The sequence below is a fragment of the Lentilactobacillus kisonensis DSM 19906 = JCM 15041 genome, from assembly GCF_001434135.1.
Classification (GTDB): Bacteria; Bacillota; Bacilli; order Lactobacillales; family Lactobacillaceae; genus Lentilactobacillus; species Lentilactobacillus kisonensis.
In genome coordinates this window covers 1-57,671 of the sequence record NZ_AZEB01000016.1, presented here as the reverse complement: position 1 = coordinate 57,671, position 57,671 = coordinate 1, and the positions used below count along the sequence as shown (strand labels likewise).

Below are 57,671 nucleotides of genomic sequence, written 5' to 3'. Positions count from 1 at the left end.
GGAAAGATCCTAAAGCGTACCAGAAGCGTATTGAAGAATTCTTGAGCACCTATATGTAAAGTGAGCGGATCCAGGCGTTTAGAAACCGGAGTGTGAGTCTCCTCCGAGGGAAATTCCCGATTCTGGAATTTTTCTCGGAGGTGCTTACGCGCAGGCTCCTGCCTAGTGTAGCACGTTTCCGCCATGCACTGGTGCTTGCCAAGTGGTGCAGACTACTGCTTTGCGAAGCGGCCCTAATCCCTATATTTAGAGAAGTTTGTCCAGTAGCTACCTACAAATTTACGTTCTGTATTTTTTTTCAAATGCACCTGTCATGAAACAACCACCAAATATATTGGAAACGGAAAAATATCCAAACTCAAAAATGACCACTGAAGACCCAGTCCAGTAGTCATTTTTTGTACATATGATGGCGCAATTGTCTGCCAAATTTGATGAAGTTAGATGTAATTAAACTTTCACACTTTGTGACCCTACTAACTTATCAAAAGTAAGTCTAAATGTTAGCATTTTGTTTTCTTAAGATTATACTTAATAGGTGAACAACTAAATAACAACAATGGAAGCGCTTGTGGTTATTTGGATAAAAAGGAGATATTGCTATGACTAAGATGATTGCAGGACAAGCTTTGGTAAAGGTACTTGAAGACTGGGATGTTGATCATGTCTACGGAATTCCTGGTGGTTCGATCAACCATACCGTTGAAGGGCTCTATCTTGAAAAAGATAAGGTGAAATACATTCAGGTACGTCATGAAGAGGTTGGTGCGATTGCGGCATCAGCTGACGCAAAGTTCACCGGCAAGGTTGGGGTTGCGTTTGGATCAGCTGGTCCTGGTGCTACTCATTTATTTAATGGCTTGTACGATGCTAAAATGGATCACGTTCCTGTTTTAGCCTTAATCGGACAAGTTCCCCAGGCCGCAATGAACACCAACTACTTCCAGGAAATGGATGAAGTCCCGATGTTCAGCGACGTCTCCGTTTATAACAAACAAGTGACAACTGCGGATCAAATTCCTTACGTGGTTAATCAAGCAATCAAGGAAGCTTATCGTCAAAAGGGCGTTGCGGTCGTTCTCTTGCCAGAAAACTTAACCGCAGAAGAGATTGGTTATGAGCCAACTAGAACCCCATTGACGGTTGCGGACGATTTTAAGCAGACCGTTGATCCATCAGCAGTTACGGATACGCTGAAGATGATCAAAGAAGCTAAACGCCCATTAATTTATGCTGGCCGTGGCTTACTTGGTGCCCGTGATACATTGACCAAGTTCTCGGAACAGTTCAATATTCCCGTTATGAATAGTGTTCCGGCAACTGGGGTCATCAGTACAGATCATCCTAACTTTATTGGCACAACTGGCCGGCTTGGAACGAAGTCAGGGTTTGAGGCCATTCAAAATGCCGATTTAATCCTGTTCTTGGCTTCTGAGTATCCATTCGCAAACTTCTGGCCACAGAATACGAAGATTATTCAGGTTAATAACAATTCTTACGATATTGGTAAACGAATCGATGTTGACTACGCGGTAATTTCTGATGCCGAGAGTTACTTACAAGCTTTAATTGATACCGGTGAGAGCCGGCCAAAGGATACTTGGCTTGAAGCTAACCAAGAGAACAAACAGAATTGGGATAAATGGATTGAAAAGCTGGCTGATGATGACAGTGATGGCTTAAATGCTGAGTCAGTTACGAAGAAGATTGCTGAAATGGCTGGGCCAAACGATACTTACGCCGTTGATACTGGAAACGTATCGGAGTGGAGTGTTCGGGGCCTGCAAATGAATAAGAATCAGCGATTTGCTATTTCTGGTTTATTTGCAACCATGGGCTTTGGTGTTCCTGGTGGCTTAGCCGGTGCTTTGAGTGTTCCAGAGGGTCAGGCATGGTCACTGTCTGGTGATGGTGGCTTCTCAATGGTCAGCCAAGATATCATTACGGAAGCCCGTTATGGCTTGCCAGTTATTAACGTCGTCTTCTCAAATGACCGATTTGGTTTCATTTGGTATGAACAGATGCAAACTAAGCAGCACTTCTACGGTGTTGACTTGACCGACGCTGATTGGGCTAAAGTTGCTGAAGGACTTGGTGGAATTGGCTTTACGGTTAAGAACATCAAGGATCTTGATGAAGTCTTTGCTAAAATTAAGGACCTTCAAGCCAATGGTAACAAGAAGCCAATCGTGATTGATGCTAAAATCAAGCAGGACGATCCCGTTGCAACGGCCTTTATGCCATTGGATCCAAAGGCATTTGGTGAGGATACTGCTGATGCATTTGCAAAGCAATATCACATCAACCGAAAGGAACAACCATCCTTAGGTGAGATCCTTCGTGGGAAAGAATCATAATTAAACAGTGCCGCGGCCATTGGTGCCGTGTTTAATCCGATGACCGTAACATAACAACTCTACACTTTGAAAGGGCTGGGGTAAGTGGAAAACTTGCCTCAGCCTTTTTTGTGATTGGGATAATGTTACAAATGTTACAAAGATTAACCTATTAATGGTGGTCGGAATTTCCGAACGATAACCTTTGTGAATCGTTGCTATATTGCCCTTGTAATAGGGATTTACATGATTGATACATGTTGTGTTACCGGTTGCTTAACTTTTTATTAAGAGGCGCTATATTACAGCAATGTTTCGTTGACTTTAAACTGTAACGTGGCATAATGAACTCATCCAATTAAGGGAGGGTATTATTATGAAAAAATTCGCAACTATGATTACTGTCGCTTCACTTGCATTGCCATTAGCTCTCGCTGCGCCATTTGCAGTAACTTCAGCATTACCTGCTGCTAATGCCGCAACAACGACAACTAAGGCACCTGCTAAGAAGGCTGCTACGACAACTACTAAGAAATCTGCCGCAACTACTAAGACAACAGCTACTAAGGGCGTAACTTATACAATTGCTAAGAACGGTGTTAAGAACTTCAAAGCACAAAGTTATCACATCAAAGCAAACGTTAACGTTTATAAAGGTTTCTTCTATGCTGATGCTGGTAAGGTAACATTCACTAAGAAGGGTGTTCTAAAGGGCGGCGTTACATATAAAGTCACCCGTTCAGTTGCCGTTACCAAGGGTAGCAAGACAAGCACATTCTTGTACGTAAAGGGTCAAGGCTATGTTTCAGCAGCTCAAATGACTAAAGGTGCTTACATGCAAGCTGACTAGTGATTAAAAATTAGTATTAATATGAGCTTCATCCTTCAATGAATCGGTCAATGACAATTAACGTTGTCGTTGGCCTTTTTGCGGAGCGGTCCTGATCTATGTAATTGAGAAGCCTGATGCCAGAAATCCCTGGGTCTGGGATTTTTGGTGGCGAAAGCCTAAGTGTAAGCGAAGTTCCCTGTGCATTGTTGGCTAATTTGTAAGCGCTTATGATAGAATGAAATTGTTCATAAGTTACAAGTAGGTATTGTTACGATATCTATCAGCATTTACAATTTGAGGGGGAATTTTGTCATGGATAATATTAGTTATCATCGAGGAGCAAAACTGCACGGGGTGATCAAGATTGTCATGGTTGCGATTGCAACAGTTTTGTTTTCTCTATCGTTTAATATGATGGGGGGGGGGGCAGCAGAGCGCTCTAGCCGCTGATTTTAATAGGACGAGCGCAGCCGCTGATCAAAGTATTGATGAATGGATGCCGGATAAGAATTTGCAATATCTTGTACTAACTGAATTACAAATGAAAGATGTTCAAGTTGATGGTAGTAATATTTCGTCTGCTAGTCAAATAACGAAGCAAATGTTGGCAGATGATTTAACTTCATTAAGAACGGACAGAAATGATAGCGATGATCCGACAGGGCAGAGTGTTCAGTATGATAATCGTGATTATTATAATGCGGTTATGGCTGTTCAAAATCTTGATGGGTTGCAGTATGCAACAAATTTGGTCAATATTGAAGTTTCACCAAATACAGACGCTCAATCTGAATGGGACGGTGCATTTCCCAATGCAAAACTTTCTGATATTAGTGCCTTAGCAGGATTAACTAAGTTAGCTACTGTTAACATTTCATTAACCAGTGTTCATGATATTAGCGCTTTAAAAGGTAAAAGACTGGTATCTAAGGATCCTAATAATGGCATGGTGACTGACTTAAGTCACAACGAGATCACTGATATTTCACCACTTCAGGATACCCAAGGTACGCTGCCGGCTTGGCTTACTATTGGCTATCAGGCATACATTCTACCGACGATCACCTTAAATAAGAAGGTTACCAGTCTTGTGACACCATCGTTTATTATCAAAAATATTGATGACCAAAACGTACCAATTACACCTTACTATAATGATGCTTCTCAAAATGATTGGTTTAGTGAATATACTAGTACTGCTAACGGCGGGGCAATTGATAATCCTCAACAGCAACTTACTTGGACCGATTTAAAAGCTAGTACAATTATTCCCGGTGGACAGACTGGTGGTTATTTAACAGCTTATTGGAGTGATAAACTGTTTGGCGAAAGTGGCTATCCGTATGATGGTGTGGTTATTCAACCATTCATCTTTAGCGACACGGTTGGTAACATTAACGTTAACTTCAAAAATGATGCAGGTCAGTATATTTACGGTCAGCAAACGCTCTCTGGTACAATTGGAGACAGCTTCAACTATAAGTTAGCTTCAGATAATAAAACATTAGCTGATCCAAGTTCTACCCAAAACAACCAGAACGTTAATGGGATTCTTAAAAATCTCGAAAATAGCTACGGGTATAATTACGTGACCGTTAGCGGTCCAGCTGATGCAAAGTATTCCGAACCAGATGCAACGACCAATGCGCTTTCGGAAATTACTTATACGCTGAGTAATAAGAAAGCGCCCGTTGCTGCGCGACCAGTAACAATTAAATATCAAGATTCTGAGGGAACAAAACTTGCTGATGATGTAAATTTATCAGGTAGCGATAAAATTGCTGATGTTGACACGTTTACCACAACTAAGCCAACGAAGTTTAATGATCCATATCAAATGGATGATTATAAGCTGGATCAGATTCTTGTAAACGGAAGTCCCGCTCCAGCTGCAGATGTTAACATTAACGATGGCACGTATAAGGGAACGTATACTGACAGCGACCAAATGGTTACTTATGTATATTCCAAAATTCCTAAGACTCTGTTTAAAGTTAATTTTGTAGATGAAAATGGTCATGCTCTTACAATAAATGGCAAGACGTTTGATACTATTTCAGGTAATCCGGGTACACAGTGGACTTATACGATCCCTATTGCAAATGGTTATAACTTTGATCATTTAACGGTTGCTGCTGGCGGAGCAGTTCCAGTGCGTTCAAGTAACACATTATCTGGGAAGTATGGTGAAAACAGTAAGGATATTACTTTGGTTTACAAGAAGAACACCCCAACCCCACCTACTCCAGTAAATCCGGTTAACCCTGTCAATCCGGTTAATCCAACACCGACTCCAACGCCATCAACGCCGACAGTAACGACACAGCCAGCAACTCCCGGCATTGCCAAGAAAGGTGAAGCCGTCTACGCCTTGAAGAAGATCTATATGTACAGTAACAAGGACTTCAAGCAGAGTGAACGAGTTGCTAGTTACGCTAAGAAGCCGCGGATTAACCGACCGATGTTTGTGGTAACAGATTATGCGACCTCCAAAGCCGGTAACTTGCGGTACGTGGTTCGTGATGTGAACCATCACAGCAAGACTGCTGGTAAGAAGGGATACATCACTGCTGATTATGCGTTTGTTCGACCAGTTTATTACCACAGTTCTCACAAGACACTAACGGTGATCAACCCCCGTGGTGTCAACGAGTACAAAAACAAGAACTTGACGAGCAAGGTTAAGAACTTTAAGCAAGGCACCCAACTTAAGGTGAAGGGCTTTGTGAAACACAACTTAACTACCCGTTATCTCCTGAGTAGTGGTCATTATATTACCGGAAACCGCAAACTTGTGATTGCTGGTAACCAGAAGCAGCCTAAGCAAATCAAGGTTAAGAAAGCTATTTACCGTTACAACAATGCTAACTTCAGTAAACGTACGAAGCACATCAAGAAGGGTACCGTCTTGAAAGTCAAGAAGTGGGAGTACTCACATCCATACTCGACTACGACCTTTGGTGCTAAACGTTATGCGGTTACTGGCGGTTATGTGACTGCTAATAGCAAGTATGTCAAGATCATTAAATAATATTGGAGAGAACCAATCAGTTAAATCAGCTGGTTGGCTTTTTCTATTTAAATGGGCAAATTACTAGGGCTTTCCATGGTAGAATGGCCATGAACTTTATATTGGAGATGATAATCATGGCAAATAGAAATCAGCTTTTGACATTAATCACGGGTGCTGACAAAGGAATTGGCTTTGAGACGGCAACCAAACTTGGTGAAGCTGGGCAGCATGTTTTACTTGGAGCTCGCAATGCTGAGAAAGGGCAACGAGCAGTTGATCGATTAAGAAGTCAAGGATTTGTCGTTGATTTGGTTGTCGTGGATGTGACTGACAAGCAAGGGATTGACCAAGCTGCCACGAAAATTGACGATGAATTTGGTCATCTGGACATCCTTATTAACAACGCAGGAATTGCCTTGGACAATCACGAGAAGGCTTCAAAACTCTCGACTGCTATCATGCGAAAGGAGTTTGACGTTAACTTTTTCGGCTTGATAGACGTGATTCAGGCTTTTCTACCATTGCTGCAGAAAGCAAAGTCCGCTAAGATTATCAATCTTTCGAGTAATATGGGGTCGTTGGGGCTGGCTACTGACCCGCAGTCCCAGTTTTATAACGTTAATTCGTTGGGCTATCAGGCCTCTAAAGCTGCGGTTAACTTTGCCACGATTTGTTTCGCGAAGGAATTGGCAGGGACTAACGTGACGGTTAATTCAGTTAATCCTGGTTGGACGGCGACTGGATTTGGCGGCCGCAACCTCAATGAACCAACTCCGGCAGGGATGCAGACACCAGCAGAAGGAGCTGAGCAAATCGTGAAGCTAGCAACGGATTCCAAGAATGTGATGACTGGTACGTTCACCGAAAGTGGCGGGACATTACCTTGGTAAGGGGAGAAAATCTAAATGATTATTAATCCAACAAAGAAGGCCTTGCCGATTTTTTCTAAATTACCCAAGGTTGGTGACAGGGAGGCTGGCAAACAGGAAAGCGGCGACTATCCATTCTTCTCGTGGACAGCCAATTATTTCAATTTTGATCGGAAGAAAATTGTGGTGTTAATCAACGAGCTCACCTATTCACCGATTGTCTTGGTGGACATGAATGCGAAAAACCAAAAGCACATTTCAGAGTTATTCAAGGAAGGGTTGCGGCTTACGATGGCTCAAGCCGACATCGATTCCAAATATGTGAATCACTATTTGATTAAAATGGGACAGATTCGGGTTAACGCGGCATCAAACAAATCGATTCTCGGCAAATTGGGGCAGTATATTTTTCAACTAAAAGTCGCAATATCGTACTCTGATTACGACATTAATGATCAACGGTTGGCTGAAAAGATGACCAATTATTTGGCACAGTTAATCGTCAGAGGTGGTGAGGATGGCGATTATCGTCGGACTTCTGAGGCTCTGAAAACTGCGGTTACACAACATTTAACATCATAATTTCCAAAATATTCAAGGTTAGATTTCACACTAATCTTGGATATTTTGTCAGTCAATGGTATTGACAACTCACCAACGTAGTATAGAATACTACATAAATAGTATTTAAAACTACGTACCATAAAAAGGAGAAGTCACATGCCTGAGAAAATTGCGTTATTAGTTGATTCTGCTTCAGATGTCCCGCCAGAAACATTGAAAAAGTATGATAATATTGGGGTTGCCCCCATGTTGATTACGATGGCGGGCAAGGAGTATCGCGATAACGTGGATATCACCCCCGCAGAGTTTTACGATAAACTAGATGGGTTAGCTGAATTGCCAACAACCTCTGCGCCAACCCAGGGAAGCATTCAGGAACAAATCGACGCCTTAAAGGAACGCGGATTTGACCATTTCATTGGGATCACGATTTCGGCGAAGTTATCGGTTAGCTTTAGCTTATTTAACCAGGTGAGCCAGGAAAATGCCGGGGTTGAAATGGCAGTTATTAACACCAAAAATATTGGGATTGGTAGTGGCTTGTTTGCGGTGTATGCTGAGCAATTGATTGATGCGGGTAAGTCTTATGCTGAAATTATCGACCGGTTGAACGCCGCCGTTGCCAAAAGTCGGATTTTCTTTTACATTCCTAGCTTAAAATATTTACGTGCGGGCGGCCGAATTGGCAAGGTGGCTGGGCTAGTTGGATCACTATTAAAAATTAAGCCAGTGATCTCATGCGACCCCGATGGCGTTTATTTTCCAATCACTAAAGCCCGCACAGAACAGAAAGCGATTTTGAGAATGGTGAATTTAGCCGCGGAAGCCGCCAAAGAAGCACAAAGCGTTCGGATAGCCGTGGTAAATGGCGCTGACGAGTCACTGATGCAAAAAGTTGCTGAACAATTGCATCATTTGTTTCCATACGATAAAATCTACACAGGAAGTGTTTCCCCGGTACTGGGGGTCCATACCGGTCCGGGACTTGTTGGCATTGCCGTTCAAGTGGGTGACCAACTTAATTAAAGTGGGGAAGATAACGTGACCAGTAAGCAGAATTCAACATCAATTCGATTACCAATGTGGGATGAGCTCCCGACCTTGGATTTGCACTTAGACCAATTGTTGGCCCTTACCAATCAGTATTTAAGCCCGATTATTGGCAGTCAGATCACTAAGACAATGATGCATAACTATTTCAAGGCCAATATTATTGTGCCGCCAATTAAGAAGAAGTATTGGCGGACTCAGTTAGCTGGGGCAATTGTAGTCGGCTTATTGAAAAATATTTTCACACTTAACGAAATCAAAGTGGGGTTAAGGGCAATCTTAGCGGACAATTCACCTAAGGTTGGCTATAATCATTTTGTGATAATGTTTAACGAGCAGGCTGCCAAAGCTGGCACAGTTCCATCGGCGTTAAATAGTTTGGATTTGGAGTCAGCAGATACGTCGACAATTATGCAGTATGATGCGGTTCAATCGATCCTATTTTGGTTAGCAGCGAAGGCCAGATTGGCGGAAGCTTCAACTAAAAAAGTTAAAAAATAATACGATCCATACTAAAAACCCACCAGAGTTAACGTTACGTTAACCCTGGTGGGCTTTTGTGGATCAGTCGTTTTTTATTGCTTAATCCGTTACGCCATTTACCACGTAGTTTGGCTTGTCGCCATTGCTCATTGCAACGGTATTCTTGGCAACAATTTCTGCCATGGCGTCTCTGGCTTCTACCGTGGCATTGCCAATGTGCGGTGTCAAGATGACGTTCTTTAGTGATTTGAAGCCATCATCAACGTGGGGTTCCTTTTCGTAGACGTCCAGAGCGGCACCAGCAATTTCGTGATTTAAAAGGGCTTCATACAGGGCAGCTTCATCGATCACTGGTCCCCTAGAAGCATTGATGAGCATGGCACTATCTTTCATTGCCTTGAATTGGTCAGCGCCAATCATATGATGGGTGGCGGGGGTAGCAGGAACGTGTAATGTCAAGACGTCGGCGTTCTTAATGACTTCATCGACGGTCGCAAATTTGGCGCCTAGTTGCCCTTCAGTAGTTGAATCAAGAGGTTTGCGTTGGCTGTATAGGATGTTCATGTCAAAGGCGTGCATCCGTTTAGCAACTGCCTGGCCAATTTGTCCCATCCCAATGATACCCAACGTTTTGCCGGCCAGTTGATGGCCCAAGAAGAATAGGGGTGCCCAGCCGCTGAACCCTTCGTTACGCATTAATTTGTCACCTTCAACAATTCGGTGCGCTAAACTGATCATTAATCCGCAAGCGACTTCAGCAGTTGAAGTCGTTGAGACCTTAGGGGTGTTGGTAACGGGGATGCCCTTCGTCTTGGCGTGGTCAGTATCGATGTTATTAAAGCCAGCCCCATAGTTAGCAATTAACTTCAAATTTGGCGCGCTATTGATAACGTCCTTGTCGACTTGGGTTGAGAGCGGCGTAATCAAGAAGTCTTTATCCGCTACCCGCTTGATTAGTTCATCCTTAGTAATTAAAGCCTCACTGTCATCAAACACATCAATGTCTAATTGAGCTTCCTTTAAAATGTTTAACGCCTGCTCAGGAATTCTCCCGGCAATTAATACTTTAGCCATAATCCCACTCCTTTTTTTAATATCATCCAACTTTATTATAGGGCATGACTGGTGATGATTGGAACCGTTTACGTTTTAGAATAGCCAAATAAAAATCCGCCGTTGTGCCTAGTGGACAAATGACTAGACAGCTCACCTGATATTGGGGCTACGATAATCCTTTGAATTTGCCGGTATATTTTGAACTATCCCATACTGGTACTATATCTGATACCTGGATAACAAAGTATTCAAACCTATGATGGTCTCCGAAAACGGGCGATGCTGAAAATTGGGCCTGACATTGACCGAGGAGGTTGAAAATTTTTAAGAGTGGCGAGAGATTACCACCTTGGTCAGCATAGGTCATATCGAGTGATGATTTTTGAGTAACTTGGATGACAAACACTGGTGGCTTTCCTTGGGAGCGGTAAGTGATTGCGTTGTCAATCAGTAATAGGGAAATGGCTTGTCTTAAAAAATTGATTTTATTTTGATTCAATCATGACACCTTCCATTGCATGCGGTTGGCACTTTCTAGTAATCATTATTAATGATTACTAGAAAGTGCTATTTTGAATAACCATAAATCGGCAGAATAATTTGATCGACCCAGTTACTCACGTCAGTTTTTGTGATCGTATTGCGTAGCATCAGGCTTGCAAATATGACTAGGTCGGGGATGATCTTCATCTCGAGGCTGCCATCTGCGACATCTTTGGTGAGTTCACCCCGGTCGTAGCCACGACTCAAAGCTAACTGGATAACTTTTGTAAACTGATTATCTAGGATTGCGGTGTGGCCGGTTAAATGAATTTGCGGCAAGGTGTCATTGGCATACCCACGGATATTATCGATCCCAAACATCTGAATGATCCCTAGGGGTTGGCTTAAAATCTGAATGAGGTCATCCCTCACCCTGCCAGAATTCGGGGCTTTAAAATCGACCGCATCAAGAATTTTTTCTCGGGCAACCTCAAATATGATTTGCTGTTTGGAGTCCCAGCGGCGGTAAATAGCATTTTTATTGGTCTCCGCTTTCTTTGCAATGTCGTCCATCGTCATCTTTTGGTAGCCAATTGCTTGCATAGTATCCCAAGCAGCGTCCAAAATTGCTTGTTTAAGCGTCTCGCCGCGGCGACGCTTTTTTTTATTTTCCATTTTTTCCTCCAAACCGTTGACACCCCGAAAAAATGTAGTAGTATTCATAAGGTACTAATAGTACCTTAAAAGGAGAGAAAGAAATGACGAATACAGCTACAAAGTCTTCAGTTATGAAATCAGCGTTAATTTTGGTTTTAGGCGCGTTCGTTGCAATGCTAGACACCACGATGACTAACATTGGAATCAACACTATTCTTAATGATTTACATTCAACTGTCAACACAATGCAATGGGTGACGACAGCGTACGTTTTAGCGCTTGGACTAACCGTAGCCTTTGCCGGGTGGCTGATCGATGCTTTTTCTGGTAAAAAAATCCAAATTTTTGCGTTGGTCATTTTCCTGGCAGGTTCGATTTTATCGGGAGCTGCTAATTCAATTCCAATTTTGTTGATTGGTCGGATTGTTCAAGGCATTGGTGGCGGAATCTTGATGAGTGCTGTTTCGACATTAAGCGTTAGGTTAACTGGTGGCCAGGGACTTGGCAAAATGATGGCAGTTCTTGGATTACCGGTGTTATTTGCCCCAGTCTTGGGGCCAACGGTTGGGGGCTTTTTAATTAAATATTGGAGTTGGCATTGGTTATTCTATATTAACGTGCCAATTATTGCCGTTGCATTAGCAATGTCCCTTCTTTTCCTGCCGGCCTTTGAGCCAATTTCAAAGGGCAAGCCGTTTGATTTGACTGGGTTTGTGCTGATCAGCCTGATCTTTTCGGGAATTATTATCAGTATTACCAATTATAGTGCCGATAATTTATTTGAATCCTGGAAAGTATTGTTACCGGCGTTTGTTGGGCTGGATTCATTAATTGGCTATATTATTTATGCATTTAAGCAGCCAAACAAAGCGTTATTATCAATTAAATTGTTTAGTCATAAAACTTTTTCTGCGTCAACGATCCTATTATTTATTTCCGGTTTAATGGTTAACGGAATGATGTTCGTTTTGCCCCTTTATCTGCAAAATATTCAGCACCTTAGCGTGATTGAGACCGGTATTTATCTGATTGCTCAGGGAGCCGGCATGCTAGTTTCACGAGCTTTGGCGGGTCGATTGACGGATCGCTATGGGGCTAAGTGGATTGTGATGAGTTCATTACTGATTTCGGCAATTGCCACCGTGCCATTTGCGTTCTTCACCGCGAAAACATCGGTTTGGTTAATCCTAGCGACCTTATTTTTCTTGGGAATTAGTCGCAGCGGGGTTACCATTCCGATCATGGCAGATTCATACACTGGATTGCCTCAGGAGCTGATTTCTCAAGCAACCGTTGCAACTCGAATGGCGCAAAATATTGGTGGGGCGCTCGCAACTGCCTTTTTGGCGAGTGTCATCCAAAGCCAAATTGGCGACAGTATTCCAACGACGACGTTATTGAACACCGCGTATTCGCACGCGTTTGTATGGACGATTATTGGGACGCTAATTGCTGTCATTCCGGCTTTTTACCTCAGTGTTCGGTCTGGAAAGGAGCAAGCATAATGGGATTGATTTTTGGAATTCTTTTCGCGGTTGTTGGGGCAATTGGGTTATTAAAAAAGCATCGCTTATTGGGTGCCGGCTTTATAATCATTGCTTTAGTTCTACAAGGATTTGTCATTGCCGATACAAAGGTTCACTGGGGAACAACGGTTACAACTGAGGTAACCAAGCAAAAAATTGAGCCAGTAGCCAATATCAAGGGAAATCAATTGATGATTTTAAAAAAGATTACTCGTGGTCAAACGCACGAAACGGCCTATGTGTACAAAGACAAGAATGGTAACCGGGAGTCCTTTTTAGATAAACATCATGCGGTTAGGGTTGTTCAGACTAACCAGCGGCAGGCATATAAACGACGTCAACAGCAACAATATCATTACCGCAATCAATTTCTTCGTTGGTTGTTTTATGGCGGCACAAATGAAGGCGAAGTAAAACACCAAACGATTACTTTTATGGTTAATCAGGACTGGACGGAAGTTACCCCATCGCAAATCACAAAGGTGAAACATCAATTAAGAAGCGCTGAAGAACGCCAAAAAATGAAGCGAGCGGTTACTAGTCAATTTCGTAATCGACTAAAGGCTCACCCGGAGCTTGCTAAAAGTCAGAGCGAGCAAACCCGCCTGCAGGCAACAATTACCAAGGAATATCTGAAAAAATTGATTAGAAAGGCTTAATCAAACTCAATAGAATCCATATAATCTATATAATCTTATTCATTGACAGTTCTTCCGAATGCCCAAAATAGATTGTTATTCCTGGCAAAATTGATTACCATGACACTAGGATTATTAACGAACATTTTCAATTAGATGAGGTGGAATAACAATGAGTAACTTTACTGTGCAACCTAGTTTTTGGAACCTTTTCCCAGACGTTAAGATCGCAGTCATCACCGTTCATCACCTAGATAATCATGAAAAAGGCCAGGTCCCCCCGGAAATGCTTGCAGAGGCCAATGCCAGTGTTGAAGACTTGATTCCAGACGAGCCAATTAGTGCCAATCCATTGATTCATGAATGGCGTGAGGCCTTTAAGAAGTTTAAGACTAAAAAGGGGGCCCGTTTTGCCGTTGAGAATTTGCTAAAACGAGCAAAGAAGGGTAATCCGGTTAGAAGTATTGACCCGTTAGTCGATATTTACAATGCCGTTTCGTTGCGAACGGGTTTTCCAATCGGTGCGCTTGATTTACAGAAGATTCAGGGTGGGATCAGCCTTGAAGTTGCCAAGGGTGGCGAGCCGTTTACCGCAATTGGCGAGGATGAGGAAGATCCGGCCCTGCCCGGCGAAGTGATTTACCGAGACGATGTTGGGGTTACGAGCCGTTGTTGGGCCTGGCGGGATGCCAAGCGCGTTGAAACGACTGAGGATTCAACTGATATTTTGATGTATTCGGAATGTTTGAAACCAGAGTGGCGGCAAAATCATGAGCGGGCGATGAACGAGTTGACCGGTAATATTGAAAAGTATTTGGGGGCTACGGCAAAGATCCAGTATGTGGCTCGCAATCAGCCGATGGTGACTTATAAATAAAAAGTTGCTCTTCATTAGGGTGGTTTAAAAAATGAATCGATTATTGATGCTAACAGCTAGCGCATATCGCAGTAAAGCCGTCCAGGTGATGCAACAAACATTTCAATTGTTATTCCCGGTGATATTGCTGGGGAGTTCAGCCGAGGTCTTAAAGTTTGTCTTTTTGACTGCCAGTGGATATGTTGCGACAATTTTTAATGTCACGCATTGGCTTCCCTTCGATCGGGAACTTTCAGTTTTGATGGGGACGATCTATCACTGTACGCTTGGAATGGCTGGCTTGTATGGCGCTTATGGCGTTTCTTACTTTACCGTTAAAGTGTATCGACGGCAATCTTCACCAAGTGCGGGATTAATAGGACTACTAGCATTTTTGATGATTGCGTTTCAACCTCGAGGCGGTGGTAGAATTGCTTTTAATCCGTCTTTAATGACAGAAGGACTACTAGTGGGGATGCTGGTCGGCTATGTTTGTGGTCGAATTTTGTGTGCGTTTAAAAATCGGCGGACTGATTTGTGGGAAACAATGTGGCGGTTAACCCTCATTTTTGCGTTAGCAGTGAGTGTGAACTTGCTGATTAGCGAGTTAAGACGCGCTGGATCTCTTTCAGTTCTAGCGATTAGTGGGCCTACGTCAACGTCTGGTGACTCCTTGTCTTTTGTCCTAATGATGGGTGCGTTAACGGAATTATTATCTTGGATAGGGATTGGAGGACCGTTTACAGCCAGCCCGACTTTCACGGATCCGGCGTCAATTGCCAACTTAAATCATGCTTTAAAAGCTGGATCACCTTGGAATGTTCCCCACCCATATACTGATACCACGTTATTTCACAGCTTTGCTAACTTTGGTGGTAATGGCGTGATGTTGGCGTTAATGATTGCGATCTTGATTTTTTCAAAACGGGCGAACAGTCGAACCGTCACCAAGTGGTCAATCTTTCCGGCCCTTTTTAATAGCCATTACGCCATGATGGTTGGCATTCCAGTCTTATTTAATCCGATTTTTCTATTACCATTTACCTTAGTACCCGTCATTAATATGACAATTGCCGCGATGCTTTTGGCGCTACATTGGCTCCCTGCGGCTGTTTATCCGGTTCCAGCAGGCACGCCGGGGCCCCTAATCGCCTTTTTAGGAACAAATGGTAATTGGATTTCATTGTTACTGGGAATCGGCTTAATTGCTCTAGATGTTTTAATGTACGCACCCTTTATCAAACTGGCCGAAAGCGTGCAAAAAAGTGCGGGTGAGTTGAAATGACATGGCAGAAAAAGCATTGGTTAGTCGCGCTAATAAGCGTTGTGATGGTTGTCGCTGTGATAGTCGTATCGCTTCAATGGTCGCGAAAAAACGTTTCACAATTGGCACAGCGCCATAATTCGACGATAGTCCCACTGATTATGATTCCTGGAAGTTCGGCGACAGAGAACCGCTTTGACTCGTTAGTGAAGGCTTTAAACGTTAATCGAAGAAATCCTCATAGTTTATTGAAAATTCGAGTGGCTAAAAGCGACCAGTTAACGTTTTCTGGTCAAATCCGTCCTCGGGATCACGCCCCAATTGTCGTAGTTGGATTTGAAAATAATCATGACGGTTATTCAAACATTAAGAATCAAGCCCGCCAATTTAACATTGCTTTTAAGGCCTTAAATGAGCGTTTGAGTTTTAGCCGGTTTGAAGTGGTTGGCCATTCTAATGGTGGGTTGATTTTCACCGTCTTTCTTGAAAAGGATTATGCCCAGTATGCGCCCGAGATTCAGGTTACAAAGTTGATGACAATTGGATCGCCATTTAACTTCAACGAACGTAACATTAATAATAAGACCCAGATGTTATCTGACTTCATTAAAAATCGAAAGAAATTACCTACTAATTTAAACGTCTATTCGGTAGCTGGGACGCAAAACTATACTTCTGACGGGATTGTGCCATTAACGAGCGTGATGGCCAGCCGCTACATTTTTCAAGGTCAGGTGAAGCACTTTACAACGATGACCGTGTCGGGTTCGGATGCCCAACATTCAGATCTTCCCCAGAATCATCAGATTGTGAACCTCATTAATCATTACATGCTAACGGCTAAGCGGCGACACCTAGTTCAACCGAATGAACCAGAACTTCATTAATGATCCATGCAAAATTTCAGTTTTTACTATTGACATCCCTACGATACCCGTCTAAGATAATAATTAAATTAATTAGAGAACGCTGTGAGAAAGTTGAGTAGCGCTTTGACATCCTAAAGCGAGCCTTGGTTGGTTGGAGAAGGCAGGATAAGAAGTGTGAAAATCCCTTTTGAGCGATGCACCGAAGAAATTAAGTAACGTGCATTGGTGACACCCATTATCGTGTTAGCGTATCGCCTTTTGAGGCCGTACGTGAAAGGCAGTTTTAGTGATAAAGCTGCAAATATAAGGTGGTAAAGTGCACGTAGGCGCCCTTAATTCAGTTCATTCTGAATTAGGGGCGCCTATTTTTATGGAGTGAGCGGATCCAAGCGGTTAATAATCGGAGTGTAAGTCTCCAAGCTCAAAAATCCCGGTTCTGGATTTATGAGCTTGGTGCTTACATGCAGATTGTTGCTTGGAGGAGCTGTCCTAAGAGAGTGAGCGGATCCAAGCGGTTAATAACCGAAACATAAGTCTCCACAAACAGAAATCCCGCCTTTGGATTTATGTTTGTGGTGCTTATGTGCAGGTTATTGCTTGAAGGAGCTGTCCTAAGCCCCCAGCGTTTTCTAAATTTAAATTGAAAGGTGATGGTTTTCTTGGAATCTCAGATTAGTAGCGGTCCGATTAGTCGCTTTGAAAAAATACATTTACTAAAGGAGTTCATTATTTATGAAAGACTTACAAGATTTAAATCCAAACCCGTTAAGAAAACGTGATTACTTTGTCGTGAGTTCGATGCTGTTTGGCCTGTTCTTTGGGGCTGGTAACTTGATTTTCCCAATTCATTTGGGACAGTTGGCTGGTTCTCATTGGGTACTTGCGACGCTTGGTTTCTTAGTAACTGCCGTCCTTTTACCACTACTTTCCGTTCTTGCGGTTAGCGTCACCCGTTCTGAAGGGGTCTATGACATTGGTAAGCCCCTAGGACCCGTGTTTGCGTTGGCGTTTATGATCATGATTCACGCCACCATTGGTCCGTTGTTTGGGACACCCCGGACGGCCACTGTTCCGTTTAGTGTTGGGATCCAACCGGTATTGCCGGCTTCAATGGCTCACGTTGGGTTGTTAGTATTCTCAGCCGTTTTCTTTGGGTTGGCATTCTTAATCTCATTTCGAGAATCTAACATCATGGCGTCAGTTGGCAAGGTATTAAATCCCTTATTCTTACTGCTATTATTTAGTGTTTTCCTGCTTGGGTTTACCAGGCCGATGGGGAGTGCGGCTAATCAAGCTGCCACGGTTGCTTACAAACACGCTTCGTTCTTTAATGGCTTTCTTCAAGGATATAACACGATGGACGCCTTGGCTGGCTTGGCCTTTGGTGTGACGGTGGTAACCGCTGTTCGCCAACTTGGTAAAACGAAACCAAGTAGTAATGCTAAGGTGACGGCCAAAGCTGGTGTGTTCGCGACTGCTGCTATTGGTTTCATCTACGTTGTGTTGATCTGGTTGGGCTCAACAACCCTCGCTACTTACAAGGTTTCTGCCGATGGTGGGGTTGCCTTCAATCAGTTGGTTACCTATTACCTCGGTGGCATGGGTCACGCCTTGTTAGCAACCTTATTAACAGTCACCTGTTTAACAACTGCCGTTGGATTGGTTGCTGCATTTGCTCAGGACTTTCACAAGCATTTTCCAAAGGTTAGTTACAGAGCTTGGTTAGGCTTTATGTGTCTGGCATCATTTGGAACGGCTAACTTTGGTTTGGATACCATCATCCAGTGGTCGACGCCAATGCTGATGTTCCTGTATCCATTTGCCATGGTTTTGATCTTGCTGTCAGTATTTTCACCATTATTTGATCGTGACCCGGTTGTTTACGCGCTGGTGGTTGGGTTTACAACCGTGCCGGCCTTACTTGACATGGTTGCCGCATTTCCACCCGTTGTGAGCCAGAGCGCTTTCGGTCAAGCATTGGGCGCATTTCAAGCACACGTTTTGCCATTTGCAAGTCTGGGAATGGACTGGGTAGCGCCAGCCGCTGTTGGTGCCTTGCTTGGATTGGGGTATCATTTCTTACGACCGGTACTTGGAAGAACCCGGGCAACCAGTTCGCAGTCTGAAGATAATTAACTTCCATGGAATCAAAATAAGAGTATAAAAAAGCTTGGATCTCAGTAAAATACTGGGACTCAAGCTTTTTAATGATCCTTATTAGTCTTTAATTAATCGATGTTTCTTAATTTTTCCTTTGCGAACATCATTAGCTCGACCGCGTACTTCGGCTAAATTGGCAGGACTGTAAAATGGATCTTTTGAAATGTGGTCGGATTTAATTGGCTTATTCCGAGGGTGATTCTTATGTTTATCAGAGTTGGACATGGTGACCTCCTAGTGGTGATGCTTTGGTATAATAGGGACTTGCACCTCAGACTTTTTCACTCTCCAATATGAGGTTACTGGTGGTTTTCTGATACATAGGATTACTCCGCAAGCTTACTCTTACATCGGCACGAACCCACCATTCTCCGTCATTAACTTATTAAATCCGGGAACGGTTTCGGTTCTATTCCAATCCCGTTGTAATTCGCATAGTAATTGGGGGATTGTGGTTAAGTGAGCGCCAGCTTGTTCCAGTCTTCTCAAGGCAGTTTCATGGGCAATTGTTGAAGTTCCCCCGACAGCATCAACGACTGGATAGACTTCATACCCTTCTTTGATGGCATCTAAGGTTGGGAATGTGAGGCAAGCTTCTGTCCATAAGGCAATCATAATTAGTTTCTTTCGATTAGGTGCTTTGATTGCCCGGTTAAATTCTTTGTCCTCCCAAGCGTTAATTGATGTTCGGTCATATGAGGGGTGAAAATCACCAACAACTTTTTTAATTGAAGGAATTGTGTCGTTTTCCGCTTTGCCGTTAGCTCTAACGGTCGTTAAAACAATTGGTAACTTGTATAACTTGGCAATTTTAGCTACCATCGTTGCGTTGACAATCAAATCAGCGTGTTTCATTGAACCAATTGAGTTAACCTGAAGGGGTTGGTAATCAATAATTGCCAAAAGAGAATTCGAAGGTGAAAGTAATTCATCGTCTTTACCACGTCTATCCATACTTGTCATTATAATAATACCTCCTAAAAATAAAGTGAGCGGAGCAGAGCGGTTAGAAGTCGGAGCATAAGTCTCCTCCGGTAGGAATTCCCGGTTCTGGAATTTTTACCGGAGGTGCTTATGCGTAGACTTCTGCTCTGCGCAGCTGTCCTAAAAAAGTGAGCGGAGCAAAGCGGTTAGGGATCGGAGTGTAAGTCTCCTATATCAGAAATCCCTGGTTCTGGGATTTTTGGTATAGGTGCTTACGCGCAGATCCCTGCTCTGCGGAGCTGTCCTAAAAATAAAGTGAGCGGAACCAGGCGGTTAGAAACTGCCAAGTAGGCTAGGCGTTTCACGGCCGTCGGAATATAAGTCTCCTTGGGCAGAAATTCCTAATTCTGGAATTTTTGCCCAAGGTGCTTATATGGAAGTTTCTGCCTGGAGGAGCTGTCCTAAAACAGTTAATCGTGAATTCGCTTACATGATACACCGAAATGGCTTGTGAAACTATGGGTATGTATAAAAAGTAATGGTCCTTGCAAGTTTTGGTGTTTGACTTATGATAGAAGGTGATGTGAAAAAGATAAAGTGGCGAATAGAATGAAGAATAAGTTAATCAAAATTGGAACAATTTTTTTCGGTTTATTAGTATTTTTCGGATTGTGGGGAATTTCAGTAAACGCTTCGGCGGTTAATAACTACATTGCCAGTCACAAGATTAACCATGTTTCAATAACAAAGAAGGTCTGGGGTGGCTTTCCTCATTCAAAATATCGGCATGGTAAAGGTAAGCCTGAGGGCGTTGTTGTGCACGAAACTGGTAATACGAGTTCCACTATTTTTGATGAAATTGCCTATATGAAAAAGAATTATCGCAACGCATTTGTTCATTCCTTCGTGGATGATGAGCACATTATCAATATTGCCAATACAGATTATCTGTGCTGGGGCGTTGGTTACCCCGGAAATGCCCGGTTCCTGCAGTTTGAACAGGTTGAGATGCATACGAAGAAGAATTTTGCTGAAGAGGTTGAAAATGCGGCCTACTACACCGCTTACCTGCTTAAGGAGTATCAGCTGAAACCTAATGACGCTTGTTACGATGGTAAGGGAACGGTTTGGTCTCACGGGTCAGTCGCAAAGTACTTAGGTGGTTCCGATCACACCGATCCAGTTGGCTACTATAAAAAATGTGGTAAAAAATACTTTCATCAATCGTATACGATGAAGCAGTTTTATAAATTAGTGGTCACAAATTATCATAATTTGTGATCTTGATGACAAAGGCGGTTTGTAAATATTAAAAATACTATTTACAAACTGCTTTTTTTATTTTATAGTCTAAAGAGTAATCGGTACTATTTAAAAAGAGAAGGGGTAATGACATGTTACATAAGGTATCAAGATTTAAGTTATTATTTGTGGCCATTTTGGTCGTTGCACTTGGTGTTGTCGCAGCAGGATGTTCTTCTAATGGCAGTTCGACAAGTAACGGTAAGATAAAGATCACGGCGACTACTGATTTTTATGGCGAAGTTGCTCGGAAGGTTGCGGGAAATAAGGGCGAGGTAACATCCGTTATTACGAACCCTAATATTGATCCCCATGATTACCAGCCAACAACTAAAGTTGCCAAACAAACGGTGGGTTCTAAGATTGTGATTGCGAACGGAATTGGCTATGATGGTTGGATGAGTAAATTAGTTAAGGATAGCAGTAAAGTTGACTATATTCGAGTTGGCGAAGACTTAATGGACAAGCAAAACGGCGACAATCCACATATTTGGTATAACCCAGCAACAATGCCTAAGTTAGCTAACACGATTGCAGCAAAACTTGGGAAGATTCAGCCAAAGAATAAGGCTTACTTTAAGAAGAATGCCAAACAGTACATTGCGTCGCTGAAGCCGATTAATGATAAGATTGCTCAACTAAAACAGGTTGCCGCAACTAAGAAGAATAAAGAAGTGTATGTCAGCGAACCAGTATTTGATTACGCATTACAAGCAATCGGGTTCAAAGTTGGCGATGCCCAATTTGAAAACGACACGGAAAAAGACGTTGATCCATCCCCACAAACTATTAAGGATATGCAAGACGGTATTAAGAATCACAAGATTGCGTTCTTTGTCTTTAATAAGCAAGTTGATGATAAGACGGTCAATAACTTGGTTGCCTTAGCACGCAAGAACAAGATCCCAGTATTACCAGTAACCGAAACACTGCCAGCAAACAAGGATTATGTTCAATGGATGTCAGGGCAGTATTCGGAGTTGGTTAAGTTGCTGAAGTGAGCGGAGTAAAGCGGTTAGAAATCGGAGTGTAAGTCTCCGCTAACAGAAATCCCTGGGTTTGGGATTTTTGTTAGCGGTGCTTACGCGCAGATTTCTGCTTTGCGCAGCTGTCCTAAGATAAGTGAGCGTAGAGTGCGGAACCTAAGTTACTCCGTTCAGAAATCCTGGGTTTGGATTTTTGAACGGAGTAGCTTAGGTGCAGCTTTCTGCTTGGTGCAGCACGTTCCCACAATGTTGCCAAAAATCAGAGATCCCTGGGCTTGGGATTTTTGACTAAGGTAACTTATGTGCAAGCTTCTGCTTTGCGGAGCGGTCCTAATCTATATAACATAAAACAATCACGATACAGTCTTAATTGTTAACAAACAATTCCAAGACTAATATCAAGTTAAAAATCATCACGCAAAATAACAACTGTTTAAATTTACAAGTTAGTCAAAATGACACACGACCTATTTAAAAATATGTCGTATGTCATTTTTTGTACTCAATTTTACACTGACTGTTTATTAATTAGATTATTAAGAAACTTAATTATTTTTCGTGAATCATTTAATTATTTCCGATAATCGGTTATTATTTATTGAAAGTCGATAAACAGGAGGGATGAGTTTTGAAAATTAAATCTTGGTTCTTAAAATTATCGTTAGTTTGTATTGGGATAATTGTTGCGTTGCTCTGTGGGATTGCATTTCCCCGGACGTTAGGAAAACTAAGTGATATCTACCCACAAATTGGTTGGGAACTATATGTATTTGCTTTTTTTCTGTACCTATCTGCAGTGTTTTTCTACATTGCTGAGGGGTATGCTTACCGGATTCTTCGATCAATTGATCGGGATAACGTCTTCTCTGGCCAGGCGCTTCAAGCAATCAAGCGAATTAAGTATGCGTTAGCGGGGATGGGGATTTGCTATATCTTTTTCCTACCAATTGTTTATCGAATTGCCAACGCTGAAGACGCACCTGGATTAGTTTTGATGATGGCAATTGTTGCAATGATCCCGTTTGTTGTGTCAGTTTTTGCAGCAATTTTAGAAAAATTACTTGAAAAAGCAACTCAGCTGAAACTTGAAAATCAGTATACGGTGTGAGGTGAGACGATGGCAATTGTTGTTAATCTAGATGTGATGTTAGCCAAACGAAAAATGTCCGTCACGGAATTATCCAAGGAGGTTGGCATTACCATGGCGAACATTTCAATCTTAAAAACTGGGAAGGCCCGAGCAATCAGGTTTTCCACCCTTGATAAGTTGTGCGAAGCGTTAATGTGTCAACCCGGAGATATACTAGAGCATCAAGATTGACTGTGGACCAGGCTAATCAGCAAACCATTCCGCAAACAACGTTGTAAAGAGGGTTTGGATGATGAGACCAATGAAAATCCAATTTTGATTTTGCTCCCGCCACGCTTTATAGGTTAGCCAGGCCAGTAGTGGAAAGATAAGTAGGGAAAGATCATTCAAAATATAATCAAGACCATATTTGTCATTTAAAATAAGTTTGACGAGAATGGCAGCCAAAATGATGATGCCCATCAGACATGCGGACCCAAGCGTTGTCCAATCAATCCAGTTTGCCGTTATTGGTTGATTGTTAAACTGCCGCTTAGTTAGGCGGCCAACGGTCAAGTAGTTGATGATGGTCATACTGATAACGCCAACCAACACCCAAACTGGAAGGGCGGAAACGATCGACTGAGACATAAGATGACGTCCTGATAAAATTGGGTATATCAGCATATCAATTAAGATGATCATGATGGGGCTAAGGGCGAACATACCCCAGAAAGCGATGGTAACTTTGAGTTCCTTGCTCATGTGATTGGCTCCTTTATGTAGGATTCAATGGATTTTGTTGGTATTCATTATAGAGCATTAGAAAAAATCAGCTATGAACTTGAGGTGTTCGTAGCTGATTTTTAAGTTTTTGAGTTGATCATATTTTGGTTTTGGCAGGAGTTACACAGTAAGGTTCTCTGTAACATAGGAATCTACCTGTAAACAGCCTTAAGAAAAAATTTAACATTCTGGGCGACAAAGCGGAAACATGCTCCACCAAGCAGAAAGCTGCACCTAAGCTACTCCGTTCAAAAATCCAAGCCCAGGATTTCTGAACGGAGTAACTTAGGCTCCGCTTTCTAACCGCTTGGTTCCGCACTCTATCTGAATGATGCTCCGCAAAACAAGAATCTGCGTGTAAGCACCTCTAACAAAAATCCCAAAACCAGGGATTTCCGTTAGAGGAGACTTACACTCCGATTCTTACCCGTTTTGCTTCGCATACTATCTGAATGATGCTCCGCAAAGCAAAAACTTCCACATAAGCACCTCTAACAAAAATCCCCAAAGACCAGGGATTTCTGTCAGAGGAGACTTATGTTCCAGTTTTTACCCGTTTTGCTTCGCATACTATCTGAATGATGCTCCGCAAAGCAAAAACTTCCACATAAGCACCTCTAACAAAAATCCCCAAAGACCAGGGATTTCTGTCAGAGGAGACTTATGTTCCAGTTTTTAACCGCTTTGCTCCGCATACTATTGTAAATACCCTCTCCAAATCCAACCGCCATGGTTGCCAGTGGTGCTTCTTACATGGTAATAAATGGCGTACTTGCCGGTATTTTTCTTATACAGTTTTTCGTGAGCATCAGTTACCCAGGTAATGTTTGGCAGATCAGCATTGTACCCATAACGGATACCGAGATGCTTGGAATAACGCGCACCCTTTGTCGTTGTGTATGAATGCTTACCCATGTTCTTTCGCCAAACTAACTTAACTGACTTGGAACGGGAAGCTGAATATTGCTTACCAGCTGAAGGACCTGGCACCAGAACAACTTGTGATTTCTTAGATGATTTATTTGAAGTTGGCGTCGGTGTGGTTGATGAGCTGGATGCACTACTTGAAGATGATGCTGAATTAGTTGTATTTGAAGTGTTGACTGTTCCTGAATTCAAGTAGTAATCATTGTTCATCTGGCTAACGTCTAGATTCTGATTGATGCTTGGGAACCGGTAGTCCGATGCCCATTGCCAAGCGTTGGCGTTTGGGTACTTAGAGCCACTTGGTTGACCAGGATAATCAGCGATCCAACCAGCGTTTGTTGCATTGGTGTCCACGTGAACGCCTAGCCAGCTCGCCATGGTATACAGGTCAGTCTTGTTATAGCCAGCCTGGTTCAAAGCAGCGTCAAAGGCAGCTAAATTAGCGTTGTTATTGTCTTTAGTTACGCCAGCTAGTTCAGATGACTCAAAATCAGTTACCATTACCACGTTGGTTGAGCTAGTAACGGATTTAACGGCGTTGATAAAGGTTTGGGCCTCGGTCTGTGCCTGATCAGTTGAGGTAAAGTGGGCAAAGTGGTAAAAATTAATGCTTAGCCCTGCTTGTTGCGCATATTGAACTTGCTGGGGAAGGTTGGGGTTGACGTAGCCAGTTCCTTCTGAAGCTTTGATTGTAACGGCTTTGACACCGTTTGAAGCTAAAGTTTGGTAATCAGCGGCAGTTAAGTTGCCTTGCCAGCTTGAAACATCGACCATGTCGGTTTTGGGCAACGTACTTGATGGATTAAGCGCAGCGTTGGCGTTGATGGAACTTCCCATCAAGATGCCACCAGCCACCAATCCTAAAATTGCTAAACCGGATTTTCGGTTAATTCTCATGCTTTTCACCCTCGTTTACAAATTGTGTTCACTCGTGATACTAACATGAAAAACCGGTTTACAGAAGGAATTCTACTTAGATTTATCCTTTTTGCGATCAAGTGAAAAACTCCAGTAAATTAATAGTAATACAACGGCCGTAATTGTAATTGTTGTAACATTATTTGGCATTTGATGGGTACTTACCCGCCAGGCAATTACGATTAAAATGATTTGGAAAAACCAGGAAATAATTGATTGGCCTGCAAATCTTGTTCTTAAAAATTTCATAGGTGAATCTCTCCTTTTATTGGTAGTGAGTGGAACGCAGCGATCTCTACTAAACACATCCTATTCCGGAATATCGCCATTTTCTGGAATATAATCAATCGAATCGGCAATTCGCTTTGGAATTGGAATTTGTGGATCAACATGGGGATTGTTCAAATGAATTAGATTGTAAGATTTACGGTATTCACTTGGAGACAGTCCCATTGAACTTTTGAAACGACGCATGAACACCTTGGGATCGTTAAAGTAGGAATTATCGGCAACTTGTTTGATAGGCATTTCAGTTCTCACCAATAATAGGGTTGCGACTTCAATCTTAACGTGATTGAGGTACTGCAAGGTGGTCATACCGGTGCAGCGTTTGAATAATCGCGTCAGGTAATCAGGATTCAAATGGACACGGTCAGCAATCTCGGCAACCGTCAAGGTGCTGGACATGTTGGCCCGGATCCATTCCTTCATATAACTGATACGGGTACTATCTTCACTAGAGTCAGGGCGATTGAAGTAGGACTTGTATAACTGAATTAAAAGGGCAGATACGAGATAATCCCGTTCTTCAATGAATGACAGTTCATTATGAATTGATAAAATCTGATGGATTAGGATGGTTGCTTCTTCGTAATCGTGAAGCTTGAAGTACATTGGTAAAAAGATCTTACGCTTCTTATTTTGCTTTGCCTTTACCTCAGCAGTCATCTCATCTTCGTCGGAGTTAAAGGCATCTTCTTTATGTTGTGAGAAGAAGTGGAGCCAATAGAAATCAACTGCGTCTTGAGAATCTTGGTACCCGTAAAATGTGGTAAATGGCGGTACAATTAATACTTCATGGGGCTTTAACGTGTAACGTTGGTCATTGATCTGGAGGTAGATGGGCCCCTTGATGCAAAGAATGATTTCATAATCGCCCTTATGATACATTCTGCGATGGCGCCAGGGACCCTGGGCCACAAATTCGCCTCCCTTGTAATATAACAGTGTTTTTTCTAGTGTAAATGTGGAAAATAACATAATAAAGACCCTCCTGATGCTTGGTCGGAAATCGTCACCAAATATACATAAACGCGGAAAATGGTTAGATGTCGGAAATGGACACCATATATCAAGAAATTGGTTATAAAGGCATTTCACAAGCGACCTACTAGTAATAAATATTAACAACTGGTCGGATTATATCACCTCTTTTGCTATTATAGCCCTTTTTTTCTGTTTTGAAAACGGTTACTATTTAACTTGTAAATAGGAAATGGTTCCTTGGACGGGGAGCCATTGATAGAAAGGAAGTTGAAAATCATGTTAATGATGAGTTCAGTGACCAGAAGCTCACCTACTTGAGATGAATCTCCCAGTTTTAAGATTTAGCTATCTTTTTATTTTCGATCGCTAATGTAAGCGGTTAGATAAATTCTATATATACTACGGAGGCTTTTATCATGAGTTCAAATGCAAATGTCGATTCAAATACGGCAAGTGCCCAAGCGTTACTTGCTAATGATACATTGCCATGGCATCGTAAAATTACTTACGGTTTTACCGATATGTCTGGTAACTTGCTCTACTGTATTATCAGTTCTTACATGCTTTACTTCTTTACGAACGTTTTTGGTTTGTCAGTCGGAACTGCCGGGGTTTTACTTTTAATCGGCCGTATCTTTGATGCGATTGGCGCGCCTGTCATGGGGATCTTAGTTGACCATACCCACAGTAAATACGGGAAGAGTCGTCCTTGGTTCTTGTGGATGTCATTACCATTTGCCATCTTCGTTTGGTTACTGTTCACAACACCCGCTTTAAGCGGCACGTTAAAAGTTGTTTATGCTGGTGTTATGTATATCTTAGCTGACTTGTCATACACGGCGATGTCAACGCCTATCACTTCAGTATTGCCTAATTTAACTTCAAGTACTGATGGTCGGATGCAAGCCAACTCAATTCGTTTGGTACTTGGTAACGTTGGTAATTTCTTCGCCGTTACTTTCATCATTCCATTCGCTGGCTTACTTGGCGGCGGTAACGATCAAAAAGGCTGGTCATTAGCCGTTGGAATTTACTCAATCGTTGCCTTTATTCTTTTGATCGTTGCCTTCTTGGACATGCGTGAAAAGAATATCGAAAACGAAAAGGTTGTTACCATTAAAGAAAGTTTGAAAGCAACAAAAGGTAATTGGCCTTGGGTTTTAATCGTTGTTGCCAACTTAGCTTACTGGACTGCCTTCATTGTTCGTAACTCATCAATGCCTTACTACTTCCAGTACAACATGAGCAGCAAAGCTTTGATTTCGTTCTTTAACGGTTTCACAATTATCCAAGTGATTGGTATGGCTTCAGTACCATTCTTTGTTAAGTTCATGCACAAGTGGGGCACAACCGTCTTCTTCCTATTGATGACAATGGTTGGTCAAGCTTGGGTTGGGTTTGCCGGTTCAAACGTTACCTCAGCATTAATCGGCTGGTGTGTTGCATGTATCGGTTCAGGTTCTGCCTGCACAATGTTCTTCGCCATGGTTGGTGACACAGTTGACTTTGGTGAATGGAAGACCGGTGTTCGAGCTAACGGTTTCTTAACTGCCATTGGTGCTTCATTCTGTATCCAAATGGGTTCAGGATTCGGTTCATTTATCGCTTCAATGATTCTCAAAGGGTTCGGCTTCAACGCTGCTAACAAAGTTCAAAGTGCCGGCAGTCTTTCAGGAATTAGCTTCACATTCGTTTGGGTGCCAATCATCATTTACGCAATTAGTTTGGTATTAATGATTGTTTACCGTAAGTGGGAAAACCACGAACCAGTTGTTAAAGCTGACCTTGCAGAACGGAATGCTAAGGCTGCTAAAGAAGCAAAGGCTGCCCAAGCTTAAAATTGTTTTAAACTAATGATTTCACTTTTTAGGAGGAAATAATAAATATGCAAGTTTATACCACTCCAAAATTAAACAAAGTTAAGGTTACTTCTGATTTCTGGAAACGATACCGCGAACTCGTCGTTAAAGAAGTGCTTCCCTATCAATGGAAAGTCATGAACGATGAAGCCGATATTTCAATTTCTGAAGATCCTCAAAACAATGGTCAAGACAAGAACAGTCATGCCATTGCGAACTTAAAGATTGCGGCTGGTCAGATGAAGGGCCATCACTATGGCTTCCCATTCCAAGACACCGATGTCTACAAATGGTTAGAGGCGGCTGCTTATTCATTTGGCTACCATCCAAATCCAGACCTCAAGAAGATTACTGATAATCTGATTGATTTGATTGCTGACGCGCAAGAAGACGATGGTTACTTATCAACCTACTTCCAAATTGACGCCCCAGAACGTAAATTCAAACGGCTACAACAGTCTCATGAACTTTACACAATGGGTCATTACATTGAAGCGGGGGTTGCTTACCATCATGAAACTGGCAATGAAAAGGCTTTGGATATTGCAAAGCGCATGGCTGACTGCATCGACAAAAACTTCGGCCTTGAAGAAGGTAAGATTCACGGTTACGATGGTCACCCAGAAATTGAATTAGCCCTTTCTCGCTTGTACGAAGAAACTGGCGAGAAGCGTTACCTTGATTTGGCTCACTACTTCTTGAACCAACGGGGCCAAGATCCTGCTTTCTTTGAAAAACAGATCAAAGCCGATGGTGACAGTCCTGATCGTGACTTGATTCCAGGGATGCGTGACTTCCCTCGTGAATATTACTTGGCCGCAGAACCAATCAAAGACCAAAAAGTCCCTCATGGACACGCTGTTCGGGTTGTTTACCTTTGCACAGGAATGGCTTACGTGGCTCGCTACACGGGTGATAAAGACTTACTCGCAGCTTGTGATCGTTTCTGGAACGACATCGTTAAACGTCAAATGTACATTACTGGTAATATTGGTCAAACTACAACTGGTGAAGCCTTTACTTACGATTATGACTTGCCAAACGATACCGATTATGGCGAAACTTGTGCTTCAGTCGGCATGTCATTCTTTGCGCGTCAGATGCTAAACATCCATGCTAAGGGTGAATATGGCGATGTGCTAGAAAAAGAATTATTCAATGGTGCCTTAAGTGGCATGGCCCTTGATGGCAAGCACTTCTTCTACGTTAACCCACTAGAAGCCGATCCAAAGGCTTCAAAGGGCAACCCAGGCAAGTCACATGTCTTGACTCACCGGGCTGACTGGTTCGGTTGTGCATGCTGCCCAGCTAACTTGGCACGGTTAATCGCTTCCGTTGATGAATATCTCTACACTGTCAATGGCGACACCATCTTGTCTCACCAATTCATTTCTAACGAAGCTGAATTTGATGAAGGCTTGAAGATCGTTCAAACTAACCACTTCCCATGGAGCGGTGACATTCATTACGAAATTGAAAATCCAAATGACAAGTCCTTTAAGTTAGGCATCCGGATTCCAAGCTGGTCTGCTAACTTCGATTTAGAAGTTAATGGCGTTTCAACCACTCTACCAGTTAATGATGGCTTCATCTACGTTGATGTTGACGCTAAGTCGGTAACGATCGACTTGAAGTTGGACATGGACGTTAAGGTGATGCGAGCAAGCAACCGGGTTAGCGATGATTTTGATAAGGTCGCTATCCAACGTGGCCCAATCGTTTACGCCGCAGAACAAACTGACAATCAAGCACCACTTTCACTTTATGAAGTAACACCAGATGATAAGACTGATTATCACTTCGATGAGAAGCTCTTAGACGGTGTCGGGGTTGTGAAAGTTGCTGCTAAGCGTCAGAAGATTGATGACGAAAACGCACCACTTTACGTTGATGCAAACAAGCCAGTTGAAACTGAATCAGCTAATCTCACCATGGTGCCATACTATGCATGGGCTAACCGTGAGAATGGTCAGATGAGAGTTTGGCTGAATAAGTAGGATTGAACGTTAATTGAATATTGTTTGAGGGGGAATCACTAGAGCGCAAAGCTTTTAGTGATTCCCCCTTTATATAAGAATGAGAACGCTTACCCTTGACAATTGAGATGATCATTATATTGAGGTAATGGTTGTGTTAAAGAAGGGTAACGAATGAAGTTAAGATTAAAATAAAGAGGGTTAAACAGATGTTTCATAAACGAATTGCAACATTATTGATGGCTGCGGCAGTCGGTGCATTTACAGCAGGATTAGCTGGTGGGACAGTGAAAGCTGATGACCAAACGATTAACGTTGACACAACTCAGGCGATTCGCCCGGTTGACCACGTTGCCTCAGGTGGCTTATATGCCTTAGCGGATGCGAATACACCAAATGCGGATTTGCTGTCACCTTTGAAGCCAAAAGTATTTACTCAAGCACCACCTTATGGGCAACAAATTCCAAACGGCGAGCCAAAGACGGCCGGTGAATTTCCTGAAATTCAGCCGACTGCTCATAAATTAGGGGCTAAGGTTATTGTACGGTTGCCGGACTTTTATCCGAAGTTCCCGTATAACTATTCGAATGAACAAGATTGGCTGAATCACGTGAAAACAATGGTGACCGCTGCTCAACAGAATTCTGACGATGTATATGCTTATGAATTGTGGAATGAACCCAACGCCAACTGGAATAACAGCTGGGGCAACTTTGATCAGGTCTGGAAAGATACGTACCATGTTGTGAAGGCAATTGCCCCAAACGCTAAAATTCTTGGCCCTAGTTTGAATGGTTGGAATGGTGGCGGCTGGATGAAGAGCTTCTTGACATACTGCCGAGACAACAACGTGTTACCTGATTATATTTGCTGGCACGAATGGAATGCTGCTAACTTTCCTAAAGAAGCTCAAGCCTTGGATGCAATGGAAGACAGTCTAGGGATTACACGTCGGCCAATCAGTATTAACGAATACGGTTGGAAGAACGAACTAGCCGTTCCAGGTCAAATGATTCACTATGTTCAAAACTTTGAAAATGTTAACGAATTGGACAGTGCTTGCCTTGCATTCTGGTATAACTACGGCAGAATGGACAACTTATTAACGAACGATCAAAAACCGAATGGTGGCTACTGGTTGTACAAGTGGTATGGTGACATGTCTGGTCAAATGGATCAAACCAGTACTTTCAATACGAATGGTGCCTTGGCAAGCATTGCCAATACGACTAGCGACAAGGGTCAGACTTCCGTTATCCTTGGTGGGACGTCTGGTGATACGACCGTTAACGTTAATAACTTAGATACCTCGAAGTATGGCAAATTTGCCAAAGTCGAAGTTAACGCAACTCCTTGGTATGGTGTTGATACTGCCGTTGATAGTCCAAAAACGGTGGCTTCCGGAACCGTTGCGGTTAATAACGGGTCAGTTTCTATTCCAGTTAAAGATATGAAAGCTTCATCAGGTTACCAAGTGGTTGTGACTCCAACAACTGATTCGAGTGCCACAGGGGTTCAGTATGTTCAGCCATCTGCCGGTGATCCAATTAGGGTAGAGGCAGAAGACAGTGCGCTTTTTGGTGCCAAAACGACGATCCAAACAAAAAGTAGTTATCCCTCTGGCAATAAATATGTTTCAGGAATCGATGACACTCAGAGTGGCGTTACTTTCAAGCCTAATGCGTTAGCAGCTGGAACTTACAAAGTTAAAGTTGGTTATGCAAACGGCTATCAAGATAGTGCTGTTGACAGTGTCACTTTGAATAATAAACCGCTTCAAGATTTGACAATGCCGTATACAACCGGCTGGCTGGATGATAGCTTAAACGTCCATGGAACAAGAAGAGTTGTTCAATATGGTAATGTTGATTTGAATAAAGGTGAAAATACATTTACCCTCCAAAAGAAATCAGGGTTCGCTGAATTGGATTATGTTCAATTTACGCCGGTTACACCAAATCCTACTCCTACCCCGACTCCTGTAAATCCAGATAATAGTAATACCGATCAGACTTCAAGCAGTACAAATACAAGCTCTAGCTCTTCTGCCGCAAGCAGTTCGAGCACGGCAACTGAACCAGCCAAGACGGATAATCACAATTCAAGTTCTCAAACGACAACTAATCGCTTCAAAGTATACGCCAAGAAGAGTTTGTATCGTTATAAGAGCGTCAACTTCACCAAGAACAATCGGGTGAAGAAATACGTGGTTAAGAATCGTACCACTGCACCAACGTTCACGGTTGTCGCCAAAGCCAAATCAGCTAATGGCGCCGCTCGTTACAAATTAAGCGATGGTACTTACATCACCGCCAACAAGAAGTACGTTGCTAACTTATATTGGCAGACCAAGCACAGCAAAGTATACGCTGCTAAGAAGACTGGCCTGAATGAATACAAGAATACGACTTTGTCTAAGAGGAACCAAGTTAGACATGTGAAGAAGGGTCAAGTTCTTCACGTTAAAAAAATTGTTAAGCATGGTTCGACTACCCGGTTCCAGTTGACGAATGGTAATTACATCAGTGGTAATAAGCAAATGACATCATTGATCGAACCATAAAATGACAGATTACTTAAAGTAATTATCTGTAAAATTTTAAACAAAGGGGTTTTAACATGATTATTCACAAGCGCACCGTTGCGTTTTTAGCGGCCATCACTATGGGATTAACTTTAGGGGCGATTGGAAGCTCTGCTAAGGCTGATGATAGTACGATTAACGTTGACACTACCCAAGCTGTTCGAACGCAAACGACCCATGTAGCTTCTGGTGGGTTGTATGGGATGTCTGATAGTAATACACCTAGTGCGGATTTACTATCAGCACTCAAGCCCAAAGTATTTACTCAAGCACCTCCTGGTGGGCAACAAAGCCCAAATGGGTTGCCACCAGCTGGTGACTTCATGAACGTTGCATCATTATCACAAAAAGTCGGCAGCAAAATCATCATTCGCTTGCCTGACCACTTCAAAAACTTCCCGTATAATTTCACTTCTAACGCGGGGTTTGAAAAAGACGAAGCAAATTGGTTAGCCAGCGTTGGCGAAATGGTTCAAAAGGCTAAGGATTCCGGCTATGCCAGTGATATTTACGGCTACGAATTATGGAATGAGCCTAACTGGACCTTTGTTGGCAACAGCGGTAAAACCATGCAACAGTATTATGAGATGTGGAATGCCACGTATAACGAAGTCAAGAAGGTCGATCCTAGTGCTAAAATCGTTGGTCCAAGTATTGAGCATTGGGATAAAAACTGGATCACTGGTTTCTTAACCAATGCCAAGAATAACAACACACTTCCAGATGTGATTTGCTGGCATGAATTAGAAGATGGAACGGCAGCTTCATTCCCAGACCATGTTAAGCAATTGGATGCAATTGAAGACAATTTGGGAATTAAGCATTTACCAGTTAGTATCAATGAATACAGTGCGCCACAACAGACTGGCGTTCCCGGATTGATGATTCATTATATTCAGTCGTTCGAAAACGTGCCAGAGCTTGATAGTTCATGTATTGCTTTCTGGTACAACTATGGCCGAATGGATAATTTGTTAACGGATCAGCAGAAGCCAAATGGCGGTTACTGGCTATACAAATGGTATGGTGATATGGCTGGTCAAATCGACAAGACAAGTACAGCTGATACTAATGGTGATCTAGCCAGTGTTGCCAACACGACCGATAATAAAGACCAAACGTCTGTTATCTTTGGCGGCACAGCCGGAAATACGACGATTAATGTTAACAATTTAGATTCAGCTAAGTTCAGCAAATCTGCTTCTGTTCAAGTTAAAGAAACGTCATGGGATGGGGTTGATTCAGCAGTTGATTCTCCTAAGACGATTGTTAGTGGTACCGTTCCGGTGAAGAATGGCACAGTGTCTGTACCCGTCAAGAATATGAAGGCAGCAAATGGTTATCAGTTGGTAGTGACGCCATCGGACAGTACTTCAACGACTGATAATTTACAATATGCCCAAGCCCAAGCAACTGATCCAATTAGAGTAGAAGCAGAAGATAGTGGGTTGCTGGGAACGGCAAAGACGTACCAAGGTAGTTATGCTTCTGGCAATCATTATGTAGGTTCAATTAATGATGCTTCAAGTGGCGTGTCATTTAAGGTAAATGCACTTGCTGCGGGTCAATACAAACTTGAAATTGGTTATGCGAATGGTAATCAGGATCAAAAAGATGCTTCAGACAAGGTGACCCTGAACAATAAAACATTAAATGATGCTGTTTTTCCATATACGACCGGTTGGACGAATGCCGTTCCAAATGTGAACGGGACTAGAAAAGTATTGCAGTATGGGACAGTTGATCTTAATAAAGGTGAAAATACTTTAACTCTGATGAAAGATAGTAGTTTTGCAGAATTAGATTATGTTCAGTTAACACCAGTTAACCCAAGGCCAACGCCTGTAAATCCAGATAATAACAATACTAATCAAACGCCAACGGGAACTATTACGGGGACTAGTTCTTCTTCAGCAACTAGTTCCAGCATAAAAACACCAGCTGCAAGCAGTTCAAGTACAAATACGGAACCGGCTAAGACAGAAACAAATAGTACTTCTAAAGCAACAACTGTAAAGAGCTTCAAGGTATATGCCAAGAAAAGTTTGTACAGCTACAAGAGTGTTAACTTTACTAAGAACAACCGCGTAAAGAAGTATGTGGTTAAGAGTCGTATGACTGCCCCAACTTTCACGGTTATTGCCAAAGCCAAGTCAGCTAACGGTACAGCTCGTTACAAATTAAGCGATGGTACTTACATCACCGCCAATAAAAAATATGTAGCTAACTTATACTGGCAAACCAAACACAGCAACCTTTACGTTACTAATAAAACGGGCTTGTATGAGTACAAGAGCACGACCCTGTCAAAAAAGAACCAAGTTAAACATGTAAAGAAGGGTCAAGCTTTGCAAGTTAAGAAAGTTGTTAAGCATGGTGCTACCACTCGTTTCCAATTAACCAATGGCAATTACATCACTGGTAACAAACAATTTACCAGCTTGACAAAGTTCTAATGACTTGCTCTTAAGGGAGGTAAGGGATCTACAAAGTGCATCATCCGATTAATTATCAATAAAACTAATTTTAAGCGTTATTTCTGACATAACGTGTTGCGAAACCCCATTCGCAAAAAATGATCGAGCTGGAAGTTAATTCTGGCTCGGTCATTTTTTCACAAAATATTTAGGAAAACTAAATAAAATAGTCTTGTATTTTACTAAAATAAGGGTTATTCTGAGACTGTAGAAGCGCTTACAAATAAATTGAATGAGGTGAAACTTAGTTGAAACGAAAATTATTTAATGAACAAATTAAAGAAAACCCCTTGCGTAGTAAGGCCGACGTTAAGGCAGCTTTAGTGGACATTTTAACCCCAGCAATGGCAGTCTTAAGTCAGCAAAAGCGCAAAGGCCGCTTCCGGATGAGTGACAGTGGTGCGGTTTATATTCAAGATAAAACCGAAGTAGAAGGCTTTATGCGTCTGCTTTGGGGCCTAGGTCCCTTCTTCGCCGATAAGAAACGAATTTATGAACAGCCCCAGTGGTATGAGTTGACGACTCAGGGCATTCTGGCCGGCACTGATCCGCAGTCCCCTGATTATTGGGGCAGTGATCTTGGCGATTACGACCAGGTCTTCGTTGAAATGGGTGCTTTGACCGCCTTTCTATACGAAACCAAAGCAACTTTCTGGGATAATTTGTCCGTGCCAAAGCAAAAAACGATTGTTAAGTGGATGGATCAGGTTAATCATAAGGTCATTCCAAAGACTAACTGGCTGTTCTTTAGGGCCATGGTCAATCAATTTATCACTGATACAGGTTACATGGACAATTCAGAATTAATCGATGAAGACTATGCAATTACCAACAAGCAATACTTGGGTCACGGTTGGTCCTACGATGGTTATGTTAACCAAATTGATAACTACATTCCGTTTGCTTACCAGTTCTTTACGATTTTGACGGTTGGCCTCGCTCATACAGATAATGAGCAGTCTAAATTATTGAAAGAACGGGCTAAAGCCTTTGTCCCAAGCTATGCTAATTGGTTCGCGGCTGACGGTGCTGCTTTACCATATGGCCGAAGCCTCGACTACCGCTTTGCTCAAGCCGCATTTTGGGCAGCTTGTGCCTATGCTCACGTTGATTTGCCTGATGACTATACAATTGGTGACATTAAGCACTTGTTGCTAAATAACCTGCGTTGGTGGTTTAAACAAAATATCTTCCAAAGTGATGGCCTGATTCCAATTGGCTATTCATATCCAAACATGAACTTTGCGGAAGGCTATAACGGTCCTGCATCAGCGTACTGGGCTCTTAAAACGTTCATCTTCTTCGCGTTACCAGACGATGATCCGTTCTGGACAACTAAAGAAAGTGATGACTTCAAGTTTGAAGCCTTAAAGAAACAGCCAGAACCAAGAATGTTAATCGCTCACAGTCAAAATGGCTTAGAAGTTCAGGCATTTACGGCTGGCCAGCATTCTCATGAACACGCTCATGGTGAAGATAAGTATGAAAAGTACGTATACTCAACCACTTTTGGCTTCAGTACGGCTAAGGCCAGAACGTTGCTCAAACAGGGCGCCTTTGATAATACGCTAGCAGTTTCGGAAAGTGAAAACTTCTGGCGAACTGCCTTTAAGTATGACGACTATGCGATCCACGATGATTATGTATACTCTGATTGGAAACCGTGGGATGACGTTGAGATTAAGAATTACGTTGTTCCAGCAATGCCATGGCATGTTCGGGTGCACCAAATTGATACGAAACGGCCATTGCACTTAGCGGAAGGCAGTTTTGCGGCTCCTGATTATGGCAAAGATTATCAAAAGGAGTTGCCAAGTAAGGCTGAAAACGCGGTGTTCTATCAAACCGAAGTTGGGATTACTGGGATTGTTGGTTTATCTAAGGAATTGACGGCAGAATTATCTGTGCCCGAGCCAAATACCAATTTGTATTTCCCAAAGACCAAGATTCCACTTCAAACCGGCGTTCTAAAGCCAGGTAAGTATACATTGGTTTCACTGTATTTGGGTGACCGCGAATTAGAAAGCTTGGACGACGATGGTCATATTGTGATTCCTGAAGTTAAGCTGGATGGGAATAAATTGACGATTGCGTTTAACGATCATACGGTTAGCGCAACGTTCTCAGAATTTTAAAGTGTGATTAAAGAATGAAGGACTGTGGCTAAAGATTGTTGGCTGTGGTCCTTTGTTTTTTTGTCAACGTAGTGTGCGCCATCAAGTGCTCATAAGCACTACTGCCAGTGCATACGATATGGATCAGGACAGCTTCTCAAAGCAGGGAGCTGCACATAATCACCTCTGGGAAAAATTCCAGAACCAGGAATTTTCTCCAGAGGTGACTTATACTCCGCGCCTTAACCGCTTTGATCCGCTCACTGATATTAGGACAGCTGCACAAAGCAGAAGCTTGCACCTAAGTCATCTCAACCAAAAATCCAAAACCGAGATTTCCGGTTGAGATGGCTTAGGCTCCAGCTTCTAACCGCTTTGCTCCGCTCACTGATATACGGTAGACAAATGGTGAGTTAAAGCGGTATCATAGCAAGTATAAAGCTAATAAATTAATAACGAATTTTTCGAGGAATAGGATAATATTAGGGTGGTAAAATGACGACAATTAAGGATGTGGCAAAGCAAGCGGGGGTTTCAATTTCAACGGTCTCTAGAATTCTTAATTTTGATGATACGCTGTCGGTGGGCGATGATACCCGGCGCAGGGTGCTTGAAGTTGCCGAAAAGCTTCAATATAAGAAGCGCGCTAAGCATACGACTAAGGTGGGAAAGTCCATCGCTGTGGTGCAATGGCATTCCGACAAAGAAGAATTAAATGATCTGTATTACTTGCAGATCCAATATGGGATTGAGAACAAAGCCGCAACGCTTGGAACATCAATTGAGCGGGTCACGTATGAATCAATTGATAAAAGTAAAATGAAGCGATTTAACGGTATTATCGCCGTTGGTAAGTTTGATAAGACCGAAGTGACCGCGCTACAGTCTTATGGGTTACCACTAGTATTTATTGGCGAAAATTATCTTGCTTATGGCTGTGATAGTGTCCGCAGTGATTTTGAGACACCAGTTATGAAGATTGTTGACCGGTTTATTGACCGCGGGATCAAGGATATTGGCATGATTGCTGGTAAGGAACAAACAACCACTGAAAAGCTGGGTGTCCGTGATCCTCGGGTAGCAACGTTTGATTCATACTTAAAGCAAAAGGGGCTATATAATCCCAACTTTATTTTCCAAGGCCCCTTTGGACCCGATTCAGGCTATGCGCTGATGACTAAGGCAATCCAAAAGCTTGGCGACAAACTTCCCCACGGCTTTATGATTGGCAGTGATTCAATGGCGGTGGGCGTTTTACGCGCGTTGCAGCAAAATAAGATTGACGTCCCAAGCCGGGTGAGCCTAATCAGTTTTAACGACGTGGCAATTGCGAAGTACACCAGCCCAGCGTTAACGACCGTGCATGTCCATACTGAATTGATGGGTGAGCGGGCAATTGAAATGCTGGATCAACGAATGAAGGAACCAAAGAAGATTCCCGAGTTGACGGTCATTGCGACTGAGTTGATGGAAAGGGAAAGTAGTTTGTAGGAAGAGTGAGCGGAGCAAAGCGGTTAGAAGCTGGAGCCTAAGTTGCCTCGCTTAGAAATCCCGGGGTTTGGGATTTTTGAGCGAGGTAGCTTAGGTGCAAGCTTCTGCTTTGCGGAGCGGTCCTAATCTATGTGACATTAAAAGCCACACCACCAACCAGTAAACACCAGTAACAATCGATAACTCAATAAGCATATCAATTGACGTTCTGAAATTAAGTTTTCAGAACGTTTTCAATATTTTTCAAGCAAATCATTTAACGATCCCAACCCCAGGCGACTATACTAAAAGTGAGAGAAAGGTTAAAGAATGATACAGAGTTGAATGAGGAGGAATTGCTTATGAAGACACTCAAGAACATTTTGGCCGAAGTTGATGGAAGAAAGAATGGTCGTTTAGCATCTAAACAAGGTAATCTAGACAATCGACTATTTTGGAATCAAGTGATTACGAGAGATAACAAATAAACAGGATCGTTAGTTATAAGAAATCATCATACTGAAAGCGTTCGGTTAAGTCCGAACGCTTTTTTGTTGTTAAGTAAAATAATACCATTTTACTAAATCATTAGACGATAGAACGAAAATGAAACTTGATCTACAATTGGTAAAATAGCACGAGATGCTGCTGATGTACCTATTTTGGGACAATCATAACTATAAAATCAGCCATTATTTTACTAAAACTTGTTGACTATTTACCATAAAATAGTAAACTTAAGGTGTCAAAATAAGAAAGCGGTTACTTTACCCTTGAATATAGATAGTGAAAGGATTACTAATAATGGAAAAAAGTCTGTTATATCCAGTTACCAATGCGTATCGAGAAGATCAGAAACTAGATGGGTTGTGGGACTTTAAGTTCGATCCAGCTTCTGAAGGTGAGAAAAATGGCTGGACTGAGGGACTGGCTGATCCAATTGAAATGCCGGTTCCAGCCAGCTTCAATGATTTCTTTACCGATAAGGATGCCCGGGAGTACACCGGGGATTTTTGGTATGTCAAAAAGGTGTTTATCCCGAAATATTTTGAAGGGAAACAAATTGGCCTGCGGTTTGGGGCAGCAACGCATCGAGCTACTGTCTATGTGAATGGTCAAAAAATCCGGTCCCATGAAGGCGGCTTTTTGCCATTTACTGCGGATATTACTGGAGCTACCAAGCTTGGTGAAGAGAATGTAGTTGCGGTTAAGATCAATAATGAATTACACCGGGATGCGCTCCCAGCTGGTGACACGATGACTTTGAAGAATGGTAAGAAGATGGCAAAACCATTCTTTGATTTCTATAACTATTCTGGCCTTAACCGAAGTGTTCATTTAATTGCGATTCCAAAGGATAACGTTTACGACTATTCGACAACTTACGAGGTCAGTGATGAACAAGCAACTGTCCATTACACCGTTCAAACTGATGCGCAAGCTGATGTGAAGGTTAGCCTAGCTGACGAAGCCGGAAACGTTGTCGCAACCGCAACCGGATCGACGGGTGATTTGGTGGTCAAAAATCCAACTCTTTGGCAGGTTCGCGATGCCTATCTTTACACGATTAAGATCCAGTTACTTGAGAATGGGACAGTCGTTGACGCCTATAGCGATGAAATTGGATTACGAACAATTGAAATTCAGGGCCATCAGATCTTGGTTAATCACAAACCGGTTTATCTAAAAGGGTTTGGCCGTCATGAGGATAGTATATATGCTGGCCGGGCCTTTGATCTCAACGTTGAGCGCCGGGATTTGAACTTGATGAAATGGATTGGTGCTAACTCATACAGGAGTTCGCATTACCCATACGATGAACAAGCATACAAGTTTGCGGATCGTGAAGGGATCTTGATTACTGATGAAGTGCCTGCCGTTGGTTTTAAGATGGCCGCTGCTAGTTTTCTTGGTGGCTTGGACCAATCGTTTTTCGACGGTGATTGGATCGATGAGCTCTACAAGAAGCATATTGACCAAGTGAAGGACATGATTAAGCGGGATAAGAATCACCCCAGCGTATTGGCGTGGAGCCTCTGTAACGAACCAGATACGTCAAGTGAGTCGGCAGTGCCGTACTTTACCAAGCTATTCAATGATAGTGCGGATCTTGATCCTGAGAAACGTCCTCGGACCTTTACCCTCAACGAAGACGACACGTTTGAAACTTCGAAGTGCCTGAAGTTCCCAGACTTCTATCTACTCAATCGTTACCCGGGTTGGTATCACAAGTGGGGTTATGAAATCTCCGATGGTGAAGCTGGCTTGCGGGCTGAACTGGATGAATGGAAAAATTCCGATATTGACAAGCCAATTGTCTTCTCTGAATATGGTGCTGACACCGAACCTGGTTTGCACAAGTTGCCATCCATTATGTGGAGTGAAGAATATCAGATTGAGCTTCTCGAAATGTTTAACCGGGTCTTTGATTCATATGACTTTATCCGTGGCGAACAGCCTTGGAATTTGGCCGACTTCCAAACGGTTGAGGGCAACATGCGGGTTAACGGTAATAAGAAAGGAATCTTTACCAGAGATCGGCAACCCAAGGCAGCTGCCTTCTATCTGCGGAAGCGGTGGAATAGTTTGCCTTTGAGTTACAAATCAGGTAAATAATATAACTAAATTAGAAAAAAAGAAGTGACCATGTGAATTTGCATTGGTCACTGCTTTTATCAAGAACAAAGGGAGTTACCAAAGATGAATAAAACAAGTTTTGTGATTGACGGGGACCAGCTGGATTTGAACGCTGGGGATGCCAATACGTTCAAGGGATTTGGTTACCTTAGTTGTAATAATTCGTCTCGATTATTGCTAGATTATAAATGGGAACACGAAGATAGTTATCATCAGATTCTCCAAATCCTGTTTGGCGGTAAGCACCCGTTGATGCGAATGATTAAGTTGGAAATGGGTGATGATGGTAACACGTCATCGGGAACCGAGCCGGCAACAATTCGCCACCAAGGTGAAGCAGCTAACGTTCGTCGAGGCGCTGGGTTTCAATTGGTTGCCGATGCTAAGGAAGTTCAACCAAACCTCAAGACGGCACTTCTTCGTTGGGGTGAACCGGGTTTCTTACGGCAAGCATGGGTGAACGTGAAAACCGCTAATCCAGATCAAAATGTACCGGAAACTGCTTTTGAGCCGATGTATCAGTGGTATAATCAAACGATCATTGCCGCGTATCAGCAATATGGCTATTTGATTAATTACGTTGATCCCGATCGCAATGAAACCAAGCACCCAATGGTTAAATGGATTAAGTGGTTCGCGAAACGATTACGTCATGACCAAACCGGCTTTCCTGCTGACTTTCCGATAAATGATTATCAGCAAATTAAACTTATTGCGGCCGATCAAAATTATGAAACTGATTTCGGCGATATGATGGTGGCTGATCCAGAACTCAGGAAGCAAGTCGCTGCGGTTGGCTTTCACTACAATACCAACGACGGGGATCAACAACCGTTTACTCAGCTAGCTGATCAGTATCACCATGAAGTCTGGTACAGCGAAGGTATTGCGCCAATGACGTTTGGTAAGTATCGGGTAAAGGCATCAAATGGAGATGGGATTGGCGGCGTTCAGAGTGGCTTAGACGTGGCTAACCGGCTCATTAAGAGTTACGTAAAATCACGGCGGAGTTTTTATATTTTCCAGCCAGCGGTTTCGGCTTATTATCCGGGTGTTAATTACAGCCATAAAGAATTAATCGCTGCCAGCCGACCATGGTCCGGTCACTTTGAAGTTGATAACGTTGGGCTGCAATGTATGAAACACTTTAGTGACTTTGCTAAGGCTGGTTGGGCAGACGAAGGTGCTTGGCGATATTTAACCAGTGCGTGTGATAGCGGTGTTGGCGGTACCGAAAACTTGGATCATCACCGAGATGCCCCGAGTTACCTCACCTTAATGGCACCTGACAAGCGTGACTTTTCAACGGTGATGGTTAACGATAGTCCTCAAGCGAGAACCTATCACCTTGAAGTGAAACATCTAGCTGGGGATGCAAACCGAAAACTATTCATTTGGCAAAGCGTTGGCCCTAGTCATCCTGAAGAAGATTACGATCAGCATTTGAAACAACTGAGAGAAGTCGTAACACCAGTAAATGATCAGGCGGATGTTGTGGTTAAGCCCCATTCAATTGTAACAGCAACGACGCTGGACCTTAAAAATGATGAAACCGTTGCTTATCAGCGACTGGTTAGCCGCCATGACGATTATACGCTGGGTGTTAACAACCACACCGATGTTTTGTATGACGACGACTTCACTTATGGAAAGTATGCGGCTAACTATTTAGCGGCTCGTGGTAACACGCCACGGTACACCACGGATCAGGGTGGTGCCTTTGAAGTGATCAACCAAGATAGTCATCAAGTCCTGCAACAGATGATTACAGAAGACGAGCGGGCACTAGACTGGGAATACTCATTTGCGCCTAATTTAACGGTCGGTGATGATAAGTGGACGGATTATTCGGTAACCACTACGATGAAATTTGATAATCAGACGCAACAAAATTCACCAACTGGAAACTATTTCGGAATTGGTTTGCGGGAGCTCACTGATGTCAAGGGCCGCCTTGAAAGCGCCCCGTATGTTTTTAAGCTGTTTAGTGACGGGCTCTGCCAGTTAATCAAGGACGACCAAATCATTTGTTTAACGCACGTGGATAACCTAAAATTGGATAAAACTCACCAAATTATCTTTACGGCATCCGGTAACACGCTGCGGGCAGTGGTCGATGACCAAACTGTGTTTAATTTTGTGGATACAGATAATCCCAAATTCAGTGGTCGCGTTAAAATTGGCTGTGGCTATTACCACACCCAGATTCAACGCTTGACGATCACCAAAGCTCAAAAAGAGAGCCCCCTTGTCTCGAAGCGATTAGACGATTTGGATGATGGGATTTCGTATCGTGGTCAATGGAACCACGTTTGCGGTTTGGGTAACACCAAATGGAACCGGACGCTTTCATATGGAACTGCGAATGCTGATAACCCAACTAAAATTACATTTGATTTCGCCGGGATAGGCTTTTCATTAATTGGCAAACAGGAAAAAGCCAGTCGATTGCGAATTGTTGTTGATGGTCAAATGCTTGATTGGAATCGCCAACCGCAAACTGCCGCTGATCGGACTGAAAATATCCTGGTTTCTGGTTTAACTAACGGTGAGCACAAAGTGAAACTAACGGTTATTGATGGGACTTATACGCTGGATGCCGTTGAGTGGTTGGCGTAAAAGAAGCGGTTCAGCTAACATGGATGGAATTAATATGAATAAGAAAATAATTGTTGATGAGTCACATTAAATCGAGGCATTAAAAAGACCGACAAACCTGAAGACTTTTTCAGGCTGTCGATTTTTTTCGTAAAAAATATGCTTGTATAAATGTTGTAAGTTTTTGAGCTTTTTGATTAGTTTGGTAGAACCATCTTCTCCTAATGACAATGATAATTAGATGTAAAGATGATTGAATAACCTTAAAAATAAAAAAATAACCACCAGTATTTAAGAACTGGTGGTTTCAAACAAATTATCTAACTCGAATTGTTAATATACTTATATTATAACGCTAACAACTAAGCTTGTCAACGTTGCCAGCAAAAACAATTCGAGTTTGACCGAGTGGCAGATTCAGCTTAAAATTAGTGCAATTAGAACAAGGAGGCTACTAATTTTGCCAAGGTACGATGATGTGTTTAATCCAAATGGTTACCAATCGGAAAACTACCGACGTCTTAACCAAGCTTACCAAACAAAAATGACCGACCGTTTTAATCGTCGACAAATTGATTATCCGATAAAGCAGCTGCAATTCGAAGCGGAGACGGTCAAGTTGACAAGTATTATGAGTCAGCAGCAGTATCTCAAGTTGCAAAGCTTTGTCGAGGCATTTCCCACAGCACAAAAAAGCGGCCCTTCCCCGGTAGTGGGCAAGGACGCCTATCAAAGCATGATTCTTTATCGTCGTTATCAATTATTTGATAGTACCCAATACGTTATTCGTAGCCCACTGGGGTTTGGGTACACGGTTAGTAAATACATCACAATTACCAGTATCCCAACAATTGGCCAGCCTAACCACGACATTCAGGTTTCGATCACAATCAATCCCAACCGATTTTTAAATTCGCTCGATGAACCATTAGTAAGTTTATTGATAGAAAGAATTTTACCGATGCTGATTGCCCCGCAACTTTCAGAACTTGAGCTGACGTTAGACATGCCGCTCATTATGAATAATTTTCATATTCTGATGGGTGGCGCGCCTGGTACTAAGCAACAGGTGACGCAAGAGCTAAATTCCCATCAGGAATATGAATTAAGCCAGATCACGTACATAAATCCTGAGGGAACCCGTCAGTTGACTGTCTCTGATAAATTCCGGTCACTGTTGGCTAATCAGCTAATCGTTGCCGATACGAACTATATTTCTGCCAGGGAGGCCGAATACTATCGGGACCAAGCAAGCGCTCAGCAGTTCCTTACCCGAATCGCATTGAAAGTTTCAACGCCCGACGCTGTGATGCGGTATATGAAAAATCACGAGTGGCTGATGCGGGATGTTTCAGTTGACTACCGTGATAATAGTGGTGTTTCCCGATTTGAGGGAACTGATTACGCAACCCACGGCAAAGACTTTCGCCGCTCCTTTAACCGCATGCTGACGTACCGATTAAAATCAGTGCAAAGCCGATTGCGGCAATTGCCCTATTTGCCGAGGGAAGTCTGGCAAAACAAGTAGAGGCTAACTACAATTGTCGTATTGCTAACTTTACGAGTTACTTGGCTGATCTTCATCATACGTTCGCACTTGTGGCGGGATATAACTTGTCATAAATTGCTGAATGGCTGACAGTGAATCGGAAAAAATGAGCTTCTGGCGGTCGTCAGCACTTAAGAAACCAGCAGTGACCATTTGATCAAACATGGCAATTAGTGGCTGGTAGTAATGATTAACATTGTAAAACGCGCAGGGGTTGGGATTGTCATTGAGTCGGGCCCAAGAAAATGACTGGGTAATTTCCTCCAAAGTCCCCACACCACCCGGCATTGCAATACAGCCATCGGAGAGTTCCATCATTTTTACCTTGCGTTCGGACATGTCCTTGACAACGGTTAATTCTGATAATGATTCCAGTTGGGGGGGGATTCGGCGCCGTGATCAACCAATTGCTTTGGCATGACACCGTGAACTTTGCCACCTTTGGCTAAAATCCGGTCGGAGATGACGCCCATTAAGCCAACGCCGCCACCACCATAAATTAATTCATAGTGATTTTCAATAAACCAATCAGCTAGGGTCACTGCTGATTCAGTATAGATTTGTTGGTTTCCAGAACTAGCGCCACAGTATACGGCAATTTTTTTCATTAGAAATCCTCACTTTGCTTTTTGTATATTATATCTCAGTGAATTAGTCGCGCAAACCGGATTTAAATACTGAAAACAGATTAACCGCCTTTCATAATCTTGATTAAATAGGCTATAATTGAATTACTTGAAGTGAAAATAGCATATGGAAGGAGACTAAAATTGGAACAGGATATCTTAGCCGATCGTGATCCAAAGTGGCACCATTTTGCGAAATTGATTGGGGCGGTTTCATGGCCTGCTGGCAAGTACTTAGCAAATGAAATGATTGCCCATCGATTCTTAGATTGGGAACGGGTGATCGTGCTGGTTGATAGTGACAAGTTGGTTGGCTTTTGCGCGATTGTAAAGGAAGACATCGTTAAAGCCAGCGGTTATTCGCCGTTTATCGGTTATGTTTTCGTAGATGAAGCATACCGTGGCCAGCATTTGAGCCAGCGTTTGGTCACAATTGCAGAGGATCAGTTGACGCAAGTTGGCTTTTTAAAAGCGTACATTGTGACTAAACACATTGGGTTGTATGAAAAGCTGGGGTATCAGCAAATTGATACCTCGATTGATCAAATGGGGCGTAAGATGCGGATCTTAGAGAAAGAACTGGTGTAGATTAGATGAAAATAGAGACAACGCCAAGGTCCCATCGGGTTCTTCTTGGTGCATTATTAATATTCTTGGTGGGGGCTAATATGCGGACGGCAATTACCGTGGTGCCACCAATCTTAGCCAACATTCAGAATTCGTTTAGCTTACCCGAGTGGTTTCTGGGTAGCTTAACCACGATTCCCCTGATCTGTTTTGGCCTTTTATCTCCAACGGTGACGTTCTTTATTCGACGATTTGGGATTTTGCCGGTAACGATGGCTGACCTCGGGTTACTAGCGATTGGTAACTTTGTTCGGGTCTATTCCTTCACCGGCTTATTGATCGGGACGATTTGTATCGGTTGTGGGATTGCCATGCTTAACGTGTTAGCACCAACGCTGGTTTCCTATTTATTTCCAATGCGAATCGGAACCTATACGGGGATGTATGTTTTTGCGATGTCATTATCTAGCGCAATTTCTGCCGGTTTTAGTTCGGTCATTAGTCAATGGATATCTTGGCAGGTGATGATGCAATTTATTTCAATTATTCCGATTGTTGCCATTATTGTGGCCGTTTGTTTGAGCGTTAGCCAGTCTAAAGCGGAACCGAATAAGGGGCAGGCTTATCATCACGGTCAAACGCAAACCTCACCATGGAAGCGGCCATTAGCCTGGGCGCTTGGTGGCTTTATGGGGTTGCAATCATTGCTGTTTTATTCAATTTTGACCTGGTTGCCACCTATCTTGATGGCTTCCGGGATTAAGCAAAATACGGCTGGATACTTGCTCGGCTTGCTGCAAATCACCGCCCTGCCGTTTTCATTTATCATTCCAAGGATTATTAGTGAAGCTAAACGGCAATCAACGATGGTACTAACAATTGCTGTGATCTTCGTTGCCGGGCTTAGCTGCCTTTTACTGGCACCGATGAGTTTCTGGTTTGCGGTCGTTGCTTGCGTCTTGTTGGGACTATCGACTAATATGGCGTTTAGTGAAGCGATGACGCTGTTTAATCTTAAGACTAGGAATCCCAACGAAACGGCGGCTGTTTCCGGAATGGGGCAATCATTTGGCTATTTATTGGCAGCTGTGGGGCCAATGTTATGTGGTTGGATCCATGGGCTGACAGGAAGTTGGGTAGTGGTAATTGTTTTCTTGATCGTTATTTTGGCTTTGATGACTTCTGTGGGCTTACTAGTCGACCATGAAAGGTATGTTTTTAGCGACTAGGCCGTTTGACAGAAGGAGGAGACAATAGTGGATCAGCGAATAGTAAAATTTCAAGACGCTATTGAAGAATTAGGGCTGGATGCGTTTATTGTTACTAATCCAGTTAATTTAACGTATTTAACCGGGTTTCAGGGATTGCCCGGGGATGGCTGTTTAACGGTCACGCCTAAAACGGTGACGCTAATTACCGATGCCCGTTACCAAGAGGAACTTTCCCAGTCGTTACCAAAAGACATTGATTTAGCAATTACGCGGGATTACTACCAAGTTGCCCGAAAGGTACTGACCGGACCAAAGTTTCAGCGGGTCGGATTTGAAACGTCGATTAGCTTTCAACTTTATCAGTTACTCAGCCAGTTATTTGGTGACGCTTTAATTGCTGAAGATGGGGTCATCGAAAAGCTACGGGAAGTAAAGGGTCAAGATGAGGTTGCGGCGCTGCGAAAATCGACTTCTCTGGCGAGTGAGGGGTTTGAACAATTAATTAAACACGTTACCGTTGGCCAGACCGAACGGCAGGTTTCTAACTGGTTAAATAATTGGATGCTTGATCATGGTGCCGAAAAGCCAAGTTTTGATACGATTGTTGCGAGTGGCTACCGGTCTGCACTACCCCATGGAGCGGCGTCTAATAAGCAGTTAGCTGAAGCTGATATGGTGACGGTTGATTTTGGCTTTTACGTTGATCATTACACCTCAGACATTACCCGGACGTTTGCCCTGGGTGATCCCGGTGACCAATTGAAACACATTCATGAAATTGTCTATCAGGCACAGGAAAAAATGTTTGCGGTGATTAAGCCGGGCGCAAATGGCCGTGACGTCGATGCTGCTGGCCGTGATTTTATTCGTAAACGGGGATATGGAAAGTATTATGAGCATGGAAGTGGTCACGGTATTGGGTTAGATATCCATGAGGGGCCCAACTTTGGCCCACGATGGCAATCAAACATTTCAGCAATCAATAATGTCATGACCGTGGAACCGGGGATTTACCTGCCCAAATTAGGCGGGGTGCGGATTGAAGACGACCTGTTAATTACGGCTGATGGCAATGAACGGTTAACGACTGCTCCTAGAAAATTAATTATTTTATAATTGAGCGATCCCTTGCTGGTAAGTGATTGAAGCGCGTTCGTTGATTACAAAGAATATACTAATTTGATTAGAAAGGTTGACATTTTATTAGAGGATTACTATACTTCTAACCAATCATTAAATTCTTGGTAAGGAGGTAGCGGTCATGACAATTATTAATTCAAACATTAACATTCTAATGGCAGCACCTCTTAGCCAAGATTTAGCCTTATTATTAAAGATGAAGGACCCGACATTGAGCGTGAGTTAATTTAGAACTACTCACAAATCAACAAGTTGAGCCCTTATTTTCGTTTTTAATGATGAGGGCTTGATCAATCAAGATTTTAAACCTCATTCATTAAAGAATGAGGTTTTTTTATATCTTCAAGGAGGGGTAAACATAAGGATTAGGGGTTATTTGGCTTATTGGATCACAAATTAGGGTTAGGATCACAAATTACATAAAAATTGAAAGTGGGTAGATTTTATGAAGAAAAGTATGGTTAAGAAAGTCGTTAGCATGGCAGCAATCGTGATGACTGCGGGAATTTTTGCTGGTTGTAGTACCGCCAAAACAACTACTAAGGGAAATCAAACGACTGGCAACGTCGTGAAAATTGGGGTCAACATGGAACTCTCTGGTGCTGCAGCGGGTTACGGGAATTCTCAGAAGCAGGGGATTCAACTTGCTGCTTCAGAAATTAACAAGAATGGTGGCATCAACGTCAATGGTAAGAAGAAAAAGATTAAGCTAATCATTCGGGATAATAAGACATCAACTAATACGTCCGCATCGGTTGCCGCTCAGCTTGTAAACAATGACAAGGTTGCTGCGATTGTTGGGCCAGCAACCACCAACGCTGGGACGGCTGAAATTCCTAACATTACGAAGGCTGCCGTTCCAAGTGTCAGTCCGTCAGCCACCGACCCAGCCTATACCCTTCAAAAGAATGGCAAAGTTCAGCCATACGTTTTCCGGGCATGTTACCAAAATAACTTCCAAGGCAGCACGGCTGCTAAGTTTATGACCAATACGTTGAAAGCAAAGCGAGTTGCTGTGTATGCCGATAACTCAAGTGATTATGGAACTGGTTTGGCAAAGGCATTCAAAAAAGCTTATACGGGTAAAGTGGTTGACAGTCAATTCTTCACGGCAGGTGACAAGGACTTCAACGCTGTTTTGACCTCATTTAAATCAAAGAAGATTGATGCCATTTATGCGCCCGGCTATTACAACGAACTTGGTTTGATTATTAAGCAGGCCCGCCAAGCTGGCATTAACGTTCCGATTGTTGGTAGTGATGGCATGGCTGATCCAAAGTTGGCACAAATTGCCGGTGACAACAACGCCAACAAGATCTATTACACGACACCGTTCTCAACCGACGTTGCTAAGAGCAACCCAACGGCCGTTAAATTTATGAAAAAGTATCAGGCACGTTATCACCAAGCAGCCCCGACCTTCTCAGCATTGGCATACGATTCTGTTTACATGATTAAGCAAGCAATCGAAAATGAAAAATCAGCAGATTCAGTCAAAATCGCCAAGGGACTTGCAAACATTAAAGACTTTGACGGGGTAACAGGCAAAATCACGATGAACAAGAACCATGATCCCGAAAAGCCAATTGCGATTGAACAGTTGACCAACGGGAAGGTTAGCCGGTCGTTCAACGTAAAGTGAGCGGAGCAAAGCGTTTAGAGTGTGGAACCAAGCGGTTAGAGACTGGAACCTAAGTTTTCTCCGCCAGAAATCCTGGGCTTGGATTTTTGGTGGAGAAGGCTTAGGTGCAAGTCTCTGCTTGGTGCAGCACGTTTCCACAATGTTGCCTAGACACAGAAATTCCTGGTTCTGGAATTTTTGATGGAGGTGCTTACACGCAGATTGCTGCTTGGAGGAGCTATCCTACTCCATGTACCAGAGGACAGCTACCAGGCAGCCGTATTCCTTTCACTATGAAGCCAAACAACAACTTCAAACAACATTTTTAACACGCATTACGCATTTCACCTTGAGAGGAGGAACACCATTTGCAAACATTTTTTCAACAAATTATTAATGGGCTTTCATTAGGAAGCATTTACGCGTTACTCGCTCTCGGGTACACGATGGTTTACGGGATTATTAAACTGATTAATTTTGCGCATGGTGACATTTACATGTTAGGCGCTTTTTGGGGCTATTACGTTATTAATGTCTGGCATTTCAATTTCATCATGGCTCTACTTTCGGCGATGTTGGTTGGGGCAGCCAGTGGGGTCATTATTGAGTACTTCGCATACCGGCCACTTCGACATTCGCCCCGGATCACCGCATTGATTACCGCTATCGGGGTTTCATTCCTGCTTGAAAACGGGATGTCCTACTTGTTTAGTTCGAATACCCGAGACTTCCCGCAAATCATCAAGCAGGTTAACTACAATGTCGGTGGAATCCTGATTTCAAACATTCAAATTCTGATTCTAGTGACAGCCTGCATCTTAATGGTCTTGCTTCAATTAATTATTAAGAAAACCAAAATGGGCCGGGCAATGCGAGCAGTTTCCGTTGATCCAGATGCTGCTGAGCTAGTTGGTATTAATATTAATTGGACAATCTCCTTCACGTTTGCGCTTGGATCCGCCTTAGCTGGCGCTGCGGGAGTCCTCATTGGCCTTTATTACAATTCAATTGACCCATTGATGGGGATGACTCCTGGAATTAAAGCGTTCGTTGCTGCGGTTCTTGGTGGAATTGGATCAGTTCCGGGTGCTTCGGTTGGTGGTTTTATTATTGGCATCCTCGAAACGTTTGTTCAATCAATCGGTTTGTCAGCGTACAAAGACGCCGTTGTGTACTTTGTTCTAATTGTAATTTTGCTGATCTTGCCAGCAGGTATTTTTGGCAAGAGTGCCAAAGAGAAAGTGTAGGTGATCTCATTTGAAAGCAAATTTTAAATATAACGTAGTTTGGTTGATAATGATGGTTGCCGGTTTTTACTTAATGAATACCTTAATTATGATTGGGGTCATTGATTCGTTTATTGAAAACATGTTGGTAACGATTGGTATTAATATTATTTTGGCAACTGGGTTAAACCTCATCATTGGCTTTGCGGGTCAGTTCTCACTTGGTCATGCTGGGTTCATGGCAATTGGGGCATACGCAACCGCCATCATCACGCAAACGGCTAGCACCACCGGTGGTTTCTATGTCTCAATCTTCATCGGAATTGTGGTTGCGATTATCGCCGCATTAATTGTTGGGATTCCAACTCTGCGACTTCGGGGTGATTATCTGGCAATTGCTACGATGGGGGCGTCAGAAATCATCCGAATCCTGATTAACAATATGAAGATGACAGGCGGCGCAGCTGGGATGTTTAACATTCCCCAATTCGCCGATTGGCCGACGGTTTATATTATGGTTTGCGTTACGACGATTGTGATCGTTAATTTCATTCATAGCCGGGCTGGCCGGGCAGTTAAATCAGTTCGTGAAGATGAAATTGCCGCTGAAGCAATGGGAATTAACGTCACTAAATGGAAACTAGCAGCGTTCGTTCTAGGGGCTTCAACTGCAGCGATTGCGGGTTCCTTACACGCATCATATTTGCAAACCATTGCGCCAAATGATTTTGGCATTATGGAATCAATCTCCATCCTCATTATCGTTGTGCTTGGTGGGGTTGGTAGTATTACTGGGACCTTTGTTGCTGCGGTAGTTCTTGGCGTGCTGGATACGGTTCTTCAAAACTTCGGCGCCCTTCGAATGGTGATTTACGCCGCGGCGTTGATCTTGATTATGATTTTCAAGCCAACTGGTCTCCTAGGAACCTGGGAGTTGTCGATTAAAAAGATCTTTAGCCGATCAAAGCGAAAGGAGCGGGTTGAGTCATGAGTAAGCTGTTACAAGTTGAGAACCTTGTTAAAAACTTCGGTGGGTTAACTGCCGTTTCCAACGTTTCGATGCATCTAGATAATAATGAACTGGTTGCTCTGATTGGTCCAAATGGGGCTGGTAAAACCACGTTATTCAACTTATTAACTGGTGTCATTCCAGCGTCTTCTGGGTCAATTGTCTTGAACGGGGATAACGGGACGTATCCACTAAATGGTAAGCGGGCCTATAAAATTGCGGATATGGGACTCTCACGCACGTTTCAAAATATACGTCTATTTAAGGAACTTACGGTACTGGATAACGTCTTGATTGCGATGACTAGTAAATTCAAAGAAGGGTTTATTCCAACGATTTTTCGCTTTCCAAGTTATTACCGAACAGAGGCCCGATTAGTTAAGGAAGCCAAGAAGCTCCTTGCAATTTTTGAACTGGAAGATGACATTGACGTCCTTGCCAAGAATTTGCCATACGGGACGCAACGGCGGCTGGAAATTGTTCGGGCACTGGCGACTAAGCCCCAGATTCTGTTTTTAGACGAGCCAGCAGCTGGGATGAATCCAGAAAAAATTGCAAACCTCACGCAATTGATTTTAAAAGTGCAGCATAGTTTTCACATCACTATTTTACTAATTGAACATGATATGTCGTTGGTTATGAACCTGGCCCAACGAATTTACGTTCTCGATCATGGGTCATTATTGGCACAGGGAACGCCTGACGAGATTCAATCAAACAAAGCGGTTATCAAAGCATACCTAGGTGAGGAGGCGTAATGACACATGTTACTACAAGTAAATAATTTAGTTGTTAATTATGGTGTCATCAATGCTGTTAAGGGCGTTAGTTTTGATATCAATGAAGGCGAAATTGTGTCATTGATTGGTGCCAACGGCGCTGGTAAGTCGACGATTTTGAAAACCATTTCAGGTCTATTAAAGCCAAAGAGCGGTAAAATTATCTATCATAATAAGGAAATTCAAGCACAAAAGGCACCTAAAGTGGTCGCCGAGGGCATTTCACAGGTTCCCGAAGGCCGGCACATTTTCTCTGGTTTATCGGTGATGGAAAATTTACAGATGGGCTCATTTCTAGTAAAGGATCGTTCCCGAATAAAGCAAACTTTTAATGAAGTTTTCGAGCGGTTTCCGATTTTGAAACAACGTCAGAATCAAGATGCCGCAACGTTGTCTGGTGGTGAACAACAGATGCTCGCAATGGGTCGGGCCCTCATGGCTAATCCAAAACTCATTCTATTGGACGAACCATCCATGGGGTTAGCACCGATTTTTATCAACGAAATCTTTGACATTATCAAGGAAATCAACAAGCAGGGGACCACTGTTCTATTGATTGAACAGAATGCGAAGAAGGCGTTGTCGATTGCGGATCGCGGTTACGTTTTGTCGACTGGTAAAGTGCAGCTTGCCGGAACTGGTGAGGAGCTGTTGGCAAACGAAGAAGTCCAAAAAGCGTATTTGGGAGGTTAGAGAATGAGTGTAAGAGATTTTATGTCAGGTAATGTCATCACCGTGCCACCTGAAACCAAGGTGAGTGTCGCGGTGAATATTATGAAAGAAAATAATATTCATCGATTACCGGTTATCAACGATGGCGAACTGGTGGGTCTTGTTACCCAAGGAACCATTCAAGCGGCGTCTCCATCAAAAGCGACGAGTTTATCAATTTATGAATATAATTATTTACTGAACAAAATGACGGTAACGGATGTTATGGAAACCACTGTGCGCACGATTAACGCAGCCGATTTTCTCGAAGATGCCATTTACGAAATGCGTAAATACCAAATTGGAGTTCTCCCGGTGATGAGTGACGGCGCAGTTGTAGGCATTATCACAAATAACGATATTCTGGATGCCTTTTTGGATGTTACTGACTATAACGAGGATGGAACGGTGGTTCAGGTATTTGTGGAAAAGGATCGGACCGGCGTGATTTTCGATATTGGGAAGATTATGGCGGAGAATGATTTGAATATCCAGACGCTGATGGTTACCCATCAAGGAACAAAAAAGGTAGTGGAAATCCACGTTGATAAAGAAGATGGCTTTTCAGTCGCAACAAAGCTCCAAGAGGCCGGTTTAGATGCTAAGGAGGCGGAACATTATAAAAAAGTAGAGTGAGCGAAGCAAAGCGGTTAGAAGTCGGAGCCTAAGTTACTCCGTCCAGAAATCCCCGGGCTTGGGATTTTTGGGCGGAGTGGCTTAGGTGCAGACTTCTGCTTTGCGAAGCTGTCCTACAAATAGAGTGCGGAACCAAGCGGTTAGAGACTGGAGCACGTTTTCACAATGTTGCTAAGATGAAATCCCCGGGCTTGGGATTTTTGAACGGAATATCTCAAACGCAGATTTCTGTATTCTATACCTGTCCCACCCCATATAACATAGCGTAACCAAAAAAGCTGATCACCATCCTCCCGAATGGAAGATGAGCCGATCAGCTTTTTGAGTAATTATGAAATTGACATATTGTTCTTCATCGCTGCCCACGACTGAATGCCAACGGTTCCCAGGATCAAAATGCCACCAATGGTTTCGGGGAGCCCAAAGCTAATACCAAGAAAGATGATTGATAAAATTGTCGCCGAGAGGGGTTCAAATGAGCCAAGAACACTTGCCGTTGTTGGTTGAATGTAACTCAAACTTTGAAGATAGAAGAGGTAGGCAAACATGGTGCCAAAAATGACTACGAAGGACACATCGCCATAGGTTTGCCATGAAAATGTCGGCATGTGGTCCCAAATTTGGTAAAAGCAGCTAAATGAAGCCCCACCAATTAACATGGACCAACCAACTACTGGAATGGAACCATATCTTCTAAGCAATTTGCCAGGTAGCAAGGTGTAAATACTGGCAGTGATGGCGGTTGCGAGTCCCCACAGTAACCCGCGCAATGGAATCGCCAAGGTTGTTAAATGACCGTGGGTTACCAGTAGAATGGTTCCTGTGAGTGCCATTGCTAACGAGATCACATCGACTCTGCGGGGTAAGTGGCGGGTACGAAACATTAAGTGAATAATGATGACTGCTGGGGATAAGAACTGCAAAATAGTTGCGGTTGCGGCGTTGCCGTATTCAATGGCTTTAAAATATGTATATTGAGAAGCTGACATGCCAACAAAGCTAAAAAACACGAGTTTGATAGCATCCCGCCAATGCCGCCAAACTGCGATACTTGCCGTTGCGTTGGTTGCAAAGCCAAACAGGACGAGTAGGATTCCGGAAACAAACATCCGAACAGAAACCAACCAGTTGGCACTAATGTGTTCAGTTGTGAATAGGAATTGAGCAGTGGTCCCAGAAATGCCCCAGAGTAGTGGTCCTAGAATAGTCAACCCAATTCCCCGAATTCTTGGATTTTGCAAGGTAATGTCCTCCAAAGTGTATTAGGATAAGTATATATCAAACAGTGGGCGTAGCAAAGCGGTCAGAGTGCGAAACCAAGCGGTTAGAGACTGGAGCCTAAGTTTTCTCCGCCAGAAATCCTGGGCTTGGATTTTTGGCGGAGAAGGCTTAGGTGCAAGTCTCTGCTTGGTGCAGCACGTTTTCACTATGTTGACAAGAAAACAAAACTTTCGGGTTTGAAATTTTTCTCAAAGGTGCTTACGCGCAAGTTACTGTTTTGCGGAGCAGTCTTAAATGGAGCCAAAGTATGGCACCAAATGGTTAAGAAATAGCGCCTAAGCCTTTGCTTGGTAGCGCACGCTGGTACTATGCTACTCAAAACGTATTTATCCCAATTTTCCCACCTGCTTATTCACTAGACTAGGAGGTGAAAATGCGGTAGAGTAAGGTGAATTATTCGTCACTAAAGTAACGAGTTTCTAGGAACACCGCAGACTTACCAAGCATTCTTGGAATGTTTAGCAGCGGTTACGGCTATTAACTAAGGGCTATTCCGGCCCAGTTCTATTTTTCAGGCGCTTAAGATATTCTTGGCGGCATTAATATCACGATCATGATTTAACCCACAATTCGGGCAAGTCCACTGTCGGATATCAAGGGGATGTTTCCCATCATCATAGTGACAATTAGAACAGATTTGGCTGGTCTTGTTCGGGTTAACCGTGATTAATTGCTTGCCATACCACTCGCATTTATATGCTAATTGTGACCGCAGTATTCGCCAAGCCTGATTCGCAATTGCTCGAGCCAACTGATGATTTTTAA

49 protein-coding genes and 1 pseudogene (1 of these 50 running past the window's edge) are annotated in these 57,671 nt (G+C 42.9%); 38 read left to right on the top strand and 12 right to left on the bottom strand.

Features of this window, described 5'->3' with window-relative positions:
• The 9 genes from FC98_RS09030 to FC98_RS08995 form a co-directional block, all read left to right on the top strand.
• A protein-coding gene (locus FC98_RS09030) for an alpha/beta hydrolase (protein ID WP_056949465.1) crosses the window boundary here: on the top strand, positions 1–59 show its end. Its footprint begins 874 nt before the window's first position; the window shows 59 of its 933 coding nt (coding positions 875–933); the start codon falls outside the window, past its left edge; the stop codon is at positions 57–59.
• A gap of 543 nt (positions 60–602) precedes the next feature.
• Positions 603–2,357 (top strand): pyruvate oxidase, encoded by a 1,755-nt coding sequence (gene spxB, locus FC98_RS09025; RefSeq protein ID WP_054655199.1) that lies wholly within the window; start codon positions 603–605, stop codon positions 2,355–2,357.
• Positions 2,358–2,712: 355 nt separating this feature from the next.
• Positions 2,713–3,186: a hypothetical protein gene (locus FC98_RS09020; protein WP_008857255.1), complete on the top strand. Its 474-nt coding sequence runs from the start codon at positions 2,713–2,715 to the stop codon at positions 3,184–3,186.
• Between the two features lie 294 nt (positions 3,187–3,480).
• Positions 3,481–3,618: a hypothetical protein gene (locus FC98_RS14705; protein WP_156637270.1), complete on the top strand. Its 138-nt coding sequence runs from the start codon at positions 3,481–3,483 to the stop codon at positions 3,616–3,618.
• Positions 3,619–3,679: 61 nt separating this feature from the next.
• Complete coding sequence (locus FC98_RS14700; RefSeq protein ID WP_162254961.1) at positions 3,680–6,199, top strand: DUF5776 domain-containing protein; 2,520 nt, start codon at positions 3,680–3,682, stop codon at positions 6,197–6,199.
• A gap of 116 nt (positions 6,200–6,315) precedes the next feature.
• Positions 6,316–7,071 (top strand): SDR family NAD(P)-dependent oxidoreductase, encoded by a 756-nt coding sequence (locus tag FC98_RS09010; protein ID WP_040471668.1) that lies wholly within the window; start codon positions 6,316–6,318, stop codon positions 7,069–7,071.
• 15 nt (positions 7,072–7,086) lie between these two features.
• Positions 7,087–7,632 (top strand): DUF6933 domain-containing protein, encoded by a 546-nt coding sequence (locus FC98_RS09005; protein ID WP_008857244.1) that lies wholly within the window; start codon positions 7,087–7,089, stop codon positions 7,630–7,632.
• A 138-nt stretch (positions 7,633–7,770) separates the two neighbouring features.
• The gene (locus FC98_RS09000; RefSeq protein WP_008857243.1) at positions 7,771–8,640 is read left to right on the top strand and encodes a DegV family protein; all 870 of its coding nucleotides are present in this window, start codon (positions 7,771–7,773) and stop codon (positions 8,638–8,640) included.
• 54 nt (positions 8,641–8,694) lie between these two features.
• Positions 8,695–9,165 carry a DUF1836 domain-containing protein gene (locus FC98_RS08995; RefSeq protein WP_008857242.1) on the top strand — a complete coding sequence of 157 codons (471 nt, stop codon included), beginning with the start codon at positions 8,695–8,697 and terminating at the stop codon, positions 9,163–9,165.
• Positions 9,166–9,246: 81 nt separating this feature from the next.
• Here the strand turns inward: FC98_RS08995 and FC98_RS08990 are convergent, their stop codons facing one another.
• From FC98_RS08990 to FC98_RS08980, 3 genes are all read right to left on the bottom strand, one after another.
• Complete coding sequence (locus FC98_RS08990; protein WP_054655191.1) at positions 9,247–10,221, bottom strand: 2-hydroxyacid dehydrogenase family protein; 975 nt, start codon at positions 10,219–10,221, stop codon at positions 9,247–9,249.
• A 148-nt stretch (positions 10,222–10,369) separates the two neighbouring features.
• A complete protein-coding gene (locus FC98_RS08985) occupies positions 10,370–10,702 on the bottom strand; it encodes a hypothetical protein (RefSeq protein WP_008857240.1) in 333 nt (110 codons plus the stop codon).
• A 68-nt stretch (positions 10,703–10,770) separates the two neighbouring features.
• Entirely contained in the window at positions 10,771–11,361 is a 591-nt protein-coding gene (locus tag FC98_RS08980) for a TetR/AcrR family transcriptional regulator (RefSeq protein WP_050806276.1), read from the bottom strand.
• An 83-nt stretch (positions 11,362–11,444) separates the two neighbouring features.
• On the opposite strand from FC98_RS08980, the gene FC98_RS08975 reads away from it, so the two are divergent.
• The 6 genes from FC98_RS08975 to brnQ all read left to right on the top strand — a co-directional run bounded on the left by FC98_RS08975 (position 11,445) and on the right by brnQ (position 18,632).
• A complete protein-coding gene (locus FC98_RS08975; protein ID WP_008857238.1) occupies positions 11,445–12,848 on the top strand; it encodes an MDR family MFS transporter in 1,404 nt (467 codons plus the stop codon).
• Positions 12,848–13,528, top strand: coding sequence for a DUF4811 domain-containing protein (locus FC98_RS08970; protein WP_008857237.1), 681 nt, complete (start codon positions 12,848–12,850; stop codon positions 13,526–13,528). The genes FC98_RS08975 and FC98_RS08970 overlap by 1 nt, the downstream gene beginning before the upstream one ends.
• 151 nt (positions 13,529–13,679) lie before the next feature.
• On the top strand, positions 13,680–14,384 hold the full coding sequence (locus tag FC98_RS08965; RefSeq protein WP_054655185.1) for a B3/B4 domain-containing protein: 705 nt from the start codon (positions 13,680–13,682) through the stop codon (positions 14,382–14,384).
• 31 nt (positions 14,385–14,415) lie between these two features.
• The gene (locus tag FC98_RS08960) at positions 14,416–15,648 is read left to right on the top strand and encodes a PTS transporter subunit EIIC (protein WP_040471661.1); all 1,233 of its coding nucleotides are present in this window, start codon (positions 14,416–14,418) and stop codon (positions 15,646–15,648) included.
• The gene (locus FC98_RS08955) at positions 15,645–16,514 is read left to right on the top strand and encodes an alpha/beta hydrolase (protein ID WP_008857234.1); all 870 of its coding nucleotides are present in this window, start codon (positions 15,645–15,647) and stop codon (positions 16,512–16,514) included. Before FC98_RS08960 ends, FC98_RS08955 begins: the two co-directional genes overlap by 4 nt.
• A gap of 714 nt (positions 16,515–17,228) precedes the next feature.
• Positions 17,229–18,632 carry a branched-chain amino acid transport system II carrier protein gene (brnQ, locus tag FC98_RS08950; RefSeq protein ID WP_008857233.1) on the top strand — a complete coding sequence of 468 codons (1,404 nt, stop codon included), beginning with the start codon at positions 17,229–17,231 and terminating at the stop codon, positions 18,630–18,632.
• An 81-nt stretch (positions 18,633–18,713) separates the two neighbouring features.
• Here the strand turns inward: brnQ and FC98_RS14695 are convergent, their stop codons facing one another.
• Together FC98_RS14695 and FC98_RS08945 are read right to left on the bottom strand one after the other, a co-directional pair.
• Positions 18,714–18,881: a hypothetical protein gene (locus tag FC98_RS14695; RefSeq protein WP_008857232.1), complete on the bottom strand. Its 168-nt coding sequence runs from the start codon at positions 18,879–18,881 to the stop codon at positions 18,714–18,716.
• A gap of 120 nt (positions 18,882–19,001) precedes the next feature.
• Positions 19,002–19,619: an isochorismatase family protein gene (locus FC98_RS08945; protein WP_056949463.1), complete on the bottom strand. Its 618-nt coding sequence runs from the start codon at positions 19,617–19,619 to the stop codon at positions 19,002–19,004.
• Between the two features lie 570 nt (positions 19,620–20,189).
• Here FC98_RS08945 and FC98_RS08940 point away from each other — a divergent pair.
• From FC98_RS08940 to FC98_RS08925, 4 genes are all read left to right on the top strand, one after another.
• Positions 20,190–20,861 carry a peptidoglycan recognition protein family protein gene (locus FC98_RS08940; RefSeq protein ID WP_008857230.1) on the top strand — a complete coding sequence of 224 codons (672 nt, stop codon included), beginning with the start codon at positions 20,190–20,192 and terminating at the stop codon, positions 20,859–20,861.
• A gap of 113 nt (positions 20,862–20,974) precedes the next feature.
• The gene (locus FC98_RS08935) at positions 20,975–21,883 is read left to right on the top strand and encodes a metal ABC transporter solute-binding protein (protein ID WP_008857229.1); all 909 of its coding nucleotides are present in this window, start codon (positions 20,975–20,977) and stop codon (positions 21,881–21,883) included.
• A gap of 613 nt (positions 21,884–22,496) precedes the next feature.
• A complete protein-coding gene (locus FC98_RS08930; RefSeq protein ID WP_008857227.1) occupies positions 22,497–22,976 on the top strand; it encodes a DUF2975 domain-containing protein in 480 nt (159 codons plus the stop codon).
• 9 nt (positions 22,977–22,985) lie between these two features.
• Positions 22,986–23,189 carry a helix-turn-helix domain-containing protein gene (locus FC98_RS08925; RefSeq protein WP_008857226.1) on the top strand — a complete coding sequence of 68 codons (204 nt, stop codon included), beginning with the start codon at positions 22,986–22,988 and terminating at the stop codon, positions 23,187–23,189.
• Positions 23,190–23,201: 12 nt separating this feature from the next.
• Here FC98_RS08925 and FC98_RS08920 read toward each other — a convergent pair whose 3' ends face one another.
• The 4 genes from FC98_RS08920 to FC98_RS08905 form a co-directional block, all read right to left on the bottom strand.
• Positions 23,202–23,702, bottom strand: coding sequence for a hypothetical protein (locus tag FC98_RS08920; RefSeq protein ID WP_008857225.1), 501 nt, complete (start codon positions 23,700–23,702; stop codon positions 23,202–23,204).
• 717 nt (positions 23,703–24,419) lie between these two features.
• Positions 24,420–25,547: a GH25 family lysozyme gene (locus FC98_RS08915; RefSeq protein ID WP_054655181.1), complete on the bottom strand. Its 1,128-nt coding sequence runs from the start codon at positions 25,545–25,547 to the stop codon at positions 24,420–24,422.
• 72 nt (positions 25,548–25,619) lie between these two features.
• Positions 25,620–25,817 (bottom strand): hypothetical protein, encoded by a 198-nt coding sequence (locus FC98_RS08910; RefSeq protein WP_008857573.1) that lies wholly within the window; start codon positions 25,815–25,817, stop codon positions 25,620–25,622.
• Between the two features lie 60 nt (positions 25,818–25,877).
• Positions 25,878–26,828, bottom strand: a complete 951-nt coding sequence (locus FC98_RS08905; RefSeq protein ID WP_056949462.1) for an AraC family transcriptional regulator — start codon at positions 26,826–26,828, stop codon at positions 25,878–25,880.
• Positions 26,829–27,250: 422 nt separating this feature from the next.
• Between FC98_RS08905 and FC98_RS08900 the strand changes: the two genes are divergently transcribed.
• The 10 genes from FC98_RS08900 (at position 27,251) to FC98_RS08860 (ending at position 46,078) form a co-directional block, all read left to right on the top strand.
• Positions 27,251–28,672, top strand: a complete 1,422-nt coding sequence (locus FC98_RS08900) for an MFS transporter (RefSeq protein ID WP_054655179.1) — start codon at positions 27,251–27,253, stop codon at positions 28,670–28,672.
• Positions 28,673–28,719: 47 nt separating this feature from the next.
• Positions 28,720–30,690, top strand: coding sequence for a glycoside hydrolase family 127 protein (locus tag FC98_RS08895; protein ID WP_056949461.1), 1,971 nt, complete (start codon positions 28,720–28,722; stop codon positions 30,688–30,690).
• Between the two features lie 188 nt (positions 30,691–30,878).
• A complete protein-coding gene (locus FC98_RS08890; protein ID WP_054655177.1) occupies positions 30,879–33,233 on the top strand; it encodes a DUF5776 domain-containing protein in 2,355 nt (784 codons plus the stop codon).
• Positions 33,234–33,289: 56 nt separating this feature from the next.
• Positions 33,290–35,710, top strand: a complete 2,421-nt coding sequence (locus FC98_RS08885) for a DUF5776 domain-containing protein (protein ID WP_054655175.1) — start codon at positions 33,290–33,292, stop codon at positions 35,708–35,710.
• Between the two features lie 269 nt (positions 35,711–35,979).
• Positions 35,980–37,866 (top strand): DUF2264 domain-containing protein, encoded by a 1,887-nt coding sequence (locus FC98_RS08880; protein ID WP_056949460.1) that lies wholly within the window; start codon positions 35,980–35,982, stop codon positions 37,864–37,866.
• A gap of 474 nt (positions 37,867–38,340) precedes the next feature.
• Positions 38,341–39,336 (top strand): LacI family DNA-binding transcriptional regulator, encoded by a 996-nt coding sequence (locus FC98_RS08875; protein WP_008857586.1) that lies wholly within the window; start codon positions 38,341–38,343, stop codon positions 39,334–39,336.
• 341 nt (positions 39,337–39,677) lie between these two features.
• Positions 39,678–39,803, top strand: coding sequence for a hypothetical protein (locus FC98_RS15340; protein WP_258430216.1), 126 nt, complete (start codon positions 39,678–39,680; stop codon positions 39,801–39,803).
• 316 nt (positions 39,804–40,119) lie between these two features.
• A complete protein-coding gene (gene uidA, locus FC98_RS08870) occupies positions 40,120–41,931 on the top strand; it encodes a beta-glucuronidase (protein WP_008857588.1) in 1,812 nt (603 codons plus the stop codon).
• Between the two features lie 84 nt (positions 41,932–42,015).
• Positions 42,016–44,571 (top strand): glycoside hydrolase family 30 protein, encoded by a 2,556-nt coding sequence (locus FC98_RS08865; RefSeq protein ID WP_054655173.1) that lies wholly within the window; start codon positions 42,016–42,018, stop codon positions 44,569–44,571.
• 439 nt (positions 44,572–45,010) lie between these two features.
• Positions 45,011–46,078: a hypothetical protein gene (locus tag FC98_RS08860; protein WP_040471801.1), complete on the top strand. Its 1,068-nt coding sequence runs from the start codon at positions 45,011–45,013 to the stop codon at positions 46,076–46,078.
• 30 nt (positions 46,079–46,108) lie between these two features.
• Here the strand turns inward: FC98_RS08860 and FC98_RS15405 are convergent.
• Positions 46,109–46,707 (bottom strand): annotated as a pseudogene (locus tag FC98_RS15405) (LOG family protein).
• A 162-nt stretch (positions 46,708–46,869) separates the two neighbouring features.
• Between FC98_RS15405 and FC98_RS08850 the strand changes: the two are divergent.
• The 9 genes from FC98_RS08850 to FC98_RS08810 all read left to right on the top strand — a co-directional run bounded on the left by FC98_RS08850 (position 46,870) and on the right by FC98_RS08810 (position 55,625).
• Positions 46,870–47,313 (top strand): GNAT family N-acetyltransferase, encoded by a 444-nt coding sequence (locus FC98_RS08850; protein WP_054655171.1) that lies wholly within the window; start codon positions 46,870–46,872, stop codon positions 47,311–47,313.
• Between the two features lie 5 nt (positions 47,314–47,318).
• Positions 47,319–48,521 (top strand): MFS transporter, encoded by a 1,203-nt coding sequence (locus FC98_RS08845; protein ID WP_082602847.1) that lies wholly within the window; start codon positions 47,319–47,321, stop codon positions 48,519–48,521.
• A gap of 27 nt (positions 48,522–48,548) precedes the next feature.
• Positions 48,549–49,619: a M24 family metallopeptidase gene (locus FC98_RS08840; RefSeq protein WP_235803610.1), complete on the top strand. Its 1,071-nt coding sequence runs from the start codon at positions 48,549–48,551 to the stop codon at positions 49,617–49,619.
• Between the two features lie 469 nt (positions 49,620–50,088).
• Complete coding sequence (locus FC98_RS08835; protein ID WP_056949459.1) at positions 50,089–51,285, top strand: ABC transporter substrate-binding protein; 1,197 nt, start codon at positions 50,089–50,091, stop codon at positions 51,283–51,285.
• Positions 51,286–51,632: 347 nt separating this feature from the next.
• Complete coding sequence (locus FC98_RS08830) at positions 51,633–52,511, top strand: branched-chain amino acid ABC transporter permease (RefSeq protein ID WP_054655169.1); 879 nt, start codon at positions 51,633–51,635, stop codon at positions 52,509–52,511.
• A 49-nt stretch (positions 52,512–52,560) separates the two neighbouring features.
• A complete protein-coding gene (locus FC98_RS08825; protein ID WP_156637272.1) occupies positions 52,561–53,481 on the top strand; it encodes a branched-chain amino acid ABC transporter permease in 921 nt (306 codons plus the stop codon).
• Positions 53,478–54,257 carry an ABC transporter ATP-binding protein gene (locus tag FC98_RS08820; RefSeq protein WP_056949458.1) on the top strand — a complete coding sequence of 260 codons (780 nt, stop codon included), beginning with the start codon at positions 53,478–53,480 and terminating at the stop codon, positions 54,255–54,257. Before FC98_RS08825 ends, FC98_RS08820 begins: the two co-directional genes overlap by 4 nt.
• A gap of 6 nt (positions 54,258–54,263) precedes the next feature.
• The gene (locus FC98_RS08815; RefSeq protein ID WP_054655165.1) at positions 54,264–54,971 is read left to right on the top strand and encodes an ABC transporter ATP-binding protein; all 708 of its coding nucleotides are present in this window, start codon (positions 54,264–54,266) and stop codon (positions 54,969–54,971) included.
• 3 nt (positions 54,972–54,974) lie between these two features.
• Entirely contained in the window at positions 54,975–55,625 is a 651-nt protein-coding gene (locus FC98_RS08810; RefSeq protein WP_056949457.1) for a CBS domain-containing protein, read from the top strand.
• Positions 55,626–55,954: 329 nt separating this feature from the next.
• Here the strand turns inward: FC98_RS08810 and FC98_RS08805 are convergent, their stop codons facing one another.
• Entirely contained in the window at positions 55,955–56,866 is a 912-nt protein-coding gene (locus tag FC98_RS08805) for a DMT family transporter (RefSeq protein WP_054655163.1), read from the bottom strand.
• A gap of 551 nt (positions 56,867–57,417) precedes the next feature.
• Positions 57,418–57,671: RNA-guided endonuclease InsQ/TnpB family protein (locus FC98_RS08800; RefSeq protein ID WP_156637264.1), on the bottom strand; the 254-nt coding region annotated here is incomplete at its 5' end.

Bases quoted from the DNA above. Each gene is read 5' to 3' on its own strand.
- uidA (WP_008857588.1), top strand. From the start codon at position 40,120: ATGGAAAAAAGTCTGTTATATCCAGTTACCAATGCGTATCGAGAAGAT.
- FC98_RS08905 (WP_056949462.1), bottom strand. From the start codon at position 26,828: ATGTTATTTTCCACATTTACACTAGAAAAAACACTGTTATATTACAAG.
- FC98_RS14695 (WP_008857232.1), bottom strand. From the start codon at position 18,881: ATGTCCAACTCTGATAAACATAAGAATCACCCTCGGAATAAGCCAATT.
- FC98_RS08975 (WP_008857238.1), top strand. From the start codon at position 11,445: ATGACGAATACAGCTACAAAGTCTTCAGTTATGAAATCAGCGTTAATT.
- FC98_RS08920 (WP_008857225.1), bottom strand. From the start codon at position 23,702: ATGAGCAAGGAACTCAAAGTTACCATCGCTTTCTGGGGTATGTTCGCC.
- brnQ (WP_008857233.1), top strand. From the start codon at position 17,229: ATGAAAGACTTACAAGATTTAAATCCAAACCCGTTAAGAAAACGTGAT.
- FC98_RS08810 (WP_056949457.1), top strand. From the start codon at position 54,975: ATGAGTGTAAGAGATTTTATGTCAGGTAATGTCATCACCGTGCCACCT.
- FC98_RS08940 (WP_008857230.1), top strand. From the start codon at position 20,190: ATGAAGAATAAGTTAATCAAAATTGGAACAATTTTTTTCGGTTTATTA.
- FC98_RS08900 (WP_054655179.1), top strand. From the start codon at position 27,251: ATGAGTTCAAATGCAAATGTCGATTCAAATACGGCAAGTGCCCAAGCG.
- FC98_RS08865 (WP_054655173.1), top strand. From the start codon at position 42,016: ATGAATAAAACAAGTTTTGTGATTGACGGGGACCAGCTGGATTTGAAC.
- FC98_RS09005 (WP_008857244.1), top strand. From the start codon at position 7,087: ATGATTATTAATCCAACAAAGAAGGCCTTGCCGATTTTTTCTAAATTA.
- FC98_RS08875 (WP_008857586.1), top strand. From the start codon at position 38,341: ATGACGACAATTAAGGATGTGGCAAAGCAAGCGGGGGTTTCAATTTCA.
- FC98_RS08960 (WP_040471661.1), top strand. From the start codon at position 14,416: ATGAATCGATTATTGATGCTAACAGCTAGCGCATATCGCAGTAAAGCC.
- FC98_RS08910 (WP_008857573.1), bottom strand. From the start codon at position 25,817: ATGAAATTTTTAAGAACAAGATTTGCAGGCCAATCAATTATTTCCTGG.
- FC98_RS15340 (WP_258430216.1), top strand. From the start codon at position 39,678: ATGAAGACACTCAAGAACATTTTGGCCGAAGTTGATGGAAGAAAGAAT.
- FC98_RS08995 (WP_008857242.1), top strand. From the start codon at position 8,695: ATGTGGGATGAGCTCCCGACCTTGGATTTGCACTTAGACCAATTGTTG.
- FC98_RS08815 (WP_054655165.1), top strand. From the start codon at position 54,264: ATGTTACTACAAGTAAATAATTTAGTTGTTAATTATGGTGTCATCAAT.
- FC98_RS08835 (WP_056949459.1), top strand. From the start codon at position 50,089: ATGAAGAAAAGTATGGTTAAGAAAGTCGTTAGCATGGCAGCAATCGTG.
- FC98_RS09020 (WP_008857255.1), top strand. From the start codon at position 2,713: ATGAAAAAATTCGCAACTATGATTACTGTCGCTTCACTTGCATTGCCA.
- FC98_RS08890 (WP_054655177.1), top strand. From the start codon at position 30,879: ATGTTTCATAAACGAATTGCAACATTATTGATGGCTGCGGCAGTCGGT.
- FC98_RS08925 (WP_008857226.1), top strand. From the start codon at position 22,986: ATGGCAATTGTTGTTAATCTAGATGTGATGTTAGCCAAACGAAAAATG.
- FC98_RS08965 (WP_054655185.1), top strand. From the start codon at position 13,680: ATGAGTAACTTTACTGTGCAACCTAGTTTTTGGAACCTTTTCCCAGAC.
- FC98_RS14705 (WP_156637270.1), top strand. From the start codon at position 3,481: ATGGATAATATTAGTTATCATCGAGGAGCAAAACTGCACGGGGTGATC.
- FC98_RS08955 (WP_008857234.1), top strand. From the start codon at position 15,645: ATGACATGGCAGAAAAAGCATTGGTTAGTCGCGCTAATAAGCGTTGTG.
- FC98_RS09010 (WP_040471668.1), top strand. From the start codon at position 6,316: ATGGCAAATAGAAATCAGCTTTTGACATTAATCACGGGTGCTGACAAA.
- FC98_RS08990 (WP_054655191.1), bottom strand. From the start codon at position 10,221: ATGGCTAAAGTATTAATTGCCGGGAGAATTCCTGAGCAGGCGTTAAAC.
- FC98_RS08970 (WP_008857237.1), top strand. From the start codon at position 12,848: ATGGGATTGATTTTTGGAATTCTTTTCGCGGTTGTTGGGGCAATTGGG.
- FC98_RS08895 (WP_056949461.1), top strand. From the start codon at position 28,720: ATGCAAGTTTATACCACTCCAAAATTAAACAAAGTTAAGGTTACTTCT.
- FC98_RS09000 (WP_008857243.1), top strand. From the start codon at position 7,771: ATGCCTGAGAAAATTGCGTTATTAGTTGATTCTGCTTCAGATGTCCCG.
- FC98_RS08825 (WP_156637272.1), top strand. From the start codon at position 52,561: ATGATGGTTGCCGGTTTTTACTTAATGAATACCTTAATTATGATTGGG.
- FC98_RS08980 (WP_050806276.1), bottom strand. From the start codon at position 11,361: ATGGAAAATAAAAAAAAGCGTCGCCGCGGCGAGACGCTTAAACAAGCA.
- FC98_RS08945 (WP_056949463.1), bottom strand. From the start codon at position 19,619: ATGACAAGTATGGATAGACGTGGTAAAGACGATGAATTACTTTCACCT.
- FC98_RS08820 (WP_056949458.1), top strand. From the start codon at position 53,478: ATGAGTAAGCTGTTACAAGTTGAGAACCTTGTTAAAAACTTCGGTGGG.
- FC98_RS08935 (WP_008857229.1), top strand. From the start codon at position 20,975: ATGTTACATAAGGTATCAAGATTTAAGTTATTATTTGTGGCCATTTTG.
- spxB (WP_054655199.1), top strand. From the start codon at position 603: ATGACTAAGATGATTGCAGGACAAGCTTTGGTAAAGGTACTTGAAGAC.
- FC98_RS08915 (WP_054655181.1), bottom strand. From the start codon at position 25,547: ATGAGAATTAACCGAAAATCCGGTTTAGCAATTTTAGGATTGGTGGCT.
- FC98_RS08885 (WP_054655175.1), top strand. From the start codon at position 33,290: ATGATTATTCACAAGCGCACCGTTGCGTTTTTAGCGGCCATCACTATG.
- FC98_RS08845 (WP_082602847.1), top strand. From the start codon at position 47,319: ATGAAAATAGAGACAACGCCAAGGTCCCATCGGGTTCTTCTTGGTGCA.